Annotated in this window: 55 protein-coding genes (1 of these 55 only partly in view); 5 read left to right on the forward strand and 50 right to left on the reverse strand. The window is 41.4% G+C overall.

Translation table 11 applies throughout. The features are described from left to right. Positions 1-74 precede the first annotated feature (74 nt). From IV50_RS06120 to mreB, 4 genes are all read right to left on the reverse strand, one after another. A complete protein-coding gene (locus IV50_RS06120; protein ID WP_057746620.1) occupies positions 75-866 on the reverse strand; it encodes a pyrroline-5-carboxylate reductase family protein in 792 nt (263 codons plus the stop codon). A gap of 63 nt (positions 867-929) precedes the next feature. After that, positions 930-2,123, reverse strand: a complete 1,194-nt coding sequence (locus IV50_RS06125) for an FtsW/RodA/SpoVE family cell cycle protein (protein WP_057746623.1) — start codon at positions 2,121-2,123, stop codon at positions 930-932. 10 nt (positions 2,124-2,133) lie between these two features. Continuing rightward, positions 2,134-2,343, reverse strand: coding sequence for a DUF2969 family protein (locus IV50_RS06130; RefSeq protein WP_057746626.1), 210 nt, complete (start codon positions 2,341-2,343; stop codon positions 2,134-2,136). 1 nt (position 2,344) lies between these two features. Continuing rightward, positions 2,345-3,340, reverse strand: a complete 996-nt coding sequence (gene mreB / locus IV50_RS06135; protein ID WP_057746629.1) for a rod shape-determining protein — start codon at positions 3,338-3,340, stop codon at positions 2,345-2,347. Positions 3,341-3,488: 148 nt separating this feature from the next. On the opposite strand from mreB, the gene IV50_RS06140 reads away from it, so the two are divergent. After that, entirely contained in the window at positions 3,489-4,856 is a 1,368-nt protein-coding gene (locus IV50_RS06140; protein WP_057746631.1) for a UDP-N-acetylmuramoyl-tripeptide--D-alanyl-D-alanine ligase, read from the forward strand. Positions 4,857-4,942: 86 nt separating this feature from the next. On the opposite strand, the gene IV50_RS06145 is transcribed toward IV50_RS06140, so the two are convergent. The 11 genes from IV50_RS06145 to ispE all read right to left on the reverse strand — a co-directional run bounded on the left by IV50_RS06145 (position 4,943) and on the right by ispE (position 15,969). Continuing rightward, positions 4,943-5,578 carry a DedA family protein gene (locus IV50_RS06145; protein WP_057746634.1) on the reverse strand — a complete coding sequence of 212 codons (636 nt, stop codon included), beginning with the start codon at positions 5,576-5,578 and terminating at the stop codon, positions 4,943-4,945. 131 nt (positions 5,579-5,709) lie between these two features. Further along, positions 5,710-7,527, reverse strand: a complete 1,818-nt coding sequence (locus IV50_RS06150; protein ID WP_057746637.1) for a hypothetical protein — start codon at positions 7,525-7,527, stop codon at positions 5,710-5,712. Positions 7,528-7,542: 15 nt separating this feature from the next. Next, the gene (locus tag IV50_RS06155) at positions 7,543-8,349 is read right to left on the reverse strand and encodes an ABC transporter permease (RefSeq protein WP_057746639.1); all 807 of its coding nucleotides are present in this window, start codon (positions 8,347-8,349) and stop codon (positions 7,543-7,545) included. A 2-nt stretch (positions 8,350-8,351) separates the two neighbouring features. Next, positions 8,352-9,599, reverse strand: coding sequence for an ATP-binding cassette domain-containing protein (locus tag IV50_RS06160; RefSeq protein ID WP_084736769.1), 1,248 nt, complete (start codon positions 9,597-9,599; stop codon positions 8,352-8,354). Between the two features lie 118 nt (positions 9,600-9,717). Further along, positions 9,718-10,485, reverse strand: coding sequence for a tyrosine-protein phosphatase (locus IV50_RS06165; RefSeq protein ID WP_057746642.1), 768 nt, complete (start codon positions 10,483-10,485; stop codon positions 9,718-9,720). A 74-nt stretch (positions 10,486-10,559) separates the two neighbouring features. Then, a complete protein-coding gene (locus IV50_RS06170) occupies positions 10,560-11,297 on the reverse strand; it encodes a CpsD/CapB family tyrosine-protein kinase (protein ID WP_057746645.1) in 738 nt (245 codons plus the stop codon). A 12-nt stretch (positions 11,298-11,309) separates the two neighbouring features. After that, positions 11,310-12,131 carry a YveK family protein gene (locus IV50_RS06175; protein ID WP_057746648.1) on the reverse strand — a complete coding sequence of 274 codons (822 nt, stop codon included), beginning with the start codon at positions 12,129-12,131 and terminating at the stop codon, positions 11,310-11,312. 319 nt (positions 12,132-12,450) lie between these two features. After that, positions 12,451-13,167, reverse strand: a complete 717-nt coding sequence (gpmA, locus tag IV50_RS06180; protein WP_057746651.1) for a 2,3-diphosphoglycerate-dependent phosphoglycerate mutase — start codon at positions 13,165-13,167, stop codon at positions 12,451-12,453. A gap of 86 nt (positions 13,168-13,253) precedes the next feature. Beyond that, positions 13,254-14,270: an NAD(P)/FAD-dependent oxidoreductase gene (locus IV50_RS06185; RefSeq protein WP_057746654.1), complete on the reverse strand. Its 1,017-nt coding sequence runs from the start codon at positions 14,268-14,270 to the stop codon at positions 13,254-13,256. A gap of 47 nt (positions 14,271-14,317) precedes the next feature. After that, a complete protein-coding gene (locus IV50_RS06190; protein ID WP_057746657.1) occupies positions 14,318-15,094 on the reverse strand; it encodes an SseB family protein in 777 nt (258 codons plus the stop codon). 17 nt (positions 15,095-15,111) lie between these two features. Continuing rightward, positions 15,112-15,969 (reverse strand): 4-(cytidine 5'-diphospho)-2-C-methyl-D-erythritol kinase, encoded by an 858-nt coding sequence (ispE, locus tag IV50_RS06195; protein WP_057746660.1) that lies wholly within the window; start codon positions 15,967-15,969, stop codon positions 15,112-15,114. 161 nt (positions 15,970-16,130) lie between these two features. On the opposite strand from ispE, the gene IV50_RS06200 reads away from it, so the two are divergent. Continuing rightward, entirely contained in the window at positions 16,131-16,553 is a 423-nt protein-coding gene (locus IV50_RS06200; protein WP_057746663.1) for a YbaN family protein, read from the forward strand. Here the strand turns inward: IV50_RS06200 and IV50_RS06205 are convergent. The 11 genes from IV50_RS06205 to IV50_RS06255 all read right to left on the reverse strand — a co-directional run bounded on the left by IV50_RS06205 (position 16,527) and on the right by IV50_RS06255 (position 29,346). Then, positions 16,527-17,510, reverse strand: coding sequence for a quinone oxidoreductase family protein (locus tag IV50_RS06205; protein ID WP_057746667.1), 984 nt, complete (start codon positions 17,508-17,510; stop codon positions 16,527-16,529). The genes IV50_RS06200 and IV50_RS06205 overlap by 27 nt on opposite strands. 126 nt (positions 17,511-17,636) lie before the next feature. Continuing rightward, positions 17,637-18,200: an FUSC family protein gene (locus tag IV50_RS06210; RefSeq protein WP_233119701.1), complete on the reverse strand. Its 564-nt coding sequence runs from the start codon at positions 18,198-18,200 to the stop codon at positions 17,637-17,639. A 5-nt stretch (positions 18,201-18,205) separates the two neighbouring features. Beyond that, the gene (locus tag IV50_RS06215) at positions 18,206-19,402 is read right to left on the reverse strand and encodes an MDR family MFS transporter (RefSeq protein ID WP_057746669.1); all 1,197 of its coding nucleotides are present in this window, start codon (positions 19,400-19,402) and stop codon (positions 18,206-18,208) included. A gap of 58 nt (positions 19,403-19,460) precedes the next feature. After that, on the reverse strand, positions 19,461-20,870 hold the full coding sequence (dnaB, locus tag IV50_RS06220) for a replicative DNA helicase (RefSeq protein WP_057746673.1): 1,410 nt from the start codon (positions 20,868-20,870) through the stop codon (positions 19,461-19,463). A gap of 101 nt (positions 20,871-20,971) precedes the next feature. Then, on the reverse strand, positions 20,972-21,424 hold the full coding sequence (gene rplI / locus IV50_RS06225; protein WP_057746676.1) for a 50S ribosomal protein L9: 453 nt from the start codon (positions 21,422-21,424) through the stop codon (positions 20,972-20,974). A gap of 15 nt (positions 21,425-21,439) precedes the next feature. Further along, complete coding sequence (locus IV50_RS06230) at positions 21,440-23,494, reverse strand: DHH family phosphoesterase (RefSeq protein ID WP_057746680.1); 2,055 nt, start codon at positions 23,492-23,494, stop codon at positions 21,440-21,442. Between the two features lie 126 nt (positions 23,495-23,620). Beyond that, on the reverse strand, positions 23,621-24,571 hold the full coding sequence (locus IV50_RS06235; protein ID WP_057746683.1) for an ABC transporter ATP-binding protein: 951 nt from the start codon (positions 24,569-24,571) through the stop codon (positions 23,621-23,623). A 10-nt stretch (positions 24,572-24,581) separates the two neighbouring features. After that, entirely contained in the window at positions 24,582-25,673 is a 1,092-nt protein-coding gene (locus IV50_RS06240) for an ABC transporter ATP-binding protein (RefSeq protein ID WP_057746686.1), read from the reverse strand. A 14-nt stretch (positions 25,674-25,687) separates the two neighbouring features. Continuing rightward, on the reverse strand, positions 25,688-26,710 hold the full coding sequence (locus tag IV50_RS06245; RefSeq protein WP_057746689.1) for an ABC transporter permease: 1,023 nt from the start codon (positions 26,708-26,710) through the stop codon (positions 25,688-25,690). A 13-nt stretch (positions 26,711-26,723) separates the two neighbouring features. Continuing rightward, positions 26,724-27,644, reverse strand: a complete 921-nt coding sequence (locus IV50_RS06250; RefSeq protein ID WP_057746913.1) for an ABC transporter permease — start codon at positions 27,642-27,644, stop codon at positions 26,724-26,726. A 73-nt stretch (positions 27,645-27,717) separates the two neighbouring features. Then, positions 27,718-29,346 (reverse strand): peptide ABC transporter substrate-binding protein, encoded by a 1,629-nt coding sequence (locus tag IV50_RS06255; protein ID WP_057746692.1) that lies wholly within the window; start codon positions 29,344-29,346, stop codon positions 27,718-27,720. Positions 29,347-29,665: 319 nt separating this feature from the next. On the opposite strand from IV50_RS06255, the gene IV50_RS06260 reads away from it, so the two are divergent. Together IV50_RS06260 and IV50_RS06265 are read left to right on the forward strand one after the other, a co-directional pair. Further along, on the forward strand, positions 29,666-30,292 hold the full coding sequence (locus tag IV50_RS06260) for a YczE/YyaS/YitT family protein (protein ID WP_057746694.1): 627 nt from the start codon (positions 29,666-29,668) through the stop codon (positions 30,290-30,292). Positions 30,293-30,412: 120 nt separating this feature from the next. Continuing rightward, complete coding sequence (locus IV50_RS06265) at positions 30,413-31,441, forward strand: lactonase family protein (RefSeq protein ID WP_057746697.1); 1,029 nt, start codon at positions 30,413-30,415, stop codon at positions 31,439-31,441. 58 nt (positions 31,442-31,499) lie between these two features. On the opposite strand, the gene IV50_RS06270 is transcribed toward IV50_RS06265, so the two are convergent. The 23 genes from IV50_RS06270 to IV50_RS06380 form a co-directional block, all read right to left on the reverse strand. Next, positions 31,500-32,156: an amino acid ABC transporter permease gene (locus tag IV50_RS06270; protein ID WP_057746700.1), complete on the reverse strand. Its 657-nt coding sequence runs from the start codon at positions 32,154-32,156 to the stop codon at positions 31,500-31,502. 13 nt (positions 32,157-32,169) lie between these two features. Beyond that, a complete protein-coding gene (locus IV50_RS06275) occupies positions 32,170-32,808 on the reverse strand; it encodes an amino acid ABC transporter permease (protein ID WP_057746703.1) in 639 nt (212 codons plus the stop codon). Continuing rightward, entirely contained in the window at positions 32,808-33,650 is an 843-nt protein-coding gene (locus IV50_RS06280) for a transporter substrate-binding domain-containing protein (RefSeq protein WP_057746707.1), read from the reverse strand. Before IV50_RS06280 ends, IV50_RS06275 begins: the two co-directional genes overlap by 1 nt. Before the next feature lie 12 nt (positions 33,651-33,662). Beyond that, positions 33,663-34,397: an amino acid ABC transporter ATP-binding protein gene (locus IV50_RS06285; RefSeq protein ID WP_057746710.1), complete on the reverse strand. Its 735-nt coding sequence runs from the start codon at positions 34,395-34,397 to the stop codon at positions 33,663-33,665. A gap of 218 nt (positions 34,398-34,615) precedes the next feature. Beyond that, positions 34,616-35,422, reverse strand: a complete 807-nt coding sequence (locus tag IV50_RS06290; protein WP_057746713.1) for a DUF6681 family protein — start codon at positions 35,420-35,422, stop codon at positions 34,616-34,618. A gap of 2 nt (positions 35,423-35,424) precedes the next feature. Further along, entirely contained in the window at positions 35,425-35,871 is a 447-nt protein-coding gene (locus IV50_RS06295; protein WP_057746716.1) for a hypothetical protein, read from the reverse strand. Positions 35,872-35,898: 27 nt separating this feature from the next. After that, the gene (locus IV50_RS06300) at positions 35,899-36,468 is read right to left on the reverse strand and encodes a guanylate kinase (protein ID WP_162259506.1); all 570 of its coding nucleotides are present in this window, start codon (positions 36,466-36,468) and stop codon (positions 35,899-35,901) included. A 28-nt stretch (positions 36,469-36,496) separates the two neighbouring features. After that, positions 36,497-37,021, reverse strand: coding sequence for a biotin transporter BioY (locus tag IV50_RS06305; RefSeq protein WP_057746722.1), 525 nt, complete (start codon positions 37,019-37,021; stop codon positions 36,497-36,499). 13 nt (positions 37,022-37,034) lie between these two features. Then, positions 37,035-37,808 (reverse strand): biotin--[acetyl-CoA-carboxylase] ligase, encoded by a 774-nt coding sequence (locus tag IV50_RS06310; RefSeq protein ID WP_057746725.1) that lies wholly within the window; start codon positions 37,806-37,808, stop codon positions 37,035-37,037. Positions 37,809-37,839: 31 nt separating this feature from the next. After that, positions 37,840-38,814, reverse strand: a complete 975-nt coding sequence (locus IV50_RS06315; RefSeq protein ID WP_057746727.1) for a DUF1002 domain-containing protein — start codon at positions 38,812-38,814, stop codon at positions 37,840-37,842. A 228-nt stretch (positions 38,815-39,042) separates the two neighbouring features. Further along, positions 39,043-40,464 carry a dipeptidase PepV gene (gene pepV, locus IV50_RS06320; protein WP_057746730.1) on the reverse strand — a complete coding sequence of 474 codons (1,422 nt, stop codon included), beginning with the start codon at positions 40,462-40,464 and terminating at the stop codon, positions 39,043-39,045. Between the two features lie 79 nt (positions 40,465-40,543). Beyond that, positions 40,544-41,392 carry an NAD(P)H-hydrate dehydratase gene (locus tag IV50_RS06325; RefSeq protein WP_057746732.1) on the reverse strand — a complete coding sequence of 283 codons (849 nt, stop codon included), beginning with the start codon at positions 41,390-41,392 and terminating at the stop codon, positions 40,544-40,546. 117 nt (positions 41,393-41,509) lie between these two features. Next, the gene (locus tag IV50_RS06330; protein WP_057746735.1) at positions 41,510-42,448 is read right to left on the reverse strand and encodes a Ppx/GppA phosphatase family protein; all 939 of its coding nucleotides are present in this window, start codon (positions 42,446-42,448) and stop codon (positions 41,510-41,512) included. Between the two features lie 13 nt (positions 42,449-42,461). Beyond that, a complete protein-coding gene (gene trpS / locus IV50_RS06335) occupies positions 42,462-43,481 on the reverse strand; it encodes a tryptophan--tRNA ligase (RefSeq protein ID WP_057746738.1) in 1,020 nt (339 codons plus the stop codon). A 94-nt stretch (positions 43,482-43,575) separates the two neighbouring features. Next, the gene (gene helD, locus IV50_RS06340; protein WP_057746741.1) at positions 43,576-45,882 is read right to left on the reverse strand and encodes an RNA polymerase recycling motor HelD; all 2,307 of its coding nucleotides are present in this window, start codon (positions 45,880-45,882) and stop codon (positions 43,576-43,578) included. A gap of 60 nt (positions 45,883-45,942) precedes the next feature. Further along, positions 45,943-46,305 (reverse strand): type II toxin-antitoxin system PemK/MazF family toxin, encoded by a 363-nt coding sequence (locus IV50_RS06345; RefSeq protein WP_057746744.1) that lies wholly within the window; start codon positions 46,303-46,305, stop codon positions 45,943-45,945. Between the two features lie 8 nt (positions 46,306-46,313). Next, positions 46,314-47,807 carry an alanine racemase gene (gene alr / locus IV50_RS06350; protein ID WP_057746746.1) on the reverse strand — a complete coding sequence of 498 codons (1,494 nt, stop codon included), beginning with the start codon at positions 47,805-47,807 and terminating at the stop codon, positions 46,314-46,316. 127 nt (positions 47,808-47,934) lie between these two features. After that, positions 47,935-49,524 (reverse strand): degradosome RNA helicase CshA, encoded by a 1,590-nt coding sequence (gene cshA / locus IV50_RS06355; protein ID WP_057746749.1) that lies wholly within the window; start codon positions 49,522-49,524, stop codon positions 47,935-47,937. Between the two features lie 241 nt (positions 49,525-49,765). Beyond that, positions 49,766-51,031, reverse strand: a complete 1,266-nt coding sequence (locus IV50_RS06360) for a UDP-N-acetylglucosamine 1-carboxyvinyltransferase (protein ID WP_057746752.1) — start codon at positions 51,029-51,031, stop codon at positions 49,766-49,768. A 315-nt stretch (positions 51,032-51,346) separates the two neighbouring features. Next, complete coding sequence (locus IV50_RS06365; RefSeq protein ID WP_057746755.1) at positions 51,347-52,960, reverse strand: CTP synthase; 1,614 nt, start codon at positions 52,958-52,960, stop codon at positions 51,347-51,349. 152 nt (positions 52,961-53,112) lie between these two features. Continuing rightward, the gene (gene rpoE, locus IV50_RS06370) at positions 53,113-53,679 is read right to left on the reverse strand and encodes a DNA-directed RNA polymerase subunit delta (RefSeq protein ID WP_057746757.1); all 567 of its coding nucleotides are present in this window, start codon (positions 53,677-53,679) and stop codon (positions 53,113-53,115) included. A gap of 93 nt (positions 53,680-53,772) precedes the next feature. Further along, positions 53,773-54,585 carry a Cof-type HAD-IIB family hydrolase gene (locus tag IV50_RS06375; protein ID WP_057746760.1) on the reverse strand — a complete coding sequence of 271 codons (813 nt, stop codon included), beginning with the start codon at positions 54,583-54,585 and terminating at the stop codon, positions 53,773-53,775. Between the two features lie 47 nt (positions 54,586-54,632). Further along, positions 54,633-55,973: an HD domain-containing protein gene (locus tag IV50_RS06380; RefSeq protein ID WP_057746763.1), complete on the reverse strand. Its 1,341-nt coding sequence runs from the start codon at positions 55,971-55,973 to the stop codon at positions 54,633-54,635. Positions 55,974-56,068: 95 nt separating this feature from the next. On the opposite strand from IV50_RS06380, the gene IV50_RS06385 reads away from it, so the two are divergent. After that, positions 56,069-56,530 carry a YwiB family protein gene (locus IV50_RS06385; RefSeq protein WP_057746765.1) on the forward strand — a complete coding sequence of 154 codons (462 nt, stop codon included), beginning with the start codon at positions 56,069-56,071 and terminating at the stop codon, positions 56,528-56,530. Positions 56,531-56,825: 295 nt separating this feature from the next. Here IV50_RS06385 and IV50_RS06390 read toward each other — a convergent pair whose 3' ends face one another. After that, positions 56,826-57,671 carry the 3' portion of a S1C family serine protease gene (locus IV50_RS06390; RefSeq protein ID WP_057746768.1) on the reverse strand. It continues 342 nt past the right edge of the window, so the window shows 846 of its 1,188 coding nt (coding positions 343-1,188); its start codon lies beyond the right edge, outside the window; the stop codon is at positions 56,826-56,828.

A 57,671-nucleotide genomic window follows, 5' to 3' on the forward strand; every position in this document is an offset into this window, starting at 1 on the left:
TAAAATGTAGTTGCTTTAACAACAAAATCTATAATATCAGATATTGAATGCTTTGACAACTACTTTTTTAAATTTTATTTTTCTGGTGTGCTTTTCTCTTGCGCAACAGCGATAGCATCTTTCAAAAGTTCAACAAATCCACCTTCAGCCAAATGCTCTAATGCTGCTTCTGTTCCACCGTCAGCAGGACTGGCCGCAACTTCAATGCTATTAGGACTTTGTTGGAGTTGACGCATCGTTGTTGCTGTACCGTACAACGTTTGCTCTGCCATACTAACTGCCCGTTGCACATCAATTCCATTTTCTAGCGCAGTATTGGCTAAAATGTCTGCCAAAGCCGCGACATAGGCTGGACCGGCACTAGCAATGGCACTAACTGCTGGCAATTGTTCTTCAGTAAATTCATCGACACGACCGAGCTCCAAGAATAGCATCGCAATCGCACCCCGAATTTCTTCATCAATACCTTCTGGAAAACTCAAACCAGTGTATCCAGAACGGGTACTAACATTGATGTTTGGAACAGCCCGACTAATGATTGTTTGATCGCCAAAAATATCTTGTAGTTCTGCTAAACTCACACCATCAATAAGGGACGTGACGATGACACTTGGCTTGACCATAGCGGCCATGTTCAGTTGTGCTTGAATCTCTGATAAAGCACTTTTTGGAACAGCTAATAAGACAATATCTGAATCCTGCCATAGCTCAAGAATTGAAATTCGTGACGCAATCCCCAATTCTTCAGCAACTTTAGCACCATTATTTTTTGAGTACACAAGTTGGTTAATCTCATCATTACCGCGCCACCCTTTAATAATGGCTTGGGCAATGTTTCCTGATCCAATAAATCCAATTGATAACATGATTTCTCCTTTATCATAAAAAGAACAGCCTAGCTTCTCGGCCAAACTGCTCTTCAGTAAATTTTATGCAAATCCTTGACGGTTTGACAATGTAAATGATTGATTATGATAACGCATTGACATAATCAGTCCAATACCAATCATGTTTCCAATGATAGCCGAACCACCTTGCGAGATAAACGGTAACGGAATCCCAGTCAATGGTACCAAACCAATGTTCATGCCAATATTTTCAAAAATGTGGAAGAGTAGCATCATCACAACACCTGCGGCAATGTACGCATAGAACTGATTTGACGTATCATAAACAACTTGGAAAATTTGATAAATCAAGAGGAAGTATAAAGCTAAGACCAATACACTTCCGATGAAACCAAAGTTTTCGCCGATTACTGAAAAAATCATATCCGATTCACGCACAGGTACATTCACGTGTGACACATCAAAGCCAGTTCCAGTTAAACCACCGGATCCAATCGCTTTAATTGACTGCCACAGCTGATATCCTGCATTCGAGGTATCCCCTTGTGGATCAAGCCATGAGTCGACACGTGAGAACTGATACGCTTGGAAACCAAATTGCTCCAAAATGTGCCGTCCCCAAGTCTGGGTCACCAATAACAACGTTACCGTTCCTATGGTTGCGGCAACCATAAAGATTGGCCCCAATATTTTCCATGAAATTCCTGAAACAATGGTCATACCAAACACGATTGCCAAGAACACTAACATTGTTCCAAAGTCATGTTGCGCCAAAACTAAAATGACAATCGGAATAGTCCAGGCAATAATCTTCAACAGCAAACGTTCGTCCGACTTAATTGTATGCTCAGGATAATCATAATTATGTTTCGCAATTACCCGAGCCAGCATCACAATAAATGCTGGTTTCATCACTTCCGAGGGCTGGAACGTCAGCGGTCCTAATGCAAACCATGACTTCCCACCCGTTTGCGCAGCATACGCGCGACTATAGAATATCAGCACAGTGACCATCAAGAAGACCCCAATACCAAAGATATAGGGGGCCAGACGCCATAATTGCTCTGAGTCAAACTGCATAATGAAGATGACCACAACGACACCTAGAACATAATAGATGAATTGCATGGCAACCATGAGCTTAACATTAATTCCAGTCGCATCGTGTGTTGCTGCAACATAGATTGAGGCCAATCCAATAATTGCTAACATCAAAACAACAAACACGATTGACCAATCAATCTCACCTTTTGCGTTAAAAAATCGTTTAAACATCTAAATACCTCTAATGATGTAGGTTGTATTCAGCAATCAACATAGATACCCCAGCATCAAAGTCTGGTGCTTTAACAGTGTGATTATCTGGATAGATCACTGTAATTGTATCGTCACTCTCTTTAATTTGACCTAAAACGACCTTATTAATTTTTACTTCTGACTGTCCATCAATTGCATCGCTAATTTCAACGGCAACTGGCTTATTTTTACGTGGCATATTATCCCCTCTTTGTGTCAGTTTTTGTAATGTGTTCAAGTAGTTCACCAGCACCCTTGGCAACATTGTCCAATGGGCTATCTGATACCATGACTGGAACACCAAGTTCATCAGAAAGATATTGATCAATGCCACGGAGCAAGGCTCCTCCACCGGTCAACACAATACCACGATCAATCACGTCTGCTGATAATTCTGGTTGAATTTCAGCTAAGACATGATGGGCTGCTTTAACCACTTGATTAATTGAATCGTGCATTGCAGCTTCAACCATGTTTTCATCCAATGTAATCGTGCGTGGCATCCCCGTGAATGTATCACGTCCACGAACTTCCATTTCAGCTGGGTTTTCAACTGGCAAAGCCGTTCCAAGTTCAATTTTAACTTGTTCAGCTGTGCGTTCACCAATTTGCAAACCAAATTCATGCTTAATGTAATTTGCAATATCAGCGTTCAAGCGATCACCAGCAACGCGAATTGATTCACTTTGTACAATATCACCCAATGAGAGTACAGCGATATCAGAAGTTCCACCACCCATGTCGATAACCATTGAAGCAATTGGTGAGAAAATGTTTAATCCTGCCCCGACTGCTGCAACCTTTGGTTCGTACTCTAGATAAACTTTTCCGCCACCAGACTTTTCTGCAGCCTCAATAATTGCTTTACGTTCGATTTCAGTAATATTTGTTGGTGCACAGACCATGATGCTAGGACGACTCATAACACCCTTAGCCTTTAGCTTTGACATGAAATAAGACAACATTGCCTCAGTCATATCAAAGTCAGAAATCACACCATCTTTAAGGGGACGTACTGCCCGGATATTTCCAGGGGTACGTCCAACCATCTTGTATGCATCCGTTCCGACTGCTAAGACCTTATCTTTTTTTGTATCAATCGCAACGACTGAGGGTTCATTTAGGACAATCCCCTCGCCCTCTACATAAATGAGGACATTTGCTGTACCTAAATCAATACCAATTGTTTTAGCCATGTTACCACCTCTTTTAAACAGACTACCTGTTTTAATTTTTAAAGTTCTATCATTACAGTATACAACAATTTCGATTTAATTTGCTTGTTGTTTCTATTCCAGTGTAAAATTAAAAGACAGAACTGACAAATAACAAAGGAAGATTAACATGAAACTCACAATTCAAACGATTGCCCAAACGCTCTCAGCAGAAATTAAAAATGAACAACCCGTTACAGTAACAAGTACCACTTTTGATTCACGTGCTGCTAAACCAGATAGTCTTTTCATCCCGCTCGTCGCAGAAAACGATGGTCATAATTATTTAGCTAGTGCCGTTGAAAATGGTGCTACTGCCAGTCTTTGGCAAATTGACCACACCCCCTATCCGACTGAAATCCCCTTAATTTTGGTTCCAGATACACTTGAAGCTTTCCAAAATCTGGCACAGTACTACCTAACTGTCGTACAACCAAAAATTGTTGCCATTTCTGGATCAAATGGTAAAACAACCACTAAGGATTTGATTGCGGCCATCGGGGCAACCAAGTACAACACAGTTAAGACACCCGCAAACTTTAATAATGAAATTGGGGTGCCAACAACCATTCTTGCCATGGACGAGCAAACTGAATTACTGGTTTTGGAAATGGGAATGGATCACCCTGGTGATTTAGACAAATTATCTAAACTTGTTCACCCCGACATTGCCGTTTTGACAATGATTGGCGAAGCACATATTGAATTCTTCAAGACTCGCGCCAATATCGCTGATGGTAAAATGCAAATCATTGATGGATTCAAGTCTGACAGCGAACTCGTTTACAACGGTGATGAACCACTCTTAGTCGAGCGTGTTGGTGCCAATGACGGCTTAAAGAGTACTCGTTTTGGTCTTACTGCCCATAACGATCTCTTTGCTTCAAACATTTCAATGACTTCAACGCAAGCAAGTTTTACCACAAATACTTCTGGCCAAACTTTCACAATTCCGCTAACCGGACGCTACAACGTTGCTAATGCGCTTGCCGCCATTAGCGTCGGCCACTTACTCGGTGTTGACGATACGACGATGGCACAAGCCTTAGCGACAGCACCAATTACCGCTAACCGGACGCAATGGCTTGAAGGTAACTTCGGTGGCAAGATTTTGTCAGATGTCTACAATTCAAACCCCACTGCGGCAAAGGAAGTCTTACATGCCTTTAGTGAAGTTCCAACAGATGGACGTCGCATGGCTGTTCTTGGTGATATGCTCGAATTAGGTGAAGCGGGTCCTGAATTACATGCCAGTTTAGCTGATGCGCTCGACCCAGCAACCATTCAGGAAGTATATCTGGTGGGCGACTTAATGCAAAACTTGGTTGAGGCCTTGCAAGACAAGTATCCCGCTGGTGCTGTTCACCATTATGCGGTTGACGAGAAACCCGCATTACTCGCTGATTTGAAAGCAACCCTAACGCCGACTGATATCTTATTATTGAAAGGATCACACGGCATTCATCTTGAAACCATTGTCACAGACCTAGTGGATTAGTTTGTTGTGACCAGCATAATCCTTATAAAGTGAACGTAAATAAATAAAAAGCAAGCACCTATCAAAGGCCCTTGCTTAGATACAGGTTAAATCTCAGTTGATTTAGCCTGTTTTCTTTTATTTTTTTTTAGGTAATGGACACCTAGCCCAACTAAGACAGCTAATGCTAATACCACTAAAATGATAATTTTAAAGTCATCAGCGACAACCATGACTTGTTTCCAAGCTTTACCTGCATAATGTCCAAAGCCAATCAGGACAGTATTCCAAATTCCAGCACCTGCTAAGCTATACAGCATAAAGGTCCCAAATGGCATTTTGGTCATACCAGCCGGAACAGAAATTAGACTCCGTACGACAGGCACAAACCGGCCTAAAAACACTGCTAAACGACCGTGTTTTTTAAAATGATACTCCGCCCGTTCAAAGTCTTTCAATCGCAAATGTAAAATACGTCCAAGACGACTATCAACCAATTTCGCCAATGTCGGCATGTCCAAGAACGTTCCAATCCAATATAAGACGGCCGCTCCAAGACCAGCACCCAGTGTTGCTGCTAAAATTGCACCTAGAATGGTTAGTTTAGAATTAGTTGTTAAGAAGCCAGCGAACGTTAAAATTAATTCCGACGGTATCGGTGGAAAGATATTTTCAATTGCGATTAAGAGTGTAATGGCCAGATAGCCAAACTGATTAATCGTCGATTCGATAAATTGTTCCATCAGGTCCTCGTTTCCGTGTGACCTGCCACAATTTACCAGCACATCACAATCCTTTGATTCATTTCTAAAAAGGAATTAAACCATATTAAACCTTAAACAAACTAAAAAAGAATGTCCAATGGACATTCTTTTTAAATTGAATCGAGTAGTCGTTCTACACTTTTACTATCATCAAAGTTATTTAAGTTGTTGTAGCTCTGGGCCAGATAGGGTTCAAATTCGAATTGATCCTTTAAGATTTTTAATAAATCAATCTTAGCAATTGCCAAAGTCTTAAAAGCTGGTCCACTCAACCAATAATAGGCATCATGTTTTTGAATATTTTCATCAATCAACACCATTGGTATATGTAAAGCACTCGCTTGCAAAGCAATTTGCTCATCGTCGGTAATGACCAACGCATAATCATTTAATATCACCGGTAGTTGCGCATCCAGCGTTTCAAATGGTTGACTATCCACTGCTGTTTGCGCTGGATTATCCCAATAATGCGTCTTACCACTATCTTGCATTGCCGTTATCATTTCGGTATGTTGGGCAACTTGACTCATTAACTCCGGAGTCATCGACCAAAGGACCTGTTGGGCTTTTTCCGTATCGGTTACCTGCTGTCGATTGCGGTCATACCACTGATCAAATATTGGTTTACCAACCTCAATGATTTTATCCGACTTTAAGCCCACCACATTTTTCGCATACTTGGTTTCAAGCGGGTTACCCGTAACGACGTTGACATCTTTGGCGGGAATGGCCTTAAACTCAGTTTCACGCATTTTTTGCTGTAAATCAAATGGCACAAAAAATTTTTGCACTTTGTTTAATTTTTGCTGCGTCAACTCAATTCTAAAGGCATCTACGGTTTCAAGCTGGTCAGCATAGACAATCGTCTTCGCTGATAACAAGTGAGCGAGGTGCGCACCACTTCCATAGCGCAAGACATGGTCATCTTCTATATCATCCGTCATCGACACATAGTATACATCCTGATGTTGTTGCGCTCGCAAACTAGCAAAGGCATACATCAGCTCAGCAGGCCCTTGTTGTTTTGCGTCTACAAAAATAACATCAGTTGCTGTTGTTGGTTGCGGTGTCTTTAAAAGCGTCAACCCTTGTTGATCAACAACCAACCCTCGCAAAATAAAATTAGCATTATTTAAGCGTGTTGGTACTAAAACATGCCAATCAAGGGCGTGGTTAACCGTTACCACATTTAACGCTTCTAACTGATCAGGAGTTACCTTAACATTAAAATTAACAACACTACTTGCAAACCAATCATTAATCAACTGATAGGTCAAATTAAAGTTCCAATTTTCGAACGGATTCTGCCACACCTGTTCAAAAAAGGTCACATAGTCTTCAAGTAGAATCCCCATTTTAATCGTTTGCTGATATTGATTATGGTCTAACCGTTTTTGGTCGGTGATTTCTGTCATTACCGCAACTTTTGTATCGCTGCCAGTAAAATGACCGGTCACATCCAGACGCTGAACAGGAATGAAATTAGAGATTAAATCACCTGTAATCAAAACTTGTTCCTGACTAACTGTTAGTTCCTTAACGAACATGTCTTCGATTAAGATTTTCCCGTTACCTAACCACTTAAAGCCCAGCCGTAAGTTATCATCCGTACTTGGGTATAAACTCACCGCCTGCTGATCAACCTCAAGTGTCGACTTTCCAGCAAACGTTACTTCAAAATCATTGAAACTCAACGTGCGTTTATCAGGACCATAAAATAGCACAAATGTTCGGGCTTTCGGCATTTTAGTCATCATATACGTCAAGGTGTCCATCGCTAAGTGATAGGCATATTGATCTTCTTCTTTTGTTTCTACCCACATAAAGGTTTCACCATCAATTAAACAATGCAATTGTGGTAATTGTACATTTGTTTTAAGCGTAAATCCTTCATCATGGGTTTCAACAGTTACGCGTGCTTGTGTCATAAGCTTATCTCCAACTTAAGTTAAATCAGTAAATTCATCTCTGAAATGAATGTGCATATATGCTCCCACAACTAGGAGCACAAAGATCAATACCCAAAAGAAAATCGTTGTATTTGCATTTTCAAAAAACCAGCGATCATACAAAAAACTATTTCTAAACATCGTTAGCACATAATTAAAAGGTGAAAGTTCCAAAATGGCCTTAATCAAATAAGGCATTGACTTTGAATCAAAGTTTACAATAACTCCTGATGAATAAAATAGGAGTCGGAAAATAGCAGACATTGACGGTTTAAAGTCGGGAATTAGAATCGTCAAGGTAGAATTAATCAAATTAAATGCAACCAACATCATCACCATGGCAAATACTGCATAAAACCATTGGAACCAATAGATGGTCGGGGTACGTCCATAGCAGAACATCACTAGAATAAACATACCTGTCATTACCAAAAATCGGCGCATTTCCTCTTGTAAGGGCATAACTACCGCAATACTGAGTGGGAATCTGGTTTTAGACAATTGTGGTAATTGTGATTTAACCGTCGTTAATCCACGATTAAACACACCCTGGATATAGTACCAAGGCACAATGGCGGCTAGCATCCAAAGTAAATAAGGTTGCCCAGCTACCGTGCCGTTATAAAACCCCATTCCGAAAACAAGATAATAGGTACCAATATAAAGGAGTGGCTCAATATAGTCCCAGCTTGAGCCTAGGTAATTATCAACCCATTTTGTGCGAACATTAAAATGAGCAATCCGTCGGATAACAGGTAAATTCGCCATGATTTCACGGAAAAATTGAATTAAATCACGCATAATTACTTCCCTTCACCTTTCGGAATTTTTAAGACTTGTTTTGGATGTATTGTTTTATTTTTTAAATCAGATTCACGCATAATTGTTTCTGGTTTAACGTGATATTTTTTTGCTACCGCATCAAGTGTGTCACCTGGTTTAACAGTGTACTTTACCACTTCAACTCCGGTCGTGGTGTAGTTTTGATGTGTTTCATTCAATTCTTTTATGCCCGAAACCGACCAAGATGTTACCAATGCCGCAGGATTTTGCATAACCTGCTTTGCGCTCATGTCTAGAATGGCTGCATCACCGACAACAAATAAGATCAGAATAAGCACAGTCAAGAACAACTTTTCCCAAATCGACATTTTTTTAGGGCCATTTAGATGGTGTGTCTCTTCATAAATGTCTGCGTACGCATCATCACTAACGTCACCTGCAGCCATGGCTTCATTCGCGTAAAGCTCATTTAAATTAAAATTTTCTTGTTCAACACGTGCCGTGATTTGTTGATCACGCCGCTCAACTAGCGTCGCTTCTTTTGACTTTTTTACAAAGGCATCATAAGCCGCCAAAACTGGCTCAGTCTCACCATACATCTTAATTTCACCACGTTCAATCCACAACACGCGATCAGCCATTTCACGAACTTGGACTAATGAATGACTCACGAAAAAGATCGTCTTTCCAAGTTTTTGGAATTCTTTGATTTTATCAAGAGACTTACGCGTAAAGGTTGCATCTCCAACAGAAAGTGCCTCATCGACAATCAAAATATCAGGATCAGAGTGCACTGAGATAGAAAAACCAAGTTTCGAACGCATCCCACTTGAATAGTTCTTAACCGGTTGGTCAATAAACGCCCCCAATTCAGAAAAATCAATAATATCTTGCATATTCGCTTCAATTTGTTTTTCAGACATGCCCATCATCAAGCCCTTAAGCCGAATGTTTTCACGACCTGACAAGCCACCACGTAATCCAGTTTGAACCGCAATTAAAGAAACCACGCCATTGACTGAAAAATCACCTGTGGTGGCAGGAATAATATTTGAAATGATGTTCATTAAGGTTGATTTACCCGAACCATTTGTTCCGATAATCGCAACACTTTCGCCTTCATAGGCTGCAAAATCAATGCCACGTAGGGCCCAAAAGTTTGCAAAATGTTGGTTCACGAATAGTGATTTCACTTTATCTGAACGATTAGGGGCCATTTCATAACGTTTCGTTAAATACTTACCCTGTACTTTAATTTCTTTATCCATGTTGTTCTCGTTCATGTTTTAAGCTCACTCGATTTTGGATTTATTTTTACATATGTTCCATTTTATCAAATTTCTCACTAAACTTCGAAAAACTTGATATTTTCATAATCTTTTAACATTAGTATTTAGCAAAAAAGCGCTTCTTTTTGATTGGTTGCATCGCCAAACGTTGAATATAATCACCATTAATGGCTGCTTTAGCATTTTCATCAAAGATATCCGCCGCATTTTGGCCTTGCTCATGCGCCAATTGTGCAAAAGCTTGTCCCATCACGTAATCTCGGTTTTCCATGTAGTGAGCATCTGAAGCCAAGAATTGGGCCAATCCATTATCAATAATGTCTTGTGCAAATGCTTGTACTTTTTTACCAAAAACACCCACATATGAACTGGCTGTAACCTGTGCTAACGCACCACGTTTCCCAAACTCATACAATAATTCTGGCTTATCCATGAAGCCTTGATTTCGTTCTGGATGCACAATAATAGGCGTAATCCCACGTTGTTGGATATCAAAAATCATTTTTTCACTATAGGCTGGGACTTCTTCTGATGGAAATTCTAACAGCATGTATTTCCCTTCTGGATCGGTCGCTAGAATATCGCCTGCATCTAAGGCGGCTAATAAACCGCCATTAATACGGACTTCTTGACTAGCAAAAACAACTAGCGGAATTTGCGCATCATCTAAAGCAGTCTGAAATTGTTCAGTTGCTAGTGTAACTTCGGGAGCATGATTAACATACCGCCCATTCATATGGTGTGGCGTCATCAATGCATGGGTAATGCCGTCCGAAACTGCGGCTTGCGCTAAGTCTAATGAATGTTCAAGTGTAGGAGATCCATCATCCAATCCAGGTAGAAGATGACAATGTATATCAATCATTTTAAATTCCTCATTATTTCTTTCATAAAAAAGGTAGTAAACATGTTGTCTACTACCTTTTGTTTATTAACTATTTAATCTTGAGTTGAACCATAGCCGTAACCATAGCCGTAACCATAGCCAGAATCTCCATCGTTGCGCTTAGCACGTGAAACCACACCAAGCACTTTAGTTGACGTCAAATTCAATAGTTCAACGGCACGTTCCAAGTTCACTTTTTGTGTTTGATTTAATGTAATCAATAAGACAACACCATCCGCAAGTGGTAGCATAACTTGGGCGTCAGTAACTAAGTTCAATGGAGGCACATCCAAAACGACGATGTCATAGTTATTACGCATCCATTCTACCAAGGCAGCCATGCGTGGTGAACCAAGCAATTCAGCTGGGTTCGGTGGCACAGGACCAGAAGTTAGCGCTGACAAACCCGGTACCATGGTTTCATGAACCAAATCCTTAGGTTGTAAATCACTAGCCAAAATCGTAGTCAATCCTTGACGATTGTCTAATCTGAAAGTCGTATGGACAGTCGGACGACGCAAATCAGCGTCGACAATCAATGCCTTTTTACCGGCTTGCGCCCATGTCACGGCCACGTTTGAAGAAACCGTTGACTTACCGTCTGACATTTGTGATGACGTAAACATCACAACTTGAAGTTTATCCAGCGCCGCTCCAGCATATTCAATATTTGTACGTACTGTACGTAATTGTTCTGAAATCACATTTTTGGGTTCAGTAAAAGTAATTAACCGAGCACCATTTGTTTGTGTTTCAACATCTTCTTTATAGTGTCTTTTAAATAATGACATGCGTATACTCCCTTAAATTCGACGATTACGGTCAGAACGTTGCTCTGATGTCTTACCATTATTTTGTCGACTAATGGCCTCATCAATTGAACGCATCTTCCCAATATAACCGACCACACCTAGATTTGTTAATCCAAGGTCGTCTGTTAAGAAACTGATACTCTTAACGGTACGATCTGTTAAGTCACGAACCCAAGCCCAAGCAAATCCGAACAATAATCCAACAAAGAAGCTGATCAATGTAATTAATGGGACCTTTGGTGAAACTGGTTTTGAATTTGCGACTGCCTTTGAAACAATTGACACATCTGAGGCGCTGCTCATGATGTTTCCAACTTTCTTTTGAAAGACCTTAGCTACCTCATTGGCAACATCTTTAGATAGATCTGGATCTTCTGTCTTAACATTCACAGAGAAGACCTGTGAATTTTGTTGGTTGGAAATCGAAATCATGTCACTCAAGTTATTTGCGTTTACTTCAGACTTAGTATACTTAGCTGGAACTGTTTTCTTGGTACCATCTGATTGTTTCTCAGTATGCTTTTCTGTTAAATCATCGACCACTTGATTCAAAATAACTGGTCGCGTAATAATATCTTTATATGTACTAATCAATTGTACGTCAGCTTGCTGATTTTGGAACTGGGCGCCAGCATTATTGTCATTTTGCTTACGATTAACTAATACAGCTGTTGATGAACTGTACTCAGGATGAATCACAAACTTTGAAACAGTAAAGCCAACTACCGCAAAGATAACTCCCATTGCTAAAATCAAGCCCAAATTTCGGCGAACTACCTGCCAAAGATGGCTCAAATCAATTACATTATCCATAGAAATACTTTCACTCCCTAAATGTGATTTAAAATAACAAACGCAGATATGTCAATTATCCAACGTACTATATTCTCTTTTGTTATTATACACTATTTATATCTTTTAGCGATGTAAACATTAAAAATCAACGCAACTATTTTACCATCAAAATTTGGTTAACGTTTCGCACTCCGGTGTTTCGGGTTAAGCTACGTTACTTGACACCTCGGTGTTTATCAGCAAAAAAAATAGTCCGAAAGGTTTCGAACATTTCGAAATCTTCCCGACTATTTTCGTGGCTAGTCATAAAACTAAACCATCTATCATGTATGTGTGATTACTCACCTGACAAAACTGTCTTTGAAACAACATCCAAGTTATCATCCAAATCATAAACGATAGGTTGTCCGTTGGCGATTTCAAGACCTGTGATATCATCATCAGAAATCTTTTCAATGTGCTTAGCTAAGGCACGCAATGAGTTACCGTGAGCGGCGATAATAACATTCTTACCAGCCTTCAAGTCCTTTGAAATCTTTTCATCCCAGTAAGGCATAACACGTTCCAAAGTAACCTTTAGGTTTTCACCTAGTGGCAATTCATCCTTTGGTACATCAGCGTAACGACGGTCAAATGAAGCATATGTTTCACCATCAACTGTAACAGTTTCTTCGTAGTCATCCAACATTGGTGGCAAAACGTCATATGAACGACGCCATTGGTGAACTTGATCGTCACCCCACTTTTCAGCGGCGTCGGCCTTGTTCAAACCTTGCAAAGCACCATAGTTACGCTCGTTCAAGCGCCATGACTTTTCTTCAGGAATCCAAAGTTGTCCATCTTCTTCCAAAACCAAGTGCAAAGTTTGGATGGCACGAGTCAAAACTGACGTGTAGGCTTGATCAAATTCAATCCCTGTTTCAGCCAACAAGTTTCCCGCATCACGCGCTTGTTGAATACCAACTGGGCTCAACTTTGTATCAATCCAACCATTAAACAAGTTCTTTGCGTTCCATTCACTTTGTCCGTGACGAACCATAACTAATTTTGACATTACGATACCTCTTTTATAATTTTTTCTACCTTTTTAGTATACCAAATATTTCACAATTGCGCATTCTTGTCTCAGAATTTCCTTTTTTATTGCAAGGGATCTACTTGACCATCTTGAATAATATAGCCCGACGAATGTAATGGCCCCGCTAAAGCTGGTTCCAAATCTTGTAGGATGCCATTAACGGCGATTGTTCCTTCACCAAAACCAGTGGCAATCAAATCAGTTTTATTCGCATACCCCGCAATATCCCCCACGGCATACAAGCCAGGCACTGATGATTGCATATTTTGTTGAACAACACAGCGTTGGCGTGCCACGGTCGGTTGGCAACGCCACTGTTCAAACAGTTGGCTGTCTGACTTAAAACCATAATTCACGACGACTGAATCAACCATCAGTTGTTGCGCCACTTCCGTGGTTGACGTGTTCAAAGTCACCTCAAGCTCACCGTCTGCTATTTTTGATATTGCCGTAATATTGTAGGGTGTCACCCGTTCAATCGATGATACCGCTAATTGATCTAAGGTATAGGCCATAGCGCGAAAACGATCGCGTCGATGCGTTAGATAAACCTTTTTGGCAACTTTAGCTATCGCTAGGGCCTGATCAACCGCAGTATCACCACCTCCAGCAACTAAAACAATTTGATCCTTAAATTTATTCAAATCATCCACCACATAGTAAACGCCTTCACCTTCCAAATCAGCGCCAATCCCATCAGGCAGACGTTTTGGTTCAAACGCACCATGACCAATCGCCAAGATGACCCGGTCAGCTTGTAATGCTTCATGGTTTGTTTGAAGCACAAATGTCTGACCAACAGCATCATAGGCCACATCAGTTACTGTGGTTTCTAACATATAATTAGGATTTAATTGTTGGGTCTGTTCAGCGAGTTGGCGAATCAAAGCTTCACCTTCAATTTTGACATAACCCGGTACATCTAAAATATCCTTTTGGGGATATAAATGATTCACTTGCCCCCCGACATTTTCCAAACTATCAATTAATGTAACATCTAGGCCCCGTAGACGTGCATAAAAGGCCGTAAAGAGCCCAACGGGCCCTGCTCCAATAATGGCAACTTGCGTATGTTTCATGCTCCCCCCTTATTAAAAAACCACTCTATCACTAGAGTGGCTTAGCTTTAAATTTCGCTATCGTAAATTGGTGTGAATTCTGAAAGATCTGCGCCAAAATCATCACTCATAATTAAGTTAAATTCTGAACCTTCATCCCCAGCATTAACATTGAAGACTTTTTCAAAATCTGAACCCAAAGCCAAAGCAGCTTCACGATCAGGGCCATCAATCACAACTAAGTAGCTACCTTCTTCACCTTGCGTTAAACGTAGCAAGTATAGGTGCTTAATGAGATCACTATGGTCATCAGCTAATGCCACCAAGTCATACTTTAGCGGACCGGGCACAATATCATCGGCCGCACTGACTTGAACTTCGCCATCACCATGCACGGCTTCCAAAACGCTTGCCAAGAAAGCCAAATTATCCATTGTAATTGGCATACCATCTTCTGAAAATGGGTTCAAAACCAATCCGCCCATGTTTGGCACTTCTTCGTCAAAGACCATTGGCAAGTATTGTTCGATAGTCATTGGGTATGGGTATACGGTATCTTCAACATCCCAATCACCCATATCAGCTTGTGCATCATCTGAAAATACTGGGAAAATCATATTCTCATTTTCATCCGCAAATGTAACAAAACGGACTTCTGAACCTTCTGGCAAAACAACTGAGCCATCTGCTTGTTCAATTGGTGCTTGCGTAAAACCAACTGGTGCCAATAATTGCGCTTGCAAAAGTGCTTGCGTATAATTATTTTCCGTTGTTTCGTTTTGGTCGTCACGCATGGCATGCAACGCATCCATTAGCGCGTCATTCTTAATCCCTGTTTTAATCATCATAAATCTCCTTTTTTCTACTGAATAATATGAACAATATATGTTTCTTGCACAAACCCACGCACGGCATTATAAATGCGTTTTGCTCGCGATTCCTTATTGGATAGAGCAAAAACGGTTGGTCCAGAACCAGACATTTGAACGGCATCTGCCCCGAACTTTTGCATTTTTTCACGCAATTTAATGATTTCAGGATACCGACCAGCCGTGACCGGTTCTAACACATTAAACATCTGGATACAAACTTCAGCCAAGTCACCCTGTTCGAGGGCATCCATCAGCGCAGGCATATCTCCATGTTCTAGTTTATCATAGTCAATTTGCCTTAAGATTTTGGGTGTGGAAACACTGATGGCCGGTTTTGAAACCACCAGCCACAATGGTGGCAACTTAGTTTGGATGGGCGTGACGATTTCACCTCGCCCTGTCACTCGGGCTGGACGACTATACACACAAAACGGTACATCCGCATCAATTTGTAACCCAATTCGGGCTAATTCGGTTTCAGAAAGTTCTAAATGCCATATCCGATTTAAACCACGAATCACTGCTGCTGCATCAGCAGAACCCCCCCCTAAACCAGCCGCTACAGGAATCTTTTTATCGATATAAATATCCACCCCATCTTGGCGATTAGCTCGCTGCCGCATGAGGTTGGCTGCTTGATAGGCTAAATTTTTCTCATTCAAGGGTAAAACACCACTTGTTGAATCGACATGAATTGCCTGATGCTCATCAGTGGTCCGAATAGTTACCGAGTCTGCCAAATCAATTGGGACCATAAACATATCCCATTCTTGTTGCCCATCTTGGTGAAGATAAGGGGTATCCAAGCTGAGATTGAGTTTGGCGTATGCACGTTCCAAAATTTCCATCACCGTTGCCCCCCTCTCTGTTTTTCTATTATGAACATTATAACAAATCTAAAACAAAATAGGGGATTCCATAGGCGTTACCGTAAATTCTTGTTATAATGATGCCAGCAAATATAACAAAGTAAATTTCACAAAGTAAATTTCACAGAGGACACTTTCACATGCGCTATTTATACATTCTTCTCGGGCTAATCCTATTTTCAATCGGAACGGTTGCTATCTGGATCCCCGGATTACCCACTACCGGTTTCTACTTCTTCGCTGCGTTTTGTTGGGCGCGTTCATCTCCGCGTTTACACGCTTGGTTGATTCGCAATAAATACTACCAACGTTATGTTGAAGAAGGCGTCTACCAACGTAAACTCAGCCAAAAGCAACGTATCGCAATTTACGCCATGTCAGCTGGTTTTATGGCAATCCCATTCTTTACCGTTGGCAAATTATGGTTACAATTGACTTTGATTGGTTGTTCTGCCGCACAAATCATTTCCATGGAAGCCTTTTATCGTGGCTACTGCTTCAAATCATGGTTTAAAGGCCACCAAGCAACTTCACAACTAGAAGAATCGGTTGATTCTGAATAAACAAAACGTAATCACCGCACGTGGATTATTCGGAGCCGTCCACGCCGTTGCAATGTCACTAAGTTCAAAAGCTTGTGTTGGCACCTGCCAACCATACCGACCCGCTAACTGATAGGTTTGCTCCACGGCTGTCTGCAAATCAACCGTATCAACTGCTTGCAAACCTGAACCCATGATACTCAACTTTGAAGATCGTAATAAGCTTGCTGGTAAATTCAGCGTTGCCCCGGCCATAGCCCCCACTTCAACATACCGTACCGGATGACTTCCTGCGGTTGTTTGCGCTAATGCTGTGAGTAGCACCTCAGCACTTGGCCCATAGAGATAGTCTAAGACGACATCAACTTCACCAGCAACCGTGGCCAAACTAGCGCCGTAGGCCGCCCGACTATCTGCATCTGTTAAATCTAATTGATTCGACGCAATTGTGATATCTGCACCAGTTGCATTTAATGCCTCAGCACGACGCCCCGTTGCTATGACTTTCTTGGCGCCAAGTGCATAAGCCATCTTAACTGCTAATTGACCAGCCACACCGGTTGCACCATTAATTAACACCGTTTCGCCCGCTTGTAGTTGTGCCCGGTACGTTAGCGCGGCGTATGAACTCATCCCTGGGTTGGGTAACGCAGCAGCATTAACCGGATCTAAGCTAGCCGGAATTTCCATCACATGCGCAATGGGCACAATCACTTCTTCGGCTAAGGCCCCACCTAGTGGATGGTCAAAATAGACATATGTCCCATCATCCAAGGTTCCCACACCATCGAGACCAACGGTTTTAGGATAAACATCATCAGCTGAATAATGGGCACCCATTGCAACGCGCTTTGCTAAATTAGATAAAGCAGAAGCTGCTACGTGTACCCGTACTTGATCAGCAGCAACTTCAGTTGGTGCTGGTATTTCTGTCACCGTTGGTTTTGCACCAGCAGCTTGAATTTGAATCGCTCGCATATTCATGTACCTGCTTTCATTGTTTAATTCTCTTAATGCCCCTAATCTAACATATTTCTATCTTCGTGACAGCCTTTTTAGAATCAAACTAAAAACGCAATCCTTCAACGAAAGGATTGCGTCATATTAATAGTGTGATTTGTGTTCAACTTCTTCAATGATATGTTCATGAAGTTGTTGGACATCTTTTTTTAGTGGTTCATCAAATTTGATTGGATGCACGCCAATATTCATAATAATAGCAACCGCTGTTCCAATAAACGTATCGATGACACGGGCAATGGCGTACCAGTAATCTCCATCACTCGGAATTGTAAAACTAATCATCAAAAAGGCAGCTGAGGCGCCAATGATACCGCGATTATTATTAATACCATCATTCACCACGATGACCATCATCATTAAGAGTGGCAAAATAATCACTTGTACCCAATCGGCATGGTGAAATTGCATTAACGCCAATGAGTAAATCATGGCAAACGTTCCACCAATGGCATTCGCCAATACTCGCGACTCACCAAATTGAATCGTCGTCTCAAAGTCATTCCGGAGTGAAAAAACCGCCGATAAACATGCAATCATCGGATTACCACGGTGTAACACCAAAAAAATAATAACTAAGACCATTACTGAAATACCGGTTTTAACGGTTCTTAAGCCAACTCTAAATTTTAAATGGTGCATCTGCATCACTGCTAATCTCCTTCAGTAAATTGTTGTGTATGTCGATAGCCTTTCAACATCAAAAGCGCTAATACCGCAAAAGTGATAAAGACTAATAAGGCACCACCATTAAACAAGGCCGAATAGCCATCACGCTCAATGACCAATCCCCCGACTAACGGTCCAATTGCACGGCCTACCGATGGTGCCGCAGCCACTAGACCTTGATAGCGTCCCTTTAATGCTGCTGGCGTCAGCTCGTTTACTAATGCCGGGATCATTGGGAAGGCCGTTACCTCACCAAAAGTTGTAATCACCATCGCAATCGCAAATCCAGTAAAGTCATGGGCGAACGGCAAAATCAAAAAGGCTAAGCCGAACATGAAAATGCCCCCGAAAATTTGAATCCACATCGCTTTAGGGCTTGTTACCAAATGGAAAGCATTTAATCCAACCTGAATAATCGCAATCAAAAGTCCATTAATCGTCCACAGCAATGAATACTGCCAAAGTGGTAAATGCAAATCAGTTGTCATGTATACGGAGAGATTCCCTTGCCATTGCGCATACGCAATCCAAAGTACAATCAAGCCAATAATGACGCCATAGACCAATTTTAAATTCCAGCGTGGTAACTTTGGCATAGCGCTTTGCTGATGTGCATCATCCACCGTAATGTCAATTTTAAAGGCATGCCGGACAATTCCTAATAGGACAAAATACAAACCTAACGATAGAATAAAGAGCCAGACGATGCCGAAAGGATAAATAAGACCCAATAAGGCTGTTGCAAAAACCATACCAAAATTATTCGTAAAGTACAACATATTAAAAACGAACCGACCGTCGTGATTTTTAACCAACGTGCCGTAAGCGTTGATAACGGCCATTATCCACCCATTTAGTAATGCTGCAACAATTAAATTCACCGCATAAAATGGCCAACCATGGAAGAAAACCAGTAGAAATTGAATACATATCATCCCTAAAGTGCCTATTAGAATCAGCTTATATGGCGCGAAACGGTCAAATAGACGTCCACTGATAATTGAGCCAAACGCTTGACCAGATGCAACCAGCAGCATCACCCAACCAACCACCACTAAGGACTGGTGCAATGGCCCATTTAAATACACTGTGGTGACTGGCCAAATAAACCCAAATGCGAAATTATTAATTAATGACGCAAGCAGTAACCACTTGAGCGTCATCCCCGTTTTTTGTTGCATATCTTTCCCCCTTACAACGAAAGAATCAGCCAACCGGATGATTGACTGATTCATCTATTTATCCAAAGCCATTTCCATCATCACGATACTCAATATTTGAGAACTTATTATATGATTTCACAAATAATAGATGCGCCGTTCCTCGAGCTCCAGAACGGTTCTTTTCAATAATGACTTCAATTTCACCCACGTCTTGTTCCTCTTCTTCACGTGGATCTTGTGGACTATCGTCATCTTCATTGTCGCGATAATAATCATCACGATACAAAAAGGCAACGATGTCCGCGTCCTGCTCGATTGATCCAGATTCACGAATATCCGATAGCATTGGCCGCTTATCTTGACGCTGTTCCACACTACGTGACAACTGCGACAGCGCAATAACTGGCGTATCTAGCTCCATCGCCATTTTCTTAATCGAACGCGAAATAGCTGACACTTCTTGCTGACGACCTTCCGAACCACTGCCTTCAATTAGTTGTAGGTAATCGATAATCACAAGGCCAATTTGCCCTTCCTTCTTTTGCAAACGACGGAGCTTTGACCGAATTTCATTTACCTTAATCCCTGGCGTATCATCAATAAAGATTTTCGTCTTTGATAATGATCCCATTGCTACGGCTAAACTATTCCATTCCTCTGGATCCAATGTTCCGGTCCGCATGTGTTGTGAATTAATGTTTCCTTCAGCAGCTAACATTCGATTAACCAAAGCCGTGTCCGGCATTTCCAAAGAAAAAATAACAACTGGCAAACTAGGGTCAGCCACAGCCACGCGTTGCGCGATGTTCAAAACAAAAGCAGTTTTACCAACGGCCGGCCGCGCTGCCACGATAATCATTTCACCGCCATGAAAGCCGGTCGTTAAATTATCAAGCGCTGGATATCCCGTAGCTAAACCGGTCACTTGATCATCAGTGCCTGAATTGGCCTCAATTTGTTCGAATGAACGATTAACCACCTCAGCGATATCTTTAAAGTCGGTCGTTTTTTCACCGGCATTAATCGTATCCAACTTGGCGCTAACATCAGCAACCAATTCTTCAACATTTTCAGCACCGGTATATGACCCTTGCGTTCCCTCTTGCAGCGTATCAATCAATTCACGACGTAATGACTTATCTTTAACAATGCGTGCGTAGTACATCGCATTTCCCGCCACTGGGACACTAGCCGCTAATTCAGTTAGATACGCCATGCCTCCGACGTTTTCAACTTGATTTTCTTTCTCAAGTTCGTCCGTAATCGTCAATACGTCAATCGCGCGTTGTTCATTATCCAAGCTTAACATCGCTTGGAAAATCAACTGATGTGCGGTTCTAAAGAAATCACCTGGCGTTAAAATTGAAGAGACTTGCGCTAACAAGTCAGTCGGATCGGTTGAAAGTAAAATTGACCCCAATACCGCTTGTTCCGCTTTAATATCTTGTGGTGCACTTAAAGCAACATTTTGATTATTTTCTGGCATGTGCCCACCTCATCTATAATTTGTTTTGTCTTCATTATTTTAACAGATTCATACAAAATAAAAAGCAACGTTATCACTAACGTTGCTTTTATAAAAACACTTTATTGTTCAACCACGTGTACACGCACAGTTGCTTCAACTTGCTTGTGTAATTTGATTTTGATATTTGAAAAGCCAAGTGCACGGATTGGTTCTTTCATATCCATCTTGTGCTTATCAAGTTTAATCCCCAGTTGCTTGTCTGCTGCTTCAACAACTTGCTTAGATGAAACTGCGCCGAACAAACGTCCGTCGCTTCCCGCCTTAGCTTTCACTTCGACGACAGAATCATCAGCTTCAAGCTTTGCCTTCAACGCTTCTGCAGCTGCTTTTTCTTCAGCAGCATCACGTTCTTCAGCCTTTTTCTTGGCATTGTTAACTGACACATTCTTCTTAGTTGCTGGTTCAGCTTTCTTATTCTTGATTAAGAAGTTATTAGCGTATCCATCAGGGACATCTTTAATGTCACCCTTCTTACCACGACCTTTAACGTCTTCTAAAAAGATTACTTTCATGAGTTTATCTCCTTTTTATTCTTCATTTTCAGCTAATTCGGTCAACGTCTGTTTGAGCATTTCCGCAGCGTCTTGGGTGGTTGTATCATGTAACTGCGTTGCCGCATTACTTAGATGGCCACCACCACCCAATTGTTCCATCACAATCTGGACATTTTCCGTTCCATCGGAACGGGCTGAAATAGCAATTGTTTCATCATCACGTTGGGTAATGACAAACGAACGTTTAACGCCAATTAATTGTAACAAACTATCCGCTGCTTGCGCAGCAACGACAGAATCGTATTGAATATTGTCATCTGCCACGACGACCGCGACATCATCATACACTTGGACTTGTTCAATCAAACGTGAACGATCACGATATGAATCAACTGATTCTTTCATAAAGTCTTGAATCAAGGTCCCATCGGCACCAACTGAGCGCAAATAGCTCGCGGCATCAAATGTACGTGTCCCTGTACGTAAGGTAAATGACTTAGTATCAATTTGAATTCCTGCCAACATGGCTGAGGCTTCCACACGGGTTAACCCTCGGCCTTGTTTGTTGGGCTGGTATTCAAAGAGTTCTGAAACCAGTTCAGAACTTGATGAGGCGTAAGACTCGACATAAACCAATTGTGGTTCTGCTGGGAACTCCTCACCACGACGATGATGGTCAATAATAACAACATGATCACTCAAACGGTCATAGACATCACGCGATTCCGTGATAGATGGCTTTGAGTGGTCCACCATAATTAACAAGCTATGTTCAGTCGCCTGATTCAAGACATCGCTTGGTTCAATCAGCGCATTTTCGTTACGTGGCTCTTCAGCTAAATCTGCCAACAAGCGTTCGATATCTGAATGCGCCGTTTGACTACGATCATAGACGACCCAAGATGGTTTGTCATGCATTTGTGCAATTCGACGCACCCCTAAAGCTGCCCCAAATGAATCCATGTCTGGATTAGCATGTCCCATGATAAAGACTTGATCCGCTTGCATAATCAAATCACTTAGAGCTTGTGAAATAACACGTGCTCGGACTCGTGTTCGCTTCACCATCGGATTTGTATTTCCGCCATAGAAGCGTGCTTCGCCATCTTCGGCACGAACCACAACTTGATCACCACCTCGACCTAACGCTAAATCAAGGTTAGATTGTGCATTTTCAGCCAAACGATTAATCGAAGCCTCATGGTACGCAATTCCAATACTTAACGTCAACGGCATATTTTGTGCTGACGTTGCCTCGCGGACATCATCTAAAATACTAAAGCGATCAGCCTCAGCCTGCTCTAAGCCAGCATCGTAACCAATTAACATAAATCGGTCCACAGCAATGCGGCGCGTATAAACTTCATGCGCATCCATCCAATTCGTTAATGAACGCGTTAAGAAGGTACGTAAAGCTGAGGCATTTGCATCACTCATACTTTCAGTAATTTCATCATAATTATCCACTGATACTAACCCAATAAATAACCGATGGTCTTCATAGGTTTGCTTGATAGTCGCATTCTCAGTGACATCATAAAAATAGATGACTTGAATGTCAGTTTGCACCGAAACTTCAAATATCCGACCCAACCATTCTAACCGCGTCCGTTTTGGACTATCAGCTTGGTCATCTTCATCAGTATGATTTTCGGAATCCGCTTGAGATGCTTGTTCAACAATATTTTCAAGTGCTTCAGAAAGATCTGATAATTGGCTTCCGATAATAATCTCTGAACCCAATAAATCTTGCAAATAAGGGTTAACCCAATTTACGGTATGCGTCTCATTGTAAAGGAGCAACCCAACTGGCATCTGGAGAGCCGATTCTTCACCACTACGCTTAATGCGGTATGACAAATTTGTCAAATATTGTGCGGTATCATCACTGATGTCACGCAATGTTCGGAAAATAATCGTTAAAGCAATTAAGACCAAAATTAACCAAACAACACCAATCAACCAATTGACATTGAAAGCTAGAATTAGACCCAAGAGCGCAATCAGCGAGACAAGAATGACAATCCAACCAATCGAACGATTCTGAAATAACCGTGGAATTTTAATTTTGTTTTGCCATTGTTTCACGAAATAATTCTCCTACTCTTTTTTTGTATTGTCTTCCATTATACCATGAATTACTTTAAAACATCACACTCCACCAACGTTGCCATATAAAAAAGACAGAAATAAATTTCTGTCTTTTTTAAGGTTTTAAATGAGTCCAAATTCACGAGCACGCTCTTGATACATTGGAATCTCATCTTGTGTTGCCCAAACATAATGTTCTGGGGCGATTTCAATCATTGTTCGATCTTGTCCGTCCATTTCACGAGTTGGGTCATAAACAATTGGTTTACGATTAAGCTCTACCTCTGGATCAGGCTCAGGAATTGAACTCAACAATGAACGCGTGTAATCGTGCAAAGGATGATCATACACTTCATCAGCTGGTCCGATTTCAACCATCTTACCCCAGTGCAGCACACCAATACGGTCAGAAATATACTTAACCATTGAAAGGTCGTGCGCAATGAAAAGATACGTCAAATTGCGTTCCTTTTGCAATTTTTGCAATAGGTTAACGACTTGCGCTTGAATTGAAACGTCCAGCGCTGAAATCGGTTCGTCAGCAACAATGAAGCGTGGTGACATCGCCAAAGCACGGGCAATTCCGATACGCTGACGTTGTCCACCCGAGAATTCATGGGGATAACGATTAGCATGTTCTTTCTTAAGCCCAACCGTTTCTAGCATGTCATCAACAACTTTTGTTCGTTCATCAGCGCTGCTAACGAGACCATTCGCATCAAGTCCTTCAGCAATAATATCCTTGACCTTCATTCGCATATCTAATGATGCTTGTGGGTCTTGGAAAATCATTTGAACTTCTTGGTGGAACTGTTTTAAATCAGCCTTCTTTTTAATCTTGGTCACATCGGTACCATCATAGCGAACCTCACCAGCAGTTGGCGCATTCAACTTCATGATTGTACGTCCAATGGTGGTTTTTCCAGAACCAGACTCACCAACTAAACCAAAAGTTTCACCTTCATAAATGTCAAATGAGGCATTTTGAACCGCTAAAGTTTGGTTTTTACGTCCCTTGTTAAAGGTAATGTCTAGGTTCTTAATTTCAACCAGTTTCTTACGATCTTCTACCATCATCAAACTCCTATCTAGACAAAATTGCGGATGCATCTACTGGCTTAGCCTGTTTTTTATCCGCTTCAGGATGAGCTTGCTTGTACTTGGCCCAACGTTGTTGCACTGTCAAAGGTGGTACAACTTCAGGTGCATGTTCATCCAATAACCATGTCGCTGCAAAATGGGTTGGTGACAATTGGAAATAAGGTGGTTGCTTTTTTTCGTCAATTGCCAAGGCATACTTATTACGTGGTGCAAAAGCATCCCCAACTGGTGGGTTCAACAAATCAGGCGGTGTTCCTGGAATAGCTTCCAAGCTTCCCTTGTTGGTTTGTGTTGTTGGCATTGAGTTCAACAATCCCCATGTATATGGATGTTGTGGGAAACCATAAATTTCATCAATTGTTCCGACTTCGACAATTTGTCCAGCATACATAACTGCCACACGGTCTGCCATTCCAGCCACCACACCTAAATCATGGGTAATAAAGATAATTGAAGTCCCTAACTCACGTTGGATTTTTTTCATCAAGTCCAAAATTTGGGCTTGAATCGTCACATCCAAAGCGGTGGTTGGTTCATCAGCAATCAAAACCTCAGGGTTATCAATCAACGCAATCGCAATGACGATACGTTGACGCATTCCACCTGAAAATTGGTGTGGGTAATCATTAATATGAGCTTTTGCATTTGGAATACCAACTAGATTCATCATGTCTAGCGCTTTATCCCAAGCTTCTTTTTTACCCATACCTTGGTGCTTAATCAGTGGTTCTGCAATTTGTTGTCCAATTTTCATCGTTGGATCTAATGAAGTCATTGGATCTTGGAAAATCATCGCAATTTCAGAACCACGAATTGAGCGGAATTCATTTTCAGGTAAGTCAATGAGTTCCTTACCCTTAAATTGAATTGAGCCTCGTTCAATTTCCGCATTTTTAGCCAACAAGCCCATAATGGTACGCGTTGTCACTGACTTTCCGGATCCAGATTCACCAACTAAGGCTAATGTTTCGCCTTTTTCTAGATTAAAGTAGATATCACGAATCGCTTGCACGGCTCCGTTGTCAGTGTGGAAATTGATTTTTAAATCATTTACTTCAAGGATGTTTTCTGTCATTTCCCCTCTACTCCTTAATCACGTGTTCGTGGATCAAAGGCATCACGCAATCCATCCGCCAACAAGTTAAAGGCAATCATCAAAACTGACATCACGATTGCTGGGAATACTAGTTGATATGGATAGAATTGGAAGGCCGTTTGTCCATCATTCAGTAACGTTCCAAGTGACGCCATTGGCACGGGGATTCCGATTCCAATAAATGAAAGCAAGGCTTCAAAGAAGATTGCCGATGGAATCGTGAACATCAACTGCACAATAATGGTTGATGAAACGTTAGGTACTAAGTGGCGGAGCCCAGTTTTAATTGGAGAGGTTCCCAATGTGCGGGCAGCGGAAATAAAGTCTTGTTCTTTCAAAGACAAGACATCCGCTCGCACAAGTCGGGCCATCGACGTCCATGATGTTAATGAAATACCCAAGGCAATTGAGAATAGCCCCGGCTTCATAATCAAAATCAACAAAACAAAGACAACCAAATTTGGCACTGATGACACAATTTCAACAATTCGTTGCATCACCATGTCGACGCGGCCACCCTTCCAACCAGAAATCAAACCATATGAAACACCAAAGACTAAGTCAATTAGTGCCGCAATCAAGGCAACTTCTAGTGAGATACGTGTTCCATAAAGGACTCGCTTGAAAATATCACGTCCGAATTGATCCGTTCCAAAGATATGGGTTTCACCCTTCTTCACATTGGCGCGTTCGTACGCATTAAACTTTTCACCATCAATTTTTTGTTCTCCACGGAAACCAGGAATATTACCTGGAATACGTGGTGGCAAGTTTTGTTGCATCACATTTTGCTTAGATGTCGTCGTTGTATTGGCATACGGTACAGAAAGGAAAGCTCCTAGGAAAATCGCAATGATAATCCATAATGACACAAATGCTCCCTTATTCTTTTTCAAACGACGCCATGCATCCTGGGCAAAGCTCAATGATGGCTTTTCAATTGTTTCATCATTACGTTTACGGTCATTAGGCAGCAACTCGAAATCAGCTGCTGACACTTGATTTAATTCAGCCATTTTTCGTTCCTCCCTAATTTGCTAAACGAATTCGTGGATCAATCAATCCATACAAAATATCAGTAATCAATAGCACTACCATCAACATCATTGAGTAAACAATGGTAGTTCCCATAATTAATGGGTAGTCATTCGTCAAAATTGATGAGACGAATTGTCCCCCAATTCCAGGAATGGCGAAAATCTTTTCAATAACAACTGATCCAGTCATCAAGTTGACGGCCATTGGCCCAATCAATGTAACCAAAGGAATCAATGAGTTACGCAACGTGTGACGCCACACAATATCATTACTTGAAAGTCCCTTGGCACGGGCTAATTCAATATAATCCGATCCCATAACATCAACCATTTCAGTTCGAATGAAGCGGGCGGCTGTGGCCATTGGCTGCATCCCTAAGGCAATCGTTGGTAGGATTGTAAATTTAAACCCTTCCCAGCCCGCAATTGGCAACCAGTTTAACTTCAAACCGACGTAGTATTGCAAAAGAGCGGCGAAGACGAATGATGGAATTGAAACACCTAACACAGCTAAAATTGATAAAAATGTATCTGTCTTAGTATTACGATGCACAGCTGCAGCTGCTCCAAGTCCAATTCCGGCTACAATTCCAAACACTAGGGCTTGAATCCCCAATTGTGCTGAAGGCCCGATACGTTGGGCAATTAGCGTTGACACTGGTTGATTTTGGAATTGGAATGAATTTCCAAAGTTAAATTGGAGCGCATTCACTAAGTAATTCCAGTACTGCACAATTAAAGGCTTATCCAGTCCATATTGCGCTTCAATTACCTGACGTTGCGTATCTGACAAACGCTCAGCGTTTGCCAATGGTGACCCAGGCATTAATTTCATTAAGAAGAACGTTATTGAAATAATAATGATCAACGTTAACAAGATAATGCCTAGTCGCTTTAAAACATATTTAACCATTCCCGACATATCTGACAAACCTTTCTATCCTAATTAATCAGCAACCAAAGTACTTGATTGATGAAACAATATACTATTCCTTATAAGCCCACTTGAAATCATATGGTGCTCCAGATGGATGTGTTACCATCCCCTTTACACTTGGACGAACAAACGCAGCCTGTGAACGATAGTAAAGTGGGACAACTCCCATTTCCTTACTCATAATATGTTCGGCTTGCTTATAATCATTAAAACGCGCCTTAGGGTTATTCACATCAGGTCCATTCGCCTTATCAATCAAATCTGTATATTCCTTGTTGTTCCATGAACCTTCATTAAATGAGGCTCCTGCTTTATACAAATCTGAGAAGGTTGAAGGATCAGGGTAATCAGCACCCCAAAGTGAAATAACTGCTTGGAATTGCTTTTCACCAGAAAGTTGAATACGTTGCTTTGCTGGTACCGTTTTAATCGTTACTTTCAGTCCTTTAATATGTTGCAACTGATCTTGTAAGTATTGTGACGTCCGCTTTGCAGCATCACTATCATCTACCAACAACTGAACCGTCAACGATTTCTTACCAGTCTCTTTCAAGCCTTCATCGAACAACTTTTGTGCCTTAGGTAGGTCATAGCTTACAGCATCCTTAAGCGTAACTGACTTCGAGAAGTCTTCGCCGTTATTTGGGTCTTTAACCAACTTTGTTGCAGAAAAAGTTGTGGCTGGTGTCGCACTACCCGTTAGTACCTTATCCGTTAGGACATCACGGTCAATTCCGTAAGAAATTGCTCGACGAATATTTGTATTTTTAAATTCAGGAACAGTCTTTTCATTTAACTGCAAGTAGGCAGTTGTTGCTGAAGGGATTGTTGTGTATGCCTTATTGTGTCGAGAGGCTGTTACTTGTTGTGGTGACAAGGTGGTGAAATCAATGGTATTAGACTTATATAAATTATATCCAGTATTTTGATCAGCAATCGTCTTAATCACTAATTTCTTTGTTTTCACAGCATCTTTGTCATAATACTTAGGATTTTTTTCATAAGTTACGACATCGTTAGAGCCGTTCCAATCCTTTTGAACATATGGTCCAGATGAAAGTAAGTACTTTGATTGCGTCCCATAATTATTACCAGTCTTCTTAACAAAGGCTTCATTCTGTGGGAAGAAAGGTGCCATTGGTAACATTCCTACCAATTGTGGCAAAGGACGTTCCAAATCAACCTGCAAGGTGTTATCGTCAACGGCCTTAACCCCTAGTTTAGAAAGATCCTTTTCTTTACCTGCTTGAATGGCATCAGCATTCTTGATTCCTGAGTACAAGTAGGCGTACTGTGATCCTGTCTTTGGATCATTGGTACGTTGCCAACCATAAACAAAATCCTTAGCAGTCAACGGGTCACCGTTCGACCACTTTAGATTGTGGCGAAGCTTGAATGTATAATGTAGGCCATCCGCGCTCTTTGTGTATGATTCCGCCAAAGCTGGCTGTGGATCATCATTTTTATCTGCTCGAAAGAGACCATCATTTGTTGCAGTCAATCCATCAAAGTCAATTGCTGCTGTTACTTTTGAGGGGTCCATCGTACTTAATGGTGCCATCTCCGTCCAATTAATTGTTTTGTACTTATCAGCACTTACTGTCGTTTGTGACAGCACCGTCCCTGCTAAGACAAAACCAGCCGCAACGACTAGCGGCTTTTTAATACCTTTTTTCATAATCCTTCCCCCAACCATATCTTTATGAGAGTACTTTTCGCTATTCGTCAAATATACCGTTAACATTCGGGGTTGTCAATGGAAAAAAATCTCATTTAACTTTACTTTAGTCGCTTTACAATCACGTTTTGATTTTTAGAATCTCTCATTCTAATTTCAAAACATGCTCACTTAATGCTTTCTGTGTCACTTGTTAATAAAAGATGAATTTATCTACTATTGTATGTCCCCTACATACTTTAGCCAGGTATTTGAATTTGATTCATTGCGTGTCCCCCAGCTTTGTTTTATAATGATTACTAATATGGAGGAGGTATTTATGAAAAAGGTTTTTCAGTTTGGTTATATTTTAATGGGACTCTTAATTATCGGAGTTGGTGCGTCACTACTTAGTGTTGGTGGTCTTGGGGTTGACCCATTTACTGCCTTCAACATGAGTTTGGCTGATCGCTTACACCTTACACTTGGTGTAACGCAATTGTGCATGAACTTGGTACTTTTTGTTTATGTCTTCCTTAATGACAAAACAAGCATTGGTTGGGGAACAATTATGAACATGACCCTTGTTGGTGTGTTCATTCAATATATCTCAGACTTTTTGCAACAATACAACCTTGGTTCAGTTGGCTTTTGGGGAAAGTTATTGATTCTAGTTATTGGAATCGTATTCTTTACGCTTGGAGCTGCTATCTACATGTCAGGAGACATGGGAGCTGCCCCATACGACTCAATCGCACCAATTTTAACAAAGCAACTACACGGTGAATACAATATCATCCGTAGTTGGCAAGATATTACTTTCGTTGTGCTAGCCTTTGTACTTGCTGGTATGCACCACGTTGGTTTAGGTACGATTGTGGCTGCCTTTGGTTCAGGTTCTTTGATTGCTGTTTGGACAAAATTGCTACCAAAGTTCCCCGCACAAAGCTTCTTCAAGAACAAGTAATTTGATATAGGACATTTTCAATATTAATATTAAATTTAATATTGGTATGACGTGAGCAAAGCCCTGCCATTATTAAATGGTTTTGGCTTTGCTCTTTTATTTTACACGGAGGTGAAAATCATGATTGAACCATTCCTACTTGGAACTTATACAAAGAAAGATAGCGAAGGTATCTACCGCGTTGAGCTTGATACTGAAGCAAAAAAACTGCAAAACCTCACACTTCTCGCTAAAGAAAGCAATCCAACTTATGTGGCTGAATCAAAAGATGGTATTATTTATGCCGTTTATGATCAAGAACGCATGGGTGGTATTGCTGCCTACCGTCCCGATGGTGATGGTAAGTACAAGCTTATCAACAAGGTCCTTGAGACAGGCGCACCTGTTTGTTATGTTGGGTTCGATGAAGATCGCCAACTCATTTACGGTGCTAACTACCATAAGGGTGAGTTAAATACCTATACTGTACTCGAGGATAAAGGGGTCGGACCTGCAACGTCATTCTACCACCATGACAAGACTGGGCCACACCCTAACCAAGACGCACCACATATCCACTATACGAACTTGACACCAGATGGTCGGTTAATCGTTTGTGATTTAGGAACTGACCAAGTCTATATTTATGATGTTGAACCAAATGGTTTACTCTCAACTCGTTCAATTTATAAAGCCCAACCTGGGACAGGCCCTCGTCACGTTGTCTTCAATCCAAATGGTAAATATGTTTACCTAGTCGGAGAACTTGACTGTAGTGTTTCAGTCCTTGAATATAAGGATACTGGTGATTTGGTCTTCGTCGATAAGTATTACACTAAGCCAGATGATTGGCATGAATTCAATAGTGCTGCCGCTATTCGTTTCAATGAAAAAACCAACACACTTTATGTTTCAAATCGTGGACACGATTCAATCGCAGTCTTCAAGGTGACTGAAGATGGTCGTAAGCTTGAATTAATTCAACGTATTCACACAGAAGGGCATTTCCCACGTGACTTCAATATTGATCCTTCTGGTCAATTCCTTGTCGTTGGTCACCAATTCTCAGACAACCTCTCATTGTTTGAAATTAGTGAAGACGATGGTACGCTGACACTTTTGGACGATACATTCTACGGTCCTGAAACGGTCTGTGTTTATTTCGAATAAAGTACGCAAAAAAAGCTGATCTGTTAATAAACAGATCAGCTTTTTTTGTGTCTTTATATTATGAAACCATTCGACGATCGATATAACTACCAATTTGGGAAATCGTAAAGTTCAAGATAAAGTACAGAATTGCCAACATCAAGAACATCGGAATAATTTCCATTGGCTTTTGGGCATAGATTGTTTGTGCTCGGAAAGTCACTTCTGGCAACATAATAATTGTTGCCAATGACGTATCTTTAATCAACGAAACAAATTGTGACACGATTGGTGGAATCATTTTCTTATACGCTTGTGGTAAGAGAATATGCCACAGAGCCTGGTAAAAGTTCAACCCGTTTGAGAGTGCCCCTTCAAGTTGCCCCTTTGGAACAGCCTTAATACCAGAACGCACAATTTCAGCCAACATTGCCGATTCGAAAATCGTCATCGCAACAATTGTCGAAACCGTCACATTAAAGTGAACACCAATTCGTGGTAACGCAAAGTACGTGAAGAAAATAATCAACAAGAGTGGCAAATTACGAATCATATCAATGATAAATCCCACGATTGCTGAAAGATATTTCACCTTCATATAGCGAATCACGCCCAGAATTGATCCAATAATGAAACTAAAAATAATTGAGATTACTGAAACTTCAATCGTTACCCACAATCCAGTTAGAAGGAAACGCATATTAATCCATGAGTATGCTTGTAAAAAGTCTTGCATTTATCTTCTCCTCCTAACGGTCTGTTTTATTCTCAAGATAACGCATGTAATAGCTCAAAGGCAACGTTAGAATGAGATAGAAAATAGCAACGATAATATATGGTCCAAATGTATCAAACGTTAGTTGCGAAATCATATTGGCTTGATACATCAAATCCAACCCCGCTACGAAAGCCAATACCGATGAATTCTTAATCAAATTCACAAACTGGTTTCCCAACGGTGGAATCACCAAACGAATTGCTTGTGGCAGCACCACATAACGCATTGCTTGCCACCAACTTAATCCATTCGAACGCGCGCCTTCATATTGCCCAGAATCAACTGAGTTAATTCCAGCACGAATCGTTTCGGCAATAAAGGCTGACGTATACAAAGTCAATCCAATCGTTCCAGAAACAAAGCCGTTTAAGTTCAACACTTTCGCCACAACAACGTAAAAGAACATTGTGATAACCAACAGTGGAATATTACGGACGACTTCAATATAAATTTTACCTACAATATTAGCAAAGCGGTTCGGTACAATTTGCAAAAGGGCAAACCCTAAACCTAAAATAGTTGATCCGATTAAAGCAATGACACTTGATAAAATCGTCCAACCAAAACCAGTAAAGAACTCACTGGCGTGACTTGTAAATAGTGTCCACATTACTCAGTGACCTCCTTCCAGTTCATACCTGGAACATCGTTAAACCATTTCTTGGCCAACTTATCATATGAACCATCCGCCTTCATCTCGTCAATCGCCTTATTAATTGCTTTGGTCAATTTTGGATCAGCCTTATCTACAGCAACACCATAAGGTTCAGTCGTAAAGTTACCACCAACGACTTTGACATTATGATTATCAACAGCCATTCCATAGAGAATACTGTTATCTGTTGTTAGGGCGTCCCCCTGGCCTGATTCAAGCGCAGTTAATGCCGTTGCGTAATCAGGCAATGCCACGACCTTGGCCTTGGGAGCGAACTTTTTCACATTTTCAATTGAATTAGACCCTTGGACACCCAATATGCGGGCGCCCTTATGATTCAAATCTTTGATTGATTTCACATCACTCTTCTTCATTACCATCAAAGCTTGACCCGCATTGAAGTATGGTTCTGAAAAATCAACAACCTTTTTACGTTCAGGTGTAATCGTCATTGTCGCGATAATCGCGTCAATGTTACCATTCAAAAGCATTGGGACACGTGTTCCAGAAGTGATTTGCGTTAATTCAGGTTTAGCTTTCGGATCAATGCGCTTCGTAATCGCTTTTGCCATATCAATATCGAAACCTTCTAATTTTCCAGTTCGGATATTAGTCAATCCCATTAACTTAGTATCACCCTTAACACCCCAATTCATGGTATGTGTTTTTTTAATTCGGTCATACGTTTGGTTCTTCGCTGCCGTCTCCGCTTGTACAGGGCTTGTTGCAACCCCACTCACAAACAGACCAGCTGCCAAGAAACCTAACGTAAGGCCGGCTACTTTCTTAATCTGCATGGTCGCTCCTCCTTAATGCACAATTTGTGATAGGAAATGACGAGCCCGTGGTTCCTTAGGATTTTCAAAGAATTCAGCAGTTGGTGAATCTTCAAGAATCTTTCCATCGGCCATGAAAATAACACGGTCCGCCACTTGCTTTGCAAATCCCATTTCGTGTGTCACAACCAACATGGTCATAGATGAATCTTGCGCAATTTCACGCATAATCTTCAAAACACCATTAACCATTTCAGGGTCAAGTGCAGATGTTGGTTCATCAAACAAAAGCGCCTTAGGCTTCATGGCAAGTGAACGTGCAATCGCAATTCGTTGTTGTTGTCCACCTGACAATTGCGCTGGGTATTTATTAGCTTGATCAGCAAGGCCCACGCGATCCAACAAGCCCATGGCAATTTTTTTATTTTCGTCTTCATCACGGTGCAAGACTAAACGTGGTGCTAGCATAATATTTTCGAGAATTGTCTTATTTTCATATAAATTAAAGTGTTGGAAGACCATCCCAACGTCTTTACGAAGACGGTTTAAATCAGTCTTTGGGTCAGCCAAGTCCTGATTATTGACGATTAATTGTCCCCCTTCAATTGACTCTAAACCATTTACAGTTCGAATTAATGTCGACTTTCCTGAACCAGAAGGTCCAAGCAAAACCACCGTTTCACCGGCTTCAACTTCTAAATTGATATCGTGCAAAGCATGGAAATCTCCATAATACTTTTCGACATCCTTAAACTCGATCATTGACATCGGGGTGTCCTCCTAAAAATAAACTTACTTAACTTAAAATTTGCTAAGTAATTACAAAGCAACCTGATATAACCACACAGATTATACCGGGAAACGTACTCGCATATATTGTTGTACTATCATCATCTTAATCTCAAATACTACAATTTGTCAAACAAAAAAATCTGTCTAACGACAGATTTTCTCATCTTAAATTCACTTTTTAATTAAATTCAGATTTACGACTTCTTTTTATAAGCTAGCTCGACCTTTAAATCATAAGGGTCTTGAATTTCAGTTAAGCCGGAACGACCTTTGACATGCGCTGGTCCCCCTTGCAAGAGTGCCGTCGCAATATACAAATCATATTTTTCTAGAGCGGCTTCAATCGGCTGGAGACCAACTTCCTTCACGACACCTAAACGTTTGGCCGACATTTCATTCAAACCACCGTAAACGGCAAGTCCATCTGGTTCCTGCTCAAGACGATAATATGGCAATGGAATTCCATCGCCATTGGCATAGATTTTTGATTGTCCTTGTTCAAGCAAAGCCTGTTGCTGTGCCTCGGATAACCCTTTATAGTCCGCCTGCACTAACTGATTAGCTTGCAATGCTTGTGCCATCTCATTTAAAGTTGCCTTCGTTTCATTGTCTAGTTCAACAGTTGCAGGTAAAACATCCTTTTGATTATAGATACCATTAGATGGGACAAACTGCACATTTGCTTCAGCCATATTCTGCTCAGCTTCTGCTTCTTCACGCTCGCCTAGCACTTTTGCAATATAAGGCGAAACATCGAATTTCATATGTTTATTTGTGAAATAGTAATAAAAATTAACAATCGCAAAATACAAAATTCCGATAAAGGCAGCTCCAAGCAACGCACTTCGTAAGTAGGCATGGTTTTTGAAGTATGAAAAGGCTAGATACAAAATATAGGTATCTCCCACAAATGCTAGAACTGTATAAATACGACCTTTTAATTTAGCATTCACATTCAAATAGCCTAGGTAGTGATTAATTAAGTCTAAAGTTGATAGCATCCTTAATTCCCCCTTTGTCCATTGCTAGTCGATGTTGCAGAGGCTTCAGATGGCGTGGTATTTGATGTTGACCCAGAAGACGTATCTGCGGTTGATGAACTAGTTTCAGAAGAAGTGTCTGATGTTGAGTCAGAATTTTCTGTTACGGAACTAGATGCCGACGACGTTGACTCTCGTTTGGTCTCATCAGCATTTGTCGCACTCGTGTCCCCTGCTTGTTCAGTCGTTGCTTTATCTTCACTGGCCGATGCTTCACTAGCTTTCTTTTTTGACTCACTGACCTTTTCACGTGACTCACTCACTTTTTTACTTGAAGCGACTTGCACACGTGTTGGTCCCCCATTATGTGTATTCGTCGTCACATTAACAACAGCATTTCCGGCACTTAACGCTAGGATAATCGACACTAATGCCACTGGTGTGACAAAAGGTGGTGTTCGATAAGTCATGTTAACTCCCCCAAAATTACTTAATCTTTAATCATTTTGGATGGATGCTTGCACAATGGCATCAATCTTGTTTTTGGTTTCTTCCCAGTCATCATTTTCAACAACATGGGCCTGTGCTTGTAAATTCTCTGGAATCTGTGTATCTCGTACGTATTCTTCACTCGATAGACGTTCATGAATTTTTTGAACATCATCTCCACGTTTAACCAGACGTTGATAGAGATCATGTTCTTTTGAAACAGTTAAATAAATAACAACGACTTCATCGGCCGGTAATTCCTCTAGATATGTGGCTGCCCCTTGTGTGTCTAGGACAATCGTAATCAATGGATTTTTCTCGAACGCACGTTCTAACCCCTCTCTAGAAGACCCATATTGATTTCCGTCATAGGTCACCTGTTCAAGATAATGGTTTTGGGCGAAAGTATCATGTGATTCAAAATAATAATCAACCTGATCCATTTCACCTGCACGTGGTTGACGCGTTGTATGCGTCACTACTTTGGGCATTTCATAGAATTCATTTAAGTATTTTGTCACAGACGTTTTACCTGTTCCAGTATTTCCTGTGACAACAAAGACTTTACGTTTCAAAATAGTTTCTCCTCAATCTCACTGGCCAGTATTAGCCGATTGGCAGATGCACCAAGTGCTTCACACCTAGAGCTAAAAGAACGACCAAAATCAATTTAATCACGAGTGGCATAAGAAAGGCTAAAAATCCTGTCGATAAAGCCACTGACATTGATAAATGTGCCGCAAACCCTAACCAAATCGTCCCCAAAGCCAGTTGAAGCACGGCTGCAAGCCCATTACTAAGGACCAACATTGTCGTCGTTTGATATCGCATCATCAGCGGACTAATCACTAATGGAAATACGAGCATTGCCAACAAATACCCCCCGGTAGGTGCTACAAAACTCGCTAAGCCGCCATGAAATCCTGCAAAAACAGGTAATCCCATTAAGCCAATCGCTAGATACCCACCGACTGAAAGGAGCGCAATTCGAGTCGTTGTAATACTGGCAATTAGTGGCACAATTAATGTTTGCATGCTAATTGGGACCATCCCCATTGGAATTGAGAATGGGGCAATGATACTGATAATGGCGGCAAACATCGCCGCTAATGTGAGTTCTCGAACTTTCATGTTTTTCTCTCCGTTAGCTTAAATTGACCTTGGTGATTTCACCTGCGTTATATGCCTGACGACCGTACTGCGTCGCTAGGACAATCCGTCCATAATCATCGACATCCACGACTTTTCCTATGATCGAATCATGTCCATGTTGAAGCGTGACCTCTTCTTGTGAAATGAAACAATTTTGCAAGTACTGTTGGCGTAATTGCGAAAAGTCTATTTGAATCGCAGCCAGACATGCCTGACTCAGTTGACTGATGAGGCGTTCACGATCAACTGAGTCCGTTGTTAACCCACCCATTTTTGTTTGCAGTTGCGCTGGAATATCACGTGCTTGTAAGTTGATACCCATACCAATCACGACAAACCCTAGATTTCCGTTAGTTGGGGGTTGCACTGTTTCCACCAAAATACCAACTACCTTACGCTCATGCAAATAAAGATCATTTACCCACTTAATGCCCAATGAAATCCCGAGCTCGGACTGGATAACTTTTTGAATTGCAACCGCGGTGTTTAAGGTTAAGGTTTCTGGATGTTGCCACTGCTGCGTCGTTACTTGTGTCATTACCGTCATGTAGATACCAACATCAGCTGGAGAATAGAAGGCACGATCTTGTCGTCCATAACCTGCCGTTTGTTCATTTGCAACAACTAAGCCTGGCACAAGTTGTTGTTTATCTGAAGCCTGCTGTATTTGTTGTTTGGCGATGGTATTCGTTGATGAAATAACATCGAATACATTGACATTGAAGTCAGGTAATTCCGCTTCAATTTTTTCTGCATCTAGTTTCAAAACCGTGCCCCCTCATACCTGCTCGAAGTCTTTAATTGCCACGCAAAAATTGAATCAATGGATTCCAAATATTTGAAACAAACCAGTTTGAGGCATTATGCGCATCGTCTTCATTTTTAAAATCACTCGCACCAGCCATCTTGTTATTTGTTGTTTTAGTTAATTTATCAGACAGCGCACTTGTACGTGAAACAATTGATTTTGCCCCTGAAATTGGTGCCTGGTTATATTGTTGCAAAGCCATTGATAGTTGGTTCATTTGATCATCTGAAACGTCATTACGAATATCACGTTGTTCTAAATTAACCGTTAGTTGATTATAGACAACATTAATATCAATCGTATCGCCCGTTTGTCGGCGTTTAGCCAATTCTCCCGCAGTCATGGTAATCGCTGACGTCAATTTACCAATATAGCGATCATTCATATTGTTCGGCGCAATCCCATTGATTGTCGCCTCCATCACCCGATTAGCTGCTGCCGTATTCGTTGGGTCCAGTGGTGCGCCATCATCAGCTAGCGCCTGATAAACACCCACCAAACCATCGGTACCGAGAACACGCTTATCGGAAGTAAACGTCATAATCAAGTCCTTAGCCCCACCTAGGGTTGCTGCCATGGCGTACTCTTGCGCAAAGACATGCGTAATATTTTTATCACCTTCAAAATTTTCAATATTAACCAAGTTACCAGTATTATCTTTAGCTGGGGCAACTGAGACCGAAGCCACCATATCGGATTTTTTCAATTGAGTTAGTCCCAGATACTTAGCATCGCTCACTTGTGTGACAAGCTTTTGATAGTTGTCATTAATACCTAAAGTCTGAGCTACTTGGGTTTTTTGAACCGCTCCCGCCCCGTATACGACATAAGGTTTCGATAAAGCTTTTTCTTGGATGATGCCCTGATTTTGATCTGCCTGCGTGCGTGAGCCGATCATCAGAACACCGAGCATGAGGGCACCCATGGTCAAACTTAATTTGGCAAACTTTGTGTCTATTTTCATGGTTACTCCTTTATTTCGGAATCATTTTTATTCGTGATTATCAATTTGACATACTTTATATTTTAGCATTATTTGGACGAGCTGCGTCTAGCAACCGCAATCCTAACTAAAATTATAACATTATCCCCTCTCACGAACTCGCCATCTCAAGCGCAAAATAAAAATTGGTCTGGAAAACTTTTCGGAATTTCCAAAAAAGTCTGCCAGACCAATTCATTTAAAAGGTGTTTAGTTGTTTGCTAATTCGTACATAGCATTGGCAAAAATAGCCATGGCACGTGTCAAATCAGCGACTGGGAAGAATTCGTCAGCTTGGTGCATTGTATCAGGAACACCTTCAAACATAGCACCAAAGGCAACGCCACGCTTCAACAAGCGACCAAATGTTCCCCCACCGATAACACGTTCACCCGCAGGTAAACCAGTGTGATCACGGTAAACATCAAGCAATGTTGAGACAAGTGGATCATCACCAGGTACGTAGTGCGGTACCATGGCGTGACCTTCATTAGCAGCAGTAGCGGCAAAGTTCGTTGGAATAGCTGCACTGATCTTTGCTTCAATATCATCAGCTGTAATGTTCTGTGGGTAACGGATGTTGATGTCAACAAAGCCATCTTCACCGTCGGTAAAGCGTTGGATACCCACGTTCATTGATAGATCACCCATCAAATCATCGTGCGTTGCAATACCAACCTTAGTTCCAGTTGTATCATCATGCAATGTACCACCAAGGAAATCTAGGAATCCTTGCGCATTGCCACCAAAATCAGCTTCCTTCAAGAAGTTAGCTAAATAAGTTCCCGCGTTTTCACCAGTTTCCGGTGACGCACCGTGAACTTGGTGTCCGAAGAAAGTAAAGTCAACACGGTTATCATTCACTTCTGCTTCACCCTTAACACGTGATTCTTGTGCAAGATACTTGTCCATTTGAGCAACAAGCGCTTCAGGATCTTCAGTTTCAACAACCGCCTTAGCAACACCAGGAACCATGTTTGGTCGTTCACCAGCAGAGAATGAAATTAGACGTGTTGTTCCTTCGTTATTTCCAGCAAAACGAACAACAGTAGATCCGTTACCCTTTTCACCGTTAATAATTGGGAATTCTGCATCCGGTGAGAATCCCATTGTAGGTTCACCGTAGGCTTCAAAGAAATCATCCATACCAGTCCAGTCAGATTCTTCGTCAATTCCAACGATGAAGACCAACTTACGCTTCAAAGGCACTTCCATATCTTTAAGCATCTTTAGAGCATAGTATCCAGCAAATGAAGGTCCCTTATCATCAGAAGAACCACGTCCATATAGACGACCATCTTCAATAACGGGTGTCCATGGATCCTTAGTCCAACCATCACCGGCTGGCATGACGTCCAAGTGACCAATGATGGCAACTGATTCTTCTGCATCCTCAGGTCCCAATTCAGCATAGGCAACTAAATTGTGGTAGTTACCTGTACGGAAACCGTCGCGTTCAGCAATTTCCAAGAACTTTTCCAAAGCTGCTTTTGGTCCAGGTCCCAAAGGCGCATCTTCAGTTGCTGCCGCATCGTCACGGACAGACTTAATCATCATCATATCTTCCAAATCAGCCAATAAGTCATTTTCGTACGTTAATGACTTTGCTAACCATTCTGTTGCTTTAACCATTATTCTCAGTCCTCCATTTTTCACATCTTGCTCACTATTATACGCTATTTTTTTAATTTGCGCGCTGGGTAGCGCCTGATTAATCAAGATTACTTTGATAACGTCCCATGAAGTTCGCCATACCATCAGCTAACAGTGATGGTCGGACAACATAGTTGTAACCTGCCATTTGCTCAGCCAAAGCTGAGTGCGCATAAACCGCGGCTTGCACCGTGTGTGATAGACTTAGCTTAAATTGGCCAACAAAAGCGGCAACAATTCCTGCCAAAACGTCACCCATACCACCGATTGACTGATATGGTCCGCCAACCATGATTTGTTGTTGTCCCTCGTTATTATAAATCATGGTGTGATGTTGCTTAAGGACCAGAACATCGACATTTAACATCGATCGCTGGACATCATTCAATTCAATTTCATCTTGATAGTTCAATTGAATATTACTGAGACGTGCCCATTCCATTTGATGGGGCGTAATTACAGTATATGTGTCCCGCGGAAAACTCAAGTGTTCATTTGCCACAATCGTCAAGGCTGACCCATCAGCAACTAATACCTGTTTGGCGTTCATCTGCATTAAAACGCGCTTGACCAAAGAAACCGCATAGTCTGTTAACCCCATGCCCGATCCCATTAAAACAACGTCACTTTTATCTATTTGTTCCATTAAGACGTCCAAATCAGTCCAGTCGACAAACATCGCCTCAGGGACACGACTATGCAATGCTGTTCGATTAACGGCATCAGAGGCTACTGTCACCAATCCAGCGCCTGAAGATACAGCAGCTTGAGCAGCCATGGTAATCGCCCCACCATATTGTTTGTCACCACCAATTAAAAGAACTCGACCAAAATCGCCCTTATAACTATCAGCCGGCCGTTTAACAATGACCTCATTTAAAATGTCCTCAGTAATTTGTTTGACCATGGTGTTATCTCCAAATTCTCTATTCTATATAATTTCATTATACCATTTTAAGGCGATAAAATTAGTTTCCTTTGCAAATCAAAAAGCGTGATGACCTGATAGTCATCACGCTTTTGGTTAGTTCAAAGACATCCGATATTCCTGTAACAGTCCTTCACGAACACCAGAAGCAGAGAAAATCACCTCTTTGGCTCCAGTTTCCTGAATCAACGTCACTAAGGGCAATAACCCACTGACGATAATGTCCGCCCGATTCGCTTCTGCGCCTAGGGCTGCTTCTCGCTCAGAACGCGTCGCATGCACCAGTTCAGTAAATGTTTCCAATACCTCCGCTGTTGACATGCGATAACCATGGAAATCTTTTTTGACATCAAAGCCTTTACGCATTTGATTCAAACGTGCCAATGAACGATTTGCACCGCCCAATAAAATAATCGGCAGAGCATCCGTACTATCAGCTTCAGCAATCCAAGGTAACCGCTCATATTGGTCAGTCACATAATCAGAAGCTGCTACTAAATTTTGGTCACTAATCATTGGATCATTAAGATGAAACTTTTCAGCTAAATTGACGGCACCAAAAGGCAAACTAATAAAGTTAGCTGCCATGCGTTCTTCAATGCCAACTAATTCAACACTCGCACCACCTGTATCAAGAAGCCAAGCATTATCAACATCTAACGCACACATTGCACCCAAATAATCATAATAGGCTTCTTGATCACCTGATAGAACTCGCACATCAATTCCTGTCACATCGTACACCCGTTGCAAAAAATCATCTTGATTGGTTGCTTCACGAACAGCGGCAGTGGCAATTCCTTCTAATTCAATGTCAGGATAACGTTCATACTCCTGCTTAAAAATCGTCAAAGCTTCTAAGACACGGTCCATAGCTGCTTCAGTTAAGGCACCACCGTTTTGGTCCATTCCCTGTGCTAAACGCGTATCTAACTTACGTCGCTTAATTTCAGTGAATTGCCCATCTTCATTCAATTCCTCAACCACTAATCGTGTTGAGTTTGATCCTAAATCAATGACCGCTAAGTAACTCATCTTTTACCTCTTTTTAGCCCCAGTAATTAATGCCCATGGCATCACGCACTTCATGCATGGTTTGATCTGCCTTAATTCGCGCTTGTTCTGAACCTTCAGCAAGCATTTGCAAAACGGCTGGTCGATCTTGCGCAAACATTTCACGTCGATCACGAATTGGTGCTAGTTCGGCGTTTAATACTTCAAATAGATACTTTTTAATCTTCATATCACCCAAACCACCAGCGCGATATTGATCCTTTAATGTTTCAACTTGAGCCTTATCTGGATCAAAGACGTCTAGATAAGTAAAGACCATGTTCCCCTCAACGTGACCTGGATCAGCCACTTGAATATGCTCTGGATCAGTGTACATTGAACGGACACGATTCCATAATGTTTCTTCATCATCACTCAAGTAGATGCAGTTATCCAATGACTTAGACATCTTGGCATTACCATCTAATCCTGGCAAACGTCCTTGACCCTTAGGCGGAAAGACCCCCTCTGGTTCAACTAAGATATCTGCACCATACGCATTGTTAAATGAACGGACAATCTCACGCGTTTGTTCCAACATTGGTTCTTGATCATCACCAACTGGAACAACTTGACCCTTAAACATCGCAATATCTGCTGCTTGAGAAACAGGATAGTTAAAGAATCCCGCTGGGATACTTTCACCAAATCCTTTTTGTTGGATTTCAGACTTAACGGTTGGGTTACGTTGCAAACGTGCCACTGAAACCAAATTCATAAAATATTCTGTTAATTCTGACAATTCTGGTACGGCTGTTTGTACAAAAATCGTTGATTTCTTAGGATCTAGCCCAACTGCCAAGTAATCCAAGGCCACTTCAAGCAATGAATTTTGAATCTTTTCAGGATCCCGTGCATTATCAGTAAAGGCTTGTTTATCGGCAATCATAATGTATGGATCATACTCACCGGAATTTTGCATTTCTACACGGGTCTTTAACGAACCGACATAGTGCCCAATGTGTAATTTACCAGTGGGGCGATCACCTGTAATTAGTACTTTTTTTTCTGCCATGTTTTCATCCCTTATGCTTTATTTTCTAATACGTAACTGTTATGTCTTATCCATTGTAAAATTATTTTGTATGGATAACAACCATCGTCCAACCTTATTCAAGAAAAGTTAGCGTATCTGCCACTTTTGTAATCAGTTGCGTAACCGGACCCACACTTATTAAAGCTAATTCGTGCATGGCTCGTGAGGCCAATGTATAAAGTAGGCCGGTTGACGTTTCATCAGGGTAGTTTTCTTGCGACACATCATAACCAATCACCGCATCAAATTCCAACCCCTTCGCTAAGTATATTGGCAACACTAAGACATTTGACGTCCAATTACGATCATCAGCATTTAATAACTGGTGTGGTCGATTATTTTGGTCTAAGAAAGCACTCACAACTTCTGCTTGGTCCTGCGTCTTGGTCAAGATTGCGACCGTTTGCTGTGTATTAAGGAGCCGATCCAAAGTTTGCGTCAAAGCATCAGCTACCTCAACAGACGTCGTTTGCTTTAATGTTGGTTTTTCACCTAGCCGTTGGAACGTTTGAATACTATCTCCATCAGGTAGGAGTGCTTTAGCAAAGTTCATGATTTGTTGCGTTGATCGATATGATTTATTTAATTTAATCAACCGGCGTTGCTTCACTTGAAAAGCATCAGCATAGGCTTGCATAAGTTCCTCAGGCGTTTGTACGGCTCTAAAGAGCGCTTGTTCAGCATCTCCTAGTAATGTGAATTTGGCATTTGGAAAGGCGTGTTTCAGGTAGAGCATTTGAATCATCGCATAGTCTTGCATTTCATCAACGAAAACATATTGCATGAATTGATTCGTCCCACTTCCAGTCATCAAATCTCGCAAAAATAGTAGTGGCACGGCATCTTCATAATCGATTTGATGTTGCTCAACTTGATTTTCAAAGCGTTGTTGCTTGGTTAACCACCATTTTCCATCAATTCCGGCGAAGGCTGTTTCTGCTAAATACGCTAAGAAATCAGAGAATTGCCGATAGACATCAATAAACTGTGTATTATATAGCGCATCATCCAGTGGCTGCAGCGTCTGTGTTAGATAGGCCCCAGCAACTTGGTCTAGGGTTGCATCTAAATCAACATCTGCTTCACTGAAAGCCTCAACATCATCGTCCTCATTCAATAACTGGTGATATTGCGTGTCATCTAACTGATTCAGTGCATCCAATACCCAATCGGCTTGGCGGAGTTCAACCATTTGATTTTGCAACAGTTCCATAAAATGTTTTTTGGTTTGCTGCATCCGACCCATAACTGAATAGGCAGCTGGTAATTGAGCAAAATAGTCCGCAAATTCAGTTTGCGTGAACCATTTTTCACCATTAAAATAAACATCTGTAAATTGCACTTGATCAGGTGCTAATTGTGCCAAGTAGGCCTGCAAGGCATCTTTGAGTTCAGCGCTTTCCATAGCCGTTTGCAACTGTTGTCGAATTGCTTGAGGCTGATGTTGATCTTGTTCGTATTGATTAAACAGAGTCTGCACCGTTAACCCTTGCAAACGGGCACTCAAGAACTCACTCATCGTCACCTGACGCATATTACGCTCACCTAAGGAAGGCAAAACATCCGCAATATAACTTGAGAAAAGACGGTTCGGAGAAAACAGCACAATTTGATCGGAATTTAAGTTTTCGCGGGCGTGGAACAATAGAAAAGCAATTCGTTGCAGAATTGCTGACGTTTTCCCTGACCCAGCAACCCCTTGAACTACCATCAAATCGCTAGTGGTGTCACGAATAATTTGGTTTTGCTCTTGTTGAATCGTTGCCACAATATTGTGCATTGTTTGGTCATTTTGTTGGCCTAACGCATATTGCAACATCTCATCCCCAATCGTGACATCGGTATCAAACATATTAATAATGTCACGACCTTCAATGGTATATTGACGCTTTTTAGTTAATTCAGCTTGCTGGTCACCCATCGGCGTTGGGTAAGTCACTGGACCTAGTGATCCGTTGTAGTATACCCCGCTAATCGGCGCCCGCCAATCATTAATCAAAAAATCGTTGTCACTATCCTGCAGTGAAGCTAAACCAATGTACAACGTTTCAGGATCACCGTCTTCAATAATGTCAACACGACCAAAATAAGGGCTCGCCTCCAACGTATGCAGGGTTGTCACAATCTTTTCCATGATTTGTTCTGTTTCAGTCACCCGCGCCACAATGTTTCGTTGTTGCTGGATTTCTGCGTTGGTCTCCATGGTGTCATCTTCTTCAATGGTATTAATTGAGGTGTTAGCGCCATAATTTGATTCCACTGCAAATGTTTCAGCATGGGCTTGTTCATAGTCAGCTTGTGCCCCGACTAATTGTGTCTCAATTTCATCAACAACCCGATTTAACCGATCTGATTCAATCTGCCACTCTTTTTCTTCCATGTTTACCCTCACTTTTTAAGACGAAAAGGCATTGGATAACTCACCCAATGCCTTTTTTATTTACGCTAATCCCAAACTAATTTGCAAAGCTTGATCAAGTTGCGCAACAACTTCGCTTGGAATTTCACCAATTCTATCTTGCAAACGCCGCTTATCAATCGTGCGGACTTGTTCGCCTAATATGACCGAATCTCGATTGATACCAGTATTTGAAATTTCTGATGGCAATCCAACATGAGTCGGTAATTTTGGCTTATCAATTTGTGCTGTAATCGGTACCATAATCACCGTTGGTGCATGGTGGTTACCAACATCATTTTGAACAATCACAACGGGGCGTTGTCCCCCCTGTTCAGATCCGACTACTGGTGATAACTCTGCAAAAAAAATATCACCACGTTTAATCTCAACTTGCTTTCCCATCTCTACTCCTAATCAACAATTTGGCGTGGCAACCGTGGTGCCATACTGGTCGCAATTTCATATGGAATGGTTTGCGCTTGTTGTGCCAAGTCATCTAACGTAATTTCACAATCACCGACTCGACCAAGCAAGGTCACTACCGTCCCAACCGGCAATGCCTCTGGCAAACGTACCATACACTGATCCATTGCAATTCGTCCGACAATTTCAATCTCGCGTCCATCTGGTAGCAAAGCTGTCATCCCTTGCATCGAACGTGGATAACCATCAGCATAACCAATTGGCAAAGTTCCAATCCACTCATCAGTGCTCGTCGTATACGTTGCCCCATACGAAATACTATTTCCCGCTGGCACTTGTTTAACATAAACTAATTCTGCCTTTAGTTGCATCACTGGTCGTAAGTCGCGATTTGGCAAAGTCCCTTGTGAGGAATCAAAGCCGTACATCCCTGCACCAACTCGAATCATGTCATGGCTTGGTAACGCGTGCCACAAGGAAGTTCCTGAGTTCGCTAAATGACGGATGTTGGTTTCTGGAATAGCTTGGTCATCAATTAATTCATGCCACTTCGTCAACTGTTGGTCAAAATACGCCGTATTTGTTGTATCGGCAGTTGAAAAATGCGTCCAAATCGAATCGAAGATAATATTAGTATTCGCATTAATAAGTTGAATCACCTCAGTTAATTCTTTTCGATCTCGAATACCAATCCGTCCCATACCAGTGTCAACAGGTACGGAAACATGTAATTGGGCCCCTTGTGGCAGTAAGCGCAAGGCTTCTTTCAGCCAGGCAACACTACTAACAGGTACCGTCAACTGATTATCCACGATTTCCGCAACATACTGCACAGGCGTCAATCCCAAAACCATCACTGGCTCAGTTACCCCAAATTGACGTAACCAGATGCCTTCATCCATCACCGCAACCGCAAACTGATCAACGTTGGCAGCCTGCATGATTGGTACAACCTGTTCTAGACCATGACCATATGCATTAGCTTTTACAACTGCACAAAATCGTTTGGTTCCTGTTAATTCACGAATATAGTCAATATTATGTTTTAAGGCTTCCCCTGAAATTTCAAGCCAAGCTGGTCGATGACGTGCGACCGGTAAAGCTGTTTGTGTATCTGACATTTTTTGCTCCAATATAACTAAACTATGTACTAAATCACCAGTATGCGAAATTGAAATATGTACGGATAATTGATCATGTTGGGGACCTTTCGTAACGATCGGTTCGCCATGCTCCCCAACTAAAACTTCAATATCTTGAAAGCCAACACCTTGGCTAATACCTGTACCTAAGGCTTTGCTATACGCTTCTTTAACTGAAAAGCGTCCCGCTAGAAACGCAGTCTGTCGTTTACCACGACGTTGATTATAAATTTCGCGTTCACGTTCAGTTAAGATAGCGTTCACGGTGCGTGGTGTGCGTTCAACCATTTTGGCAACGGCACTTATCGTTTGAATATCTGTCCCCGTACCAACAATCATACATCTTCCCCCCCTTATTTTTTACCATTATACGCTATTTTAGGGTCTGACAACTAGCCCCTCTATCGACAAAAAAAGAAGTAGCACAATAGCTAAAGCTATCATACTACTTCTTCCAATTTAAATATTAATCGTTGTTCTTAATTACGAAATCACGTGAACGGCGTGATTGTCCGCCACCGTTACCGTTTGAGCGGCGATCGCCACCATTTCCGTTACCACGACGTTCGCCACCATTTGAGCGACGACCATCACGGTCTCCTGAACGACGGTTTCCACCATCACGGCTTCCGCCACGAGAACCACCACGGTATCCACCGCGTGATCCGCCGCCACCGTTACCATTACGACGGTTTCCACCACGTGATCCGCCACCACCATTACCATAACGCTTACGTGGCAATGGACGCTCACGTGAAAGTGAGAATGGGGCATCCATATCAGTGATATCAGCCACTGAACCTAACAAAGCTGCTGCCAAAGTCTTTGCATCATACTTTTCAGCCAATGCATCCACTTCGTTTTCAGCTAATTCTGGGTTAGCTTGCTTGATTAACTTATCAACCTTATCACTTGCTTGTGAAAGACGACCAGCAATGGCTTCTTCCTTTGTAGCAGGCTTTAATGGTTGCATACGCTTCTTAGTTAACTTTTCAATATCCTTCAAGTAATCCATTTCGGCACTTGTAACGAATGTGACTGAAGTACCTTCATGTCCGGCACGACCAGTACGACCGATACGGTGAACATAAGATTCTGAATCTTGTGGAATATCAAAGTTATATACGTAATCCACACCAGAAACGTCCAATCCACGCGCTGCAACATCAGTTGCAACAAGGATGCTGATTTCACCATTCTTGAATTGCTTCAAAACTTGTGAACGCTTTTGTTGTGTAAGATCACCGTGAATTCCGGCAGCATTATATCCGCGTAATTCAAGCCCACGTGTCAATTCATCAACACGACGCTTTGTACGACCGAACATAATCGCCAATTGTGGATTTTGAACATCCAAAATACGTGTTAATGTATCAAATTTTTCGTTTTCGCGAACCTTAACGTAGTATTGTTCAACTAAATCAGTTGTCAATTCCTTCGCTTCGATTTGTACGTGAACTGGATCCTTCATGAACTGAACACCAATCCGCTTGATTGCAGGTGGCATTGTTGCTGAGAAGAGCAAAGTCTGACGTTGGTCAGGCACTGCCTTAAGGATAGATTCAATATCTTCCAAGAATCCCATGTTCAACATTTCATCAGCTTCATCCAAAACCAGTGTCTTGACGTTAGACAAATCAACGGTTCCACGCTTAATGTGATCAAGCAAACGTCCTGGTGTTCCAACAACGACTTGAGCGCCGTGCTTTAGACCATTAATTTGACGACGAATGTCGGCACCACCGAAAACGGCTTGTACACGAACATGCTTGTCACGTCCCAATTTGAAAATTTCATCTTGGGTTTGAATCGCCAACTCACGAGTTGGTGACACAATCAATGCTTGAGGCTTTGAGTTATTCTCATCAAGCATTTCAAGGATTGGCAAACCAAATGCTGCGGTTTTACCAGTTCCAGTTTGAGCTTGACCAATCACATCTTTACCTTCCAAAATTAATGGAATAGTCTTTTCTTGGATTGGGGTAGCTTCTTCATAGCCTTGTTTTGTAATGGCTGTTAACAGGTCTTCAGATAGACCTAATTCTGCAAACTTCAAAATATATCCTCCAGGGATGATAGCTTTGAACTATCACCATCTAATTGTCTCGTAGCCAATTGATCAATTACCCTGCTAAACACAATCCGGTGTCCGTACTGCGCCCGATAATCGGCAATTGGCTTTCTAAATGTAACTTGTCTATTCTATCCTGTTTTTAATTTTTTTTCAAGGGAAACATTATTTTAAATAAAAAACAACGTCACACTAAAACTGTGACGTTGTCTGATTTATTTCAGATTTAGAAATCATCTTCGATTTGAATATCCGCATTTAGCATAGTCAACTTATGAACCAAGCGATCATAACCACGAAGGACGTGTTCGGCATTGGTAACTTCTGTCACACCATCGGCCATTAAGCCAGCAATCATAAGCGCTGCCCCTGCACGAATTTCTTCGGCAGCAACAGTCGTCCCATGCAATTCACCACTCTTATGAACTGCAATTTCGCCATACGTATCAGCATCAATATTCATTCCTAGTTTGTTCAACTCAGGTACGTGACGTGTACGTTCTGGATAGATTGTTTCATAAATCATGCTTGTTCCATCAATCATCCCCAACAAAGGTGTGATTGGTTGTTGCAAATCAGTCGCAAAACTTGGATATGGCGCAGTCTTAATATTGACTGGTGACAACTTACCTGTCTTTGGCACATAGATACTGTCTTCTCGGACATCCAGTTCCACACCCATTTCAAGCATCTTGGCAATAAACGCTTCCAAGTGTTCAGGAATCACGTTCTTAATCAAAACACCTTCACCTTGTGCAGCTGCTAGGGCCAAATAAGTTCCGGCTTCGATTCGGTCAGGGATAGCTGTGTGCGTCGTTTCTGAACCCAAGTGCTCAACACCAGTAATCCGGATTGTATCTGTTCCTGCACCACGAATATTAGCACCCATGTTGTTCAAGAACGTTGCCAAATCAATGATTTCTGGTTCCTTGGCAGCATTTTCAAGCGTTGTTACACCTTGAGCATGTACCGCAGCTAAGATAATATTCATTGTAGCTCCAACTGAAACCATATCCAAAAAGATATGTGCACCCTTCAAACCATTTTCAGCAACAATATGAATCGTGTCGTTTTCCTCAGATACAGTCGCACCTAAGGCTTCAAACCCTTTAATATGTTGATCAATTGGACGTGGTCCAATGTTATCACCACCTGGGAAGGTTACAGTTGCACGCCCAAAACGGCCAAGCAAAGAACCCATAAAGTAATATGAGGCACGTAAGCTCTTAATTGCAGTTGATGGTAAATCAGCTTCCACAATTTGTGTTGGGTCAATCATCAACTTACCATCTTCAAAAGTTGAACTAACGTTCATTGATTCCAAAATTAATTGTAAGTTGTAAACGTCTAAAATATCAGGCATTCCATCAAAATGAACGGGGTCTTCTGAAAGAATAGCTGCCGGAATTAACGCAACGGTTGAATTCTTTGCGCCTCCAATTGTCACTTCACCACTAAGTGGACGCCCACCATGAATGACTAATTTCTTCATATTATTTCTCCTTGTTTGCAAAGTTAAATATCTTTGCATTACACTTTGGTATCGCCTTAGCTCCGACTATCGCCGGGCTAATCCCACTATCAGGAATCTGAATTCATGATAGCGGTCCTGCGTTCGCTTCTTAAAACGAATTTTTACTCTTTATAGTTTAACGCATATCCTGCAATTGTAACACCATTTTAGTCAGGCTTAAACATCTCATAAACAATCAACGCAATCATACTATGTATAATAAAAAGTCGGCCATACATACTGTAGGTCGGCTTTTATTTAAATTTTAAACTTATGTGTTGTCATCCAACCGCTTTAGTTGTTCGCCTCATGGTGCTTTAAAGCAGCACTTACAAAGCCTGTGTAAAGTGGTTCTGAATGATTTGGACGTGATTGGAATTCAGGGTGAGCTTGGTCAGCCATGAAGAAATCATTTTCAGGTAGTTCAATAATTTCCATCAAGCTATTGTCAGGTGATACTCCTGAGAAGACCATTCCAGCATCTTCAAATTGCTTACGGTAATCCGTATTGAATTCATAACGGTGACGATGACGTTGTTGAATCTCATCTTTACCATACAATTCATGCGCTTGGCTACCTGGCTTCAACTCATTCGTATACAAACCAAGACGTTGTGTTCCACCAATATTTGTCACTTCTTGTTGATCATTCATCAAGGCAATGATTGGTGCTGATGTTTCAGGATCCAATTCAATTGAGTTGGCATCTTCGTATCCCAAAACGTGACGAGCAAATTCAACACTGGCCATTTGCATTCCAAGACATACACCTAAGAATGGCACATTGTTTTCACGAGCATATTGGATAGCCGCAATCTTTCCTTCAGTTCCACGTTGACCAAAGCCACCAGGAACCATGATTCCATCAGCATATCCAACCATTTCCGCAACGTTATCCTCAGTGATAAGTTCAGAATTAATTGGTGTAATTTCAACTTCAGCATCAACAGCATATCCACCAGCACGCAATGCTTCGTTAACTGAAATATATGCGTCTTGCAAATCAGCATACTTACCAATCAAAGCAATCTTAACGGTCTTTGACAAGTGCTTAATACGCTCAATCATGTTAGTCCAGTCAGTCATATCAGCTTCAGGTGCTTCAAGACCAAACTTATTCAAGACAACATCATCCATTCCTTGTGCTTGCATGTTCAAAGCGACTTCATACAAAACGTCAACATCAAGGGATTCGATAACGGCCTTAGGATCTACATCCGTAAAGAGCGCCAACTTATTACGCATATCATCTGTAATTGGTTGTTCAGTTCGAACAACCAACATATCAGGTTGAATGCCCAATGAACGCAATTCTGAAACAGAATGTTGCGTTGGCTTAGTTTTCATTTCACCTGCGGCACGTAGATATGGAATCAATGACGTGTGAATATAGAAGACATTTTCTTCACCAACTTCACGCTTCATTTGGCGCAAAGCTTCAATAAATGGCAATGATTCGATATCTCCAACGGTTCCACCAACTTCTGTGATAACAATATCAGCATCAGTTGTTTCACCAGCACGCATCATCTTTTCTTTAAGCATGTTTGTGATATGTGGAATAACTTGTACAGTAGCACCGTCATAGTCTCCACGACGTTCCTTAGCCAAAACTTCTGAATAAATACGACCTGAAGTAATATTTGAGTATTTGTTTAAGTTAATGTCAATAAAGCGTTCGTAGTGTCCCAAATCCAAGTCTGTTTCCAAACCATCGTCAGTCACGAAAGTTTCACCGTGTTGATAAGGTGACATAGTCCCCGGATCAATATTGATATACGGATCAAACTTTTGAACCGCAATCTTAAATCCGCGATTCTTTAATAAGCGGCCCAATGATGCTGCGACAATTCCTTTACCCAATGATGAAACCACACCACCAGTAACAAAAATGTATTTCGTTGCCATAAATAATATCCTCCAGGTCATTTAAAAAATAAAAAGCTCCCAATGCTAAATTTAGCTTGGGAGCTATCATATACGTTCGATAAGTCCTATGTTTCAAAAAACATAAGAGCCCGGAACTTAATAATACAGAATTATTGAACAGCTGTCAATAATTATTCTGCATCACCTGAACCGTAATCGTCATCGACAGGCTTAATGCCGCCAATTTCATCACCGATACCACTTGATACTTCATCAATTTCTTCTTCAGCAGCATCGTCATCGTCGTCGGCATCTTCAGCATCTTCAGCCGTTTCGGCTGCTGCTTCACCAAAATCATCATCTTCAGGATCATCGTCATTGTAGTCAATCACATCATCGTCATCATCTACATCTGCCAAGAAGGCGTTAATCTTCTTACGCTTCTTCTTTGGCTTGTTTTCCTTTTCTTCTTCAAGATCCAAGTGAACCGCTTCATCAATAGAATCAATTGGGTACCATGAACGAAGTCCCCACATGTTATCTCCCAATGAGATAAATGATCCATCAATATTTAAGTCCGTATAAAACTGAGCTAAGCGCGCACGAATTTCTTCGTCCGACTTACCTGTAAATGTTTGAACCTCATTCAATAAATCAGAAAACGCCATGGTTTCATGACGGTCAGACAAAATCGCACGAGCTACCTCAATCATTGAGAGCTCTGATCGGTTTTGGCCATCAAATTGTGTTATTGCCAAATCACGCACGTCCTTTCACAGTCTTATTTATTTGCTAATTTTACAATACTTAACGGTGATGAGCAACTCATTTTGCTCAAAAACACTAACTTATTAATTATCTAACACATACTTGTCGATTGCAACCCCAACCCCATCTTCATCTTGGGTGGTTGTGACTGCATCGGCAATTTGTTTCAATTCAGGAATACCATTTCCCATTGAAACACCGAAACCAGCGACTTCGACCATTGACATATCGTTTTGTTGATCACCAATAGCCATCGTCTCATCCATGCTAATACCAAGGTGCTTGGCCAATGTTGTTAATCCATTCCCCTTGCTAGCTTCTTTATTAATGACTTCCAAGAAGTATTGATCAGAACGAACAACCGTATAGTTATCTGTAATGTCAGCTGGCAACTTCTTTTGCACTGCATCAATTTCATCTGATTCAGCAATAACCATCACCTTAACATACTCACCATCGGCTGGCATTTCAGTTAGTTCACGGACCTTAATTGGCATCCCCATAAAGTAACTTTCACGACTAGCCATTGGGTTAATGTCGTGTGCAGTCGTATAAATATCTTCGAGCATTTCAGTTTGTACCAATACGCCCCATTCATTTCCTAACTCCGTCATACGAGCGTAAGCGGGATAGCCAACTTCTTGAGCGGCAATCAACTTACCTGATGTCGTTTCAACAACACTCCCATTATATGAAATGACATATTGATCATCCATATCATCAAGGCCAAGTGTCTTCAAATAAGATTTAACCCCCATAATAGGGCGTCCAGTCGTTAAAACAATTTTAATGCCAGCTGCGCTAGCTTTTTGTACGGATTCTTTAACATGTTCCGTAATTTCTTTTTTTGTATTTACTAAAGTATCGTCGATATCAATTGCGATTAGTTTAATCATAGTGCCTCCTCTACACATTACGTGTCCCTGTCTCTATTCTATATTATCTACTTTGGTTCAATCAACTGCCCATTCTCAATATACTGCTGAAAATCGGCGTAAACCGGGGCCATCATGTCCTCTACAGGATGTTCTTGCAACATTTCACTCGGGAAGAAGAAACGTGCGTCACCAAAAACACGTCCTGTCAGCGCTTGAACTAGGGCGCTTTTTTGCGATAGCTCAATTAAATCGCCATTTTGCTGTCGAAGTTCAATCTGCGTCCGGGGCTTACGTGCCTTTGGATCATATGCATCGTATGGTAAATCAAAACTGTCGTTCTCAGCAGTGTAATACTGTGTATCAAAGCCAGCCGTTTCAACAAGTTCCCGTAATTGCGGCAAAAGTGATCGCGTTTGCTCGTCAATCACAATTGATTTAAGGGGCACACGGTTCAAAAAACGCCGTGATAAATCAGCTAAAACACTATCATCACTGTTTCGCCATTCACTGATTGCTGCTAACATCACCGAGTCATCAATCATCAGGTATTCATCAAGCGTAATATCCCCTTCAAAAAGCGGCATCAACGCCTTGGGCATAAAGCCATTCGACAATCCACGCTCAGCATGATTTTCAAACACTGATTTTGCACGCTCCAATAAATGTTGTAACAAGACCTCCATTGCTCGTGAAACTGGATGGAAATACACCTGTACATACATTTGGTACCGCGAAACCACATAATCTTCAATCGCATTCATTCCCTTATCAGCAAAGGCAATTCCCCCTGCATAAGGATGAATGGTTTGGATAATCCGCGCTAAATCAAATTCACCATACGTGGCTCCAGTGAAGTAGGCATCTCGCAAAAGATAATCCATACGATCCGCATCAATTTGACTTGAAATCAACTGGACAACTTGTGGATTAGGATATGTTTTAGCGATGACTTGTGCGACCTTCTCTGGGAAATCCGATGCTACTTGCTTAAGCACCGCATTAATTTGCGTGGTTGGCGATAAAATAATTTCTTGTGTGTACGCCTCATGGTCTGTATTGAAAATGTGCTCAAACGTATGAGAATATGCGCCATGCCCCAGATCATGCAAAAGCGCCGCACATAACAGCACTAATCGTTCCTCAGGATTCCACAAACCATCAGTGTTCGTTTGCGTTGGATAAAATTGTGCCAGATGTCGTTCAATTCTTCGCGCAATTTCATACACACCTAAAGAATGCGAAAAACGCGAGTGTTCAGCCCCGTGGAATACTTCACTTGTCACGCCTAGCTGCTTTACCCGTCGTAACCGTTGAAACTCTGGTGTCGCAATCAAATCAAGAATCACTTGATCGTAGACATGAATTTCATTTAAGACAGGATCTCGCAACACTTTTTCTTTTCGCATAATCCGCTCCCCAAAATCATTGTTTATGATTATTATACCCTAGATTACCGTAATAACGGTATAATAGAATGATTAACCTATGTTGGAGGCGCATCATGCAAAATAAAACCACCCCTGTTCAATTAGACTTAACCAGTCAAATTGAGCGTGAAACAGAAATCGAATCATATACCGTTCATGAAACGGCTGAATTTACACAAACTGAAAACGCACAGTATCTCCGTTACACGGAGACCCCTGAAGTAACAGCCGAGGATGAAAATGACTCTGCATTACCACTAGAATCTAAGGTCGCTTTGAAACTTGAATCGGATGGTTCAATCAAAATGCGCCGAACTGGCGTTTTAAACAGCCAGCTTCATTTTGATATGAATCGTACAACGACAACAAATTATCGGACACCTGCCGGTATTATTGTCCTTGATGTCATCACCGAACAAATCCAAGTCGAGCAGGATGCTGAAACAATGAGTGGTGCCATCCACATCGTTTATACATTAAATGAACAAGATACTAGCTTAGGTAATTATCAGATTGATATTCGTTACCATGCCTAAATAAAAAGTCGTTCCATCCTATTTATAGGACAGAACGACTTTTTTGATACAAAAAAACCACTACTGTAAGAGGGGAGAATACAGTAGTGGCCTAATGACTATTAACATAATCATTATCAGTTTGACACAATGGGGGCTGTGTCAAACTCACTTGTTACTTTGGGGAGTAATGAGACCCGCTTTTAATAGCAGGTAAATCAAGTATACATGGATAGGCGATTTTTTTTCATTACAAAAAAATTACATTTCGCCAGTTTTTCCAATTTATTTTCATTATCTAATATATTGAAACGTTTTACTGCGTCTTCGTTAAATGCACGGTCGTTGTCTGCATCTTACCGTCACGATAGTAAGATACTTGAACTTTATCCCCCACCTTATGCTGATATAACGCATCTCTTAATGAACTTGCATCCGTGACATTCGTCTTATCCAACTTTGTAATCACGTCATATTGCTTCAATCCTGCGGCAGCGGCAGCAGAACCATTTGAAACCTTCATAACCACGACTCCACTCGCATCAGCAGGTAATTTTAATGTGTCCTTTTGATCTTGCGCCGACACATTGTCCAAATCAACTAATGAAATCCCTAGACTTGGTCGAGTTACCTTACCATTTTGCTCTAACTCAGAGATGACCTTAGTCACAGTGTTTGCTGGAATGGCAAAGCCCATCCCTTCAACTGATGTACCGTCGCCCGAACCAGACAGCTTCATCGAATTAATACCAACAACCTGTCCTGCTAAATTAATCAATGGCCCACCAGAATTACCTGGATTGATGGCAGCATCCGTTTGAATAACCGTCGCCTTTCCTAGTGACTTACCATCCTCATTTTCAGCGGAAATTTCACGCTTAGGTGCTGAAATAATTCCTTCAGTCACCGAAGTAGCATATTCAGATCCCAAGGGAGAACCGATGGCTAAAGCAGTTTGCCCAGGCTCCAATTGACTTGAATCAGCGAAGCTAGCGACTTCCTTCACATCACTTGCATCGATTTTCAAGACTGCCAAATCAGTCATTTCATCAGTACCAACTAATTTTGCTGAGACTTTTGTGCCGTCACTCATCAAAATTTGTAGTTTTTTGGCACCTGAAACAACGTGGTTATTTGTCACAATATAGGCTTCATTGCCTGA

The organism is Weissella viridescens, assembly GCF_001437355.1.
GTDB classification, from domain to species: domain Bacteria; phylum Bacillota; class Bacilli; order Lactobacillales; family Lactobacillaceae; genus Weissella; species Weissella viridescens.

What these genes read in the sequence shown, in the direction of transcription:
- IV50_RS06285 (WP_057746710.1), bottom strand. Translation starts at nt 34,397, where the DNA reads ATGTCAATGATCGAGTTTAAGGATGTCGAAAAGTATTATGGAGATTTC.
- IV50_RS06155 (WP_057746639.1), bottom strand. Translation starts at nt 8,349, where the DNA reads ATGCGTGATTTAATTCAATTTTTCCGTGAAATCATGGCGAATTTACCT.
- IV50_RS06240 (WP_057746686.1), bottom strand. Translation starts at nt 25,673, where the DNA reads ATGACAGAAAACATCCTTGAAGTAAATGATTTAAAAATCAATTTCCAC.
- IV50_RS06315 (WP_057746727.1), bottom strand. Translation starts at nt 38,814, where the DNA reads ATGAAAATAGACACAAAGTTTGCCAAATTAAGTTTGACCATGGGTGCC.
- IV50_RS06120 (WP_057746620.1), bottom strand. Translation starts at nt 866, where the DNA reads ATGTTATCAATTGGATTTATTGGATCAGGAAACATTGCCCAAGCCATT.
- IV50_RS06270 (WP_057746700.1), bottom strand. Translation starts at nt 32,156, where the DNA reads ATGCAAGACTTTTTACAAGCATACTCATGGATTAATATGCGTTTCCTT.
- mreB (WP_057746629.1), bottom strand. Translation starts at nt 3,340, where the DNA reads ATGGCTAAAACAATTGGTATTGATTTAGGTACAGCAAATGTCCTCATT.
- IV50_RS06260 (WP_057746694.1), top strand. Translation starts at nt 29,666, where the DNA reads ATGAAAAAGGTTTTTCAGTTTGGTTATATTTTAATGGGACTCTTAATT.
- IV50_RS06215 (WP_057746669.1), bottom strand. Translation starts at nt 19,402, where the DNA reads ATGCAACAAAAAACGGGGATGACGCTCAAGTGGTTACTGCTTGCGTCA.
- IV50_RS06200 (WP_057746663.1), top strand. Translation starts at nt 16,131, where the DNA reads ATGCGCTATTTATACATTCTTCTCGGGCTAATCCTATTTTCAATCGGA.
- IV50_RS06205 (WP_057746667.1), bottom strand. Translation starts at nt 17,510, where the DNA reads ATGCGAGCGATTCAAATTCAAGCTGCTGGTGCAAAACCAACGGTGACA.
- IV50_RS06360 (WP_057746752.1), bottom strand. Translation starts at nt 51,031, where the DNA reads ATGAAGAAATTAGTCATTCATGGTGGGCGTCCACTTAGTGGTGAAGTG.
- IV50_RS06175 (WP_057746648.1), bottom strand. Translation starts at nt 12,131, where the DNA reads ATGGATAATGTAATTGATTTGAGCCATCTTTGGCAGGTAGTTCGCCGA.
- IV50_RS06210 (WP_233119701.1), bottom strand. Translation starts at nt 18,200, where the DNA reads ATGCAGATGCACCATTTAAAATTTAGAGTTGGCTTAAGAACCGTTAAA.
- IV50_RS06365 (WP_057746755.1), bottom strand. Translation starts at nt 52,960, where the DNA reads ATGGCAACGAAATACATTTTTGTTACTGGTGGTGTGGTTTCATCATTG.
- IV50_RS06385 (WP_057746765.1), top strand. Translation starts at nt 56,069, where the DNA reads ATGCAAAATAAAACCACCCCTGTTCAATTAGACTTAACCAGTCAAATT.
- IV50_RS06140 (WP_057746631.1), top strand. Translation starts at nt 3,489, where the DNA reads ATGAAACTCACAATTCAAACGATTGCCCAAACGCTCTCAGCAGAAATT.
- alr (WP_057746746.1), bottom strand. Translation starts at nt 47,807, where the DNA reads ATGATTGTTGGTACGGGGACAGATATTCAAACGATAAGTGCCGTTGCC.
- IV50_RS06325 (WP_057746732.1), bottom strand. Translation starts at nt 41,392, where the DNA reads ATGGTCAAACAAATTACTGAGGACATTTTAAATGAGGTCATTGTTAAA.
- ispE (WP_057746660.1), bottom strand. Translation starts at nt 15,969, where the DNA reads ATGGAAATTTTGGAACGTGCATACGCCAAACTCAATCTCAGCTTGGAT.
- helD (WP_057746741.1), bottom strand. Translation starts at nt 45,882, where the DNA reads ATGGAAGAAAAAGAGTGGCAGATTGAATCAGATCGGTTAAATCGGGTT.
- IV50_RS06160 (WP_084736769.1), bottom strand. Translation starts at nt 9,599, where the DNA reads ATGGATAAAGAAATTAAAGTACAGGGTAAGTATTTAACGAAACGTTAT.
- IV50_RS06170 (WP_057746645.1), bottom strand. Translation starts at nt 11,297, where the DNA reads ATGTCATTATTTAAAAGACACTATAAAGAAGATGTTGAAACACAAACA.
- IV50_RS06250 (WP_057746913.1), bottom strand. Translation starts at nt 27,644, where the DNA reads ATGGTTAAATATGTTTTAAAGCGACTAGGCATTATCTTGTTAACGTTG.
- IV50_RS06305 (WP_057746722.1), bottom strand. Translation starts at nt 37,021, where the DNA reads ATGAAAGTTCGAGAACTCACATTAGCGGCGATGTTTGCCGCCATTATC.
- pepV (WP_057746730.1), bottom strand. Translation starts at nt 40,464, where the DNA reads ATGGTTAAAGCAACAGAATGGTTAGCAAAGTCATTAACGTACGAAAAT.
- IV50_RS06275 (WP_057746703.1), bottom strand. Translation starts at nt 32,808, where the DNA reads ATGTGGACACTATTTACAAGTCACGCCAGTGAGTTCTTTACTGGTTTT.
- IV50_RS06125 (WP_057746623.1), bottom strand. Translation starts at nt 2,123, where the DNA reads ATGTTTAAACGATTTTTTAACGCAAAAGGTGAGATTGATTGGTCAATC.
- IV50_RS06290 (WP_057746713.1), bottom strand. Translation starts at nt 35,422, where the DNA reads ATGCTATCAACTTTAGACTTAATTAATCACTACCTAGGCTATTTGAAT.
- dnaB (WP_057746673.1), bottom strand. Translation starts at nt 20,870, where the DNA reads ATGCCAGAAAATAATCAAAATGTTGCTTTAAGTGCACCACAAGATATT.
- rplI (WP_057746676.1), bottom strand. Translation starts at nt 21,424, where the DNA reads ATGAAAGTAATCTTTTTAGAAGACGTTAAAGGTCGTGGTAAGAAGGGT.
- gpmA (WP_057746651.1), bottom strand. Translation starts at nt 13,167, where the DNA reads ATGTCAAAATTAGTTATGGTTCGTCACGGACAAAGTGAATGGAACGCA.
- IV50_RS06295 (WP_057746716.1), bottom strand. Translation starts at nt 35,871, where the DNA reads ATGACTTATCGAACACCACCTTTTGTCACACCAGTGGCATTAGTGTCG.
- IV50_RS06330 (WP_057746735.1), bottom strand. Translation starts at nt 42,448, where the DNA reads ATGAGTTACTTAGCGGTCATTGATTTAGGATCAAACTCAACACGATTA.
- IV50_RS06165 (WP_057746642.1), bottom strand. Translation starts at nt 10,485, where the DNA reads ATGATTGATATACATTGTCATCTTCTACCTGGATTGGATGATGGATCT.
- IV50_RS06265 (WP_057746697.1), top strand. Translation starts at nt 30,413, where the DNA reads ATGATTGAACCATTCCTACTTGGAACTTATACAAAGAAAGATAGCGAA.
- IV50_RS06185 (WP_057746654.1), bottom strand. Translation starts at nt 14,270, where the DNA reads ATGAAACATACGCAAGTTGCCATTATTGGAGCAGGGCCCGTTGGGCTC.
- IV50_RS06130 (WP_057746626.1), bottom strand. Translation starts at nt 2,343, where the DNA reads ATGCCACGTAAAAATAAGCCAGTTGCCGTTGAAATTAGCGATGCAATT.
- IV50_RS06375 (WP_057746760.1), bottom strand. Translation starts at nt 54,585, where the DNA reads ATGATTAAACTAATCGCAATTGATATCGACGATACTTTAGTAAATACA.
- IV50_RS06255 (WP_057746692.1), bottom strand. Translation starts at nt 29,346, where the DNA reads ATGAAAAAAGGTATTAAAAAGCCGCTAGTCGTTGCGGCTGGTTTTGTC.
- IV50_RS06345 (WP_057746744.1), bottom strand. Translation starts at nt 46,305, where the DNA reads ATGGGAAAGCAAGTTGAGATTAAACGTGGTGATATTTTTTTTGCAGAG.
- IV50_RS06245 (WP_057746689.1), bottom strand. Translation starts at nt 26,710, where the DNA reads ATGGCTGAATTAAATCAAGTGTCAGCAGCTGATTTCGAGTTGCTGCCT.
- IV50_RS06145 (WP_057746634.1), bottom strand. Translation starts at nt 5,578, where the DNA reads ATGGAACAATTTATCGAATCGACGATTAATCAGTTTGGCTATCTGGCC.
- IV50_RS06380 (WP_057746763.1), bottom strand. Translation starts at nt 55,973, where the DNA reads ATGCGAAAAGAAAAAGTGTTGCGAGATCCTGTCTTAAATGAAATTCAT.
- IV50_RS06150 (WP_057746637.1), bottom strand. Translation starts at nt 7,527, where the DNA reads ATGACACAAGCACGCGTAACTGTTGAAACCCATGATGAAGGATTTACG.
- IV50_RS06190 (WP_057746657.1), bottom strand. Translation starts at nt 15,094, where the DNA reads ATGATTAAAACAGGGATTAAGAATGACGCGCTAATGGATGCGTTGCAT.
- IV50_RS06280 (WP_057746707.1), bottom strand. Translation starts at nt 33,650, where the DNA reads ATGCAGATTAAGAAAGTAGCCGGCCTTACGTTAGGTTTCTTGGCAGCT.
- IV50_RS06235 (WP_057746683.1), bottom strand. Translation starts at nt 24,571, where the DNA reads ATGGTAGAAGATCGTAAGAAACTGGTTGAAATTAAGAACCTAGACATT.
- trpS (WP_057746738.1), bottom strand. Translation starts at nt 43,481, where the DNA reads ATGGCAGAAAAAAAAGTACTAATTACAGGTGATCGCCCCACTGGTAAA.